This window comes from Polynucleobacter sp. JS-JIR-II-50 (assembly GCF_018687895.1).
In the GTDB taxonomy this organism is placed as follows: domain Bacteria; phylum Pseudomonadota; class Gammaproteobacteria; order Burkholderiales; family Burkholderiaceae; genus Polynucleobacter.
This window is the reverse complement of sequence record NZ_CP061307.1, coordinates 169,357-227,027: the sequence shown is the minus strand read 5'-3', so window position 1 is coordinate 227,027 and position 57,671 is coordinate 169,357. Positions and strand designations below refer to the sequence as shown.

At 46.7% G+C, this 57,671-nt stretch carries 55 protein-coding genes and 2 pseudogenes (2 of these 57 only partly in view); 24 read left to right on the top strand and 33 right to left on the bottom strand.

The features are described 5' to 3' along the window. A protein-coding gene (locus FD963_RS01220) for an NADP-dependent malic enzyme (RefSeq protein WP_215362580.1) crosses the window boundary here: on the bottom strand, positions 1-980 show its start. The gene continues 1,342 nt to the left of window position 1, outside the view; only the first 980 of its 2,322 coding nucleotides appear in the window; the start codon lies at positions 978-980; its stop codon lies beyond the left edge, outside the window. A 105-nt stretch (positions 981-1,085) separates the two neighbouring features. On the opposite strand from FD963_RS01220, the gene thiL reads away from it, so the two are divergent. The 3 genes from thiL to FD963_RS01205 are packed head-to-tail and all read left to right on the top strand — an operon-like array spanning position 1,086 to position 3,147. After that, a complete protein-coding gene (gene thiL, locus FD963_RS01215) occupies positions 1,086-2,108 on the top strand; it encodes a thiamine-phosphate kinase (protein ID WP_215362579.1) in 1,023 nt (340 codons plus the stop codon). Next, positions 2,108-2,668, top strand: coding sequence for a phosphatidylglycerophosphatase A (locus FD963_RS01210; protein WP_215363753.1), 561 nt, complete (start codon positions 2,108-2,110; stop codon positions 2,666-2,668). Before thiL ends, FD963_RS01210 begins: the two co-directional genes overlap by 1 nt. Continuing rightward, positions 2,668-3,147, top strand: a complete 480-nt coding sequence (locus FD963_RS01205) for a CinA family protein (RefSeq protein ID WP_215362578.1) — start codon at positions 2,668-2,670, stop codon at positions 3,145-3,147. Before FD963_RS01210 ends, FD963_RS01205 begins: the two co-directional genes overlap by 1 nt. A gap of 20 nt (positions 3,148-3,167) precedes the next feature. On the opposite strand, the gene corA is transcribed toward FD963_RS01205, so the two are convergent. Next, the gene (gene corA, locus FD963_RS01200) at positions 3,168-4,133 is read right to left on the bottom strand and encodes a magnesium/cobalt transporter CorA (RefSeq protein WP_072583348.1); all 966 of its coding nucleotides are present in this window, start codon (positions 4,131-4,133) and stop codon (positions 3,168-3,170) included. Between the two features lie 73 nt (positions 4,134-4,206). Here corA and pyrF point away from each other — a divergent pair, with 73 nt between their 5' ends. Then, on the top strand, positions 4,207-5,052 hold the full coding sequence (pyrF, locus tag FD963_RS01195) for an orotidine-5'-phosphate decarboxylase (protein ID WP_215362577.1): 846 nt from the start codon (positions 4,207-4,209) through the stop codon (positions 5,050-5,052). Between the two features lie 17 nt (positions 5,053-5,069). On the opposite strand, the gene mtgA is transcribed toward pyrF, so the two are convergent. From mtgA to mpl, 6 genes are read right to left on the bottom strand one after another with little or no spacing between them, the layout of a single operon-like run. Continuing rightward, positions 5,070-5,825 carry a monofunctional biosynthetic peptidoglycan transglycosylase gene (gene mtgA / locus FD963_RS01190; RefSeq protein WP_215362576.1) on the bottom strand — a complete coding sequence of 252 codons (756 nt, stop codon included), beginning with the start codon at positions 5,823-5,825 and terminating at the stop codon, positions 5,070-5,072. A 9-nt stretch (positions 5,826-5,834) separates the two neighbouring features. Continuing rightward, positions 5,835-6,740 carry a shikimate dehydrogenase gene (gene aroE, locus FD963_RS01185; protein ID WP_215362575.1) on the bottom strand — a complete coding sequence of 302 codons (906 nt, stop codon included), beginning with the start codon at positions 6,738-6,740 and terminating at the stop codon, positions 5,835-5,837. A gap of 56 nt (positions 6,741-6,796) precedes the next feature. Further along, a complete protein-coding gene (locus tag FD963_RS01180) occupies positions 6,797-7,684 on the bottom strand; it encodes an energy transducer TonB (RefSeq protein WP_215362574.1) in 888 nt (295 codons plus the stop codon). Further along, positions 7,668-9,719, bottom strand: a complete 2,052-nt coding sequence (locus tag FD963_RS01175) for a ribonuclease catalytic domain-containing protein (RefSeq protein ID WP_251367254.1) — start codon at positions 9,717-9,719, stop codon at positions 7,668-7,670. The genes FD963_RS01180 and FD963_RS01175 overlap by 17 nt, the downstream gene beginning before the upstream one ends. Before the next feature lie 2 nt (positions 9,720-9,721). Then, the gene (locus tag FD963_RS01170) at positions 9,722-10,456 is read right to left on the bottom strand and encodes a beta-ketoacyl-ACP reductase (RefSeq protein ID WP_215362573.1); all 735 of its coding nucleotides are present in this window, start codon (positions 10,454-10,456) and stop codon (positions 9,722-9,724) included. A gap of 30 nt (positions 10,457-10,486) precedes the next feature. Beyond that, positions 10,487-11,887 (bottom strand): UDP-N-acetylmuramate:L-alanyl-gamma-D-glutamyl-meso-diaminopimelate ligase, encoded by a 1,401-nt coding sequence (gene mpl / locus FD963_RS01165; RefSeq protein WP_215362572.1) that lies wholly within the window; start codon positions 11,885-11,887, stop codon positions 10,487-10,489. A 26-nt stretch (positions 11,888-11,913) separates the two neighbouring features. On the opposite strand from mpl, the gene FD963_RS01160 reads away from it, so the two are divergent. From FD963_RS01160 to FD963_RS01135, 7 genes and pseudogenes are all read left to right on the top strand, one after another. Further along, the gene (locus tag FD963_RS01160; RefSeq protein ID WP_215362571.1) at positions 11,914-12,441 is read left to right on the top strand and encodes a TlpA disulfide reductase family protein; all 528 of its coding nucleotides are present in this window, start codon (positions 11,914-11,916) and stop codon (positions 12,439-12,441) included. Between the two features lie 219 nt (positions 12,442-12,660). Further along, entirely contained in the window at positions 12,661-13,110 is a 450-nt protein-coding gene (gene aroQ, locus FD963_RS01155; RefSeq protein ID WP_215362570.1) for a type II 3-dehydroquinate dehydratase, read from the top strand. 36 nt (positions 13,111-13,146) lie between these two features. Further along, entirely contained in the window at positions 13,147-13,614 is a 468-nt protein-coding gene (gene accB, locus FD963_RS01150; protein ID WP_215362569.1) for an acetyl-CoA carboxylase biotin carboxyl carrier protein, read from the top strand. A gap of 52 nt (positions 13,615-13,666) precedes the next feature. Beyond that, the gene (gene accC / locus FD963_RS01145) at positions 13,667-15,031 is read left to right on the top strand and encodes an acetyl-CoA carboxylase biotin carboxylase subunit (RefSeq protein ID WP_215362568.1); all 1,365 of its coding nucleotides are present in this window, start codon (positions 13,667-13,669) and stop codon (positions 15,029-15,031) included. A 15-nt stretch (positions 15,032-15,046) separates the two neighbouring features. Next, a pseudogene (gene prmA, locus FD963_RS10330) lies at positions 15,047-15,967 on the top strand (50S ribosomal protein L11 methyltransferase); the annotation flags it as partial. Continuing rightward, positions 15,956-16,576: a DUF3426 domain-containing protein gene (locus FD963_RS10325; protein WP_371818489.1), complete on the top strand. Its 621-nt coding sequence runs from the start codon at positions 15,956-15,958 to the stop codon at positions 16,574-16,576. The pseudogene prmA and the gene FD963_RS10325, both read left to right, overlap by 12 nt. Positions 16,577-16,628: 52 nt before the next feature. Further along, a complete protein-coding gene (locus FD963_RS01135) occupies positions 16,629-17,588 on the top strand; it encodes a carbohydrate kinase family protein (RefSeq protein ID WP_215362566.1) in 960 nt (319 codons plus the stop codon). 211 nt (positions 17,589-17,799) lie between these two features. Here FD963_RS01135 and FD963_RS01130 read toward each other — a convergent pair whose 3' ends face one another. From FD963_RS01130 to FD963_RS01110, 5 genes are all read right to left on the bottom strand, one after another. Further along, on the bottom strand, positions 17,800-18,114 hold the full coding sequence (locus FD963_RS01130; protein WP_215362565.1) for a hypothetical protein: 315 nt from the start codon (positions 18,112-18,114) through the stop codon (positions 17,800-17,802). Positions 18,115-18,445: 331 nt separating this feature from the next. Then, positions 18,446-19,630 carry a ribonucleotide-diphosphate reductase subunit beta gene (locus FD963_RS01125; RefSeq protein ID WP_215362564.1) on the bottom strand — a complete coding sequence of 395 codons (1,185 nt, stop codon included), beginning with the start codon at positions 19,628-19,630 and terminating at the stop codon, positions 18,446-18,448. A gap of 44 nt (positions 19,631-19,674) precedes the next feature. After that, the gene (locus tag FD963_RS01120; protein WP_371818488.1) at positions 19,675-22,584 is read right to left on the bottom strand and encodes a ribonucleoside-diphosphate reductase subunit alpha; all 2,910 of its coding nucleotides are present in this window, start codon (positions 22,582-22,584) and stop codon (positions 19,675-19,677) included. Positions 22,585-22,915: 331 nt separating this feature from the next. Further along, on the bottom strand, positions 22,916-23,734 hold the full coding sequence (ampD, locus tag FD963_RS01115) for a 1,6-anhydro-N-acetylmuramyl-L-alanine amidase AmpD (RefSeq protein WP_256442827.1): 819 nt from the start codon (positions 23,732-23,734) through the stop codon (positions 22,916-22,918). A 3-nt stretch (positions 23,735-23,737) separates the two neighbouring features. Next, positions 23,738-24,586 (bottom strand): inner membrane protein YpjD, encoded by an 849-nt coding sequence (locus FD963_RS01110; RefSeq protein ID WP_215362562.1) that lies wholly within the window; start codon positions 24,584-24,586, stop codon positions 23,738-23,740. Positions 24,587-24,606: 20 nt separating this feature from the next. On the opposite strand from FD963_RS01110, the gene ffh reads away from it, so the two are divergent. Then, entirely contained in the window at positions 24,607-25,989 is a 1,383-nt protein-coding gene (gene ffh, locus FD963_RS01105) for a signal recognition particle protein (RefSeq protein ID WP_215362561.1), read from the top strand. Here ffh and FD963_RS01100 read toward each other — a convergent pair whose 3' ends face one another. Further along, the gene (locus FD963_RS01100) at positions 25,990-27,732 is read right to left on the bottom strand and encodes a proline--tRNA ligase (protein WP_215362560.1); all 1,743 of its coding nucleotides are present in this window, start codon (positions 27,730-27,732) and stop codon (positions 25,990-25,992) included. It lies immediately after the preceding gene. A gap of 48 nt (positions 27,733-27,780) precedes the next feature. On the opposite strand from FD963_RS01100, the gene FD963_RS01095 reads away from it, so the two are divergent. Both FD963_RS01095 and FD963_RS01090 read left to right on the top strand, forming a co-directional pair. After that, on the top strand, positions 27,781-28,380 hold the full coding sequence (locus tag FD963_RS01095) for an RNA pyrophosphohydrolase (RefSeq protein WP_215362559.1): 600 nt from the start codon (positions 27,781-27,783) through the stop codon (positions 28,378-28,380). Further along, complete coding sequence (locus FD963_RS01090; RefSeq protein ID WP_215362558.1) at positions 28,377-28,943, top strand: CNP1-like family protein; 567 nt, start codon at positions 28,377-28,379, stop codon at positions 28,941-28,943. Before FD963_RS01095 ends, FD963_RS01090 begins: the two co-directional genes overlap by 4 nt. Positions 28,944-28,963: 20 nt before the next feature. Here FD963_RS01090 and proB read toward each other — a convergent pair. The 4 genes and pseudogenes from proB to rplU all read right to left on the bottom strand — a co-directional run. Further along, a pseudogene (proB, locus tag FD963_RS01085) lies at positions 28,964-29,734 on the bottom strand (glutamate 5-kinase); the annotation flags it as partial. Between the two features lie 21 nt (positions 29,735-29,755). Then, positions 29,756-30,844 (bottom strand): GTPase ObgE, encoded by a 1,089-nt coding sequence (obgE, locus tag FD963_RS01080; protein ID WP_072583369.1) that lies wholly within the window; start codon positions 30,842-30,844, stop codon positions 29,756-29,758. An 87-nt stretch (positions 30,845-30,931) separates the two neighbouring features. Further along, positions 30,932-31,192 (bottom strand): 50S ribosomal protein L27, encoded by a 261-nt coding sequence (gene rpmA, locus FD963_RS01075; protein WP_215362556.1) that lies wholly within the window; start codon positions 31,190-31,192, stop codon positions 30,932-30,934. Positions 31,193-31,211: 19 nt separating this feature from the next. Next, positions 31,212-31,523 carry a 50S ribosomal protein L21 gene (gene rplU / locus FD963_RS01070; RefSeq protein WP_011902040.1) on the bottom strand — a complete coding sequence of 104 codons (312 nt, stop codon included), beginning with the start codon at positions 31,521-31,523 and terminating at the stop codon, positions 31,212-31,214. 75 nt (positions 31,524-31,598) lie between these two features. On the opposite strand from rplU, the gene FD963_RS01065 reads away from it, so the two are divergent. Continuing rightward, positions 31,599-32,603, top strand: coding sequence for a polyprenyl synthetase family protein (locus tag FD963_RS01065; RefSeq protein WP_215362555.1), 1,005 nt, complete (start codon positions 31,599-31,601; stop codon positions 32,601-32,603). Here FD963_RS01065 and FD963_RS01060 read toward each other — a convergent pair. Beyond that, entirely contained in the window at positions 32,600-33,535 is a 936-nt protein-coding gene (locus FD963_RS01060; protein ID WP_215362554.1) for a glycine/sarcosine/betaine reductase selenoprotein B family protein, read from the bottom strand. The two genes, FD963_RS01065 and FD963_RS01060, sit on opposite strands and share 4 nt — an antisense overlap. 56 nt (positions 33,536-33,591) lie before the next feature. Between FD963_RS01060 and FD963_RS01055 the strand changes: the two genes are divergently transcribed. Then, entirely contained in the window at positions 33,592-34,359 is a 768-nt protein-coding gene (locus FD963_RS01055) for a fumarylacetoacetate hydrolase family protein (RefSeq protein WP_215362553.1), read from the top strand. Between the two features lie 74 nt (positions 34,360-34,433). On the opposite strand, the gene FD963_RS01050 is transcribed toward FD963_RS01055, so the two are convergent. Further along, positions 34,434-35,453, bottom strand: coding sequence for a 2-dehydropantoate 2-reductase (locus FD963_RS01050; protein ID WP_215362552.1), 1,020 nt, complete (start codon positions 35,451-35,453; stop codon positions 34,434-34,436). A gap of 105 nt (positions 35,454-35,558) precedes the next feature. Then, the gene (locus FD963_RS01045) at positions 35,559-36,974 is read right to left on the bottom strand and encodes a sodium:solute symporter family protein (protein ID WP_215362551.1); all 1,416 of its coding nucleotides are present in this window, start codon (positions 36,972-36,974) and stop codon (positions 35,559-35,561) included. Positions 36,975-37,092: 118 nt separating this feature from the next. On the opposite strand from FD963_RS01045, the gene FD963_RS01040 reads away from it, so the two are divergent. Next, entirely contained in the window at positions 37,093-38,067 is a 975-nt protein-coding gene (locus FD963_RS01040; protein WP_215362550.1) for a squalene/phytoene synthase family protein, read from the top strand. A gap of 6 nt (positions 38,068-38,073) precedes the next feature. Here FD963_RS01040 and FD963_RS01035 read toward each other — a convergent pair whose 3' ends face one another. Next, entirely contained in the window at positions 38,074-38,586 is a 513-nt protein-coding gene (locus FD963_RS01035) for a methylated-DNA--[protein]-cysteine S-methyltransferase (RefSeq protein ID WP_215362549.1), read from the bottom strand. A 118-nt stretch (positions 38,587-38,704) separates the two neighbouring features. Here FD963_RS01035 and FD963_RS01030 point away from each other — a divergent pair, with 118 nt between their 5' ends. The 6 genes from FD963_RS01030 to zapD are packed head-to-tail and all read left to right on the top strand — an operon-like array spanning position 38,705 to position 44,009. Beyond that, positions 38,705-39,997, top strand: coding sequence for an HlyC/CorC family transporter (locus FD963_RS01030; RefSeq protein ID WP_215362548.1), 1,293 nt, complete (start codon positions 38,705-38,707; stop codon positions 39,995-39,997). Beyond that, positions 39,994-41,067, top strand: coding sequence for a GspE/PulE family protein (locus FD963_RS01025; protein WP_215362547.1), 1,074 nt, complete (start codon positions 39,994-39,996; stop codon positions 41,065-41,067). The genes FD963_RS01030 and FD963_RS01025 overlap by 4 nt, the downstream gene beginning before the upstream one ends. Continuing rightward, on the top strand, positions 41,058-42,104 hold the full coding sequence (locus FD963_RS01020; protein ID WP_215362546.1) for a type II secretion system F family protein: 1,047 nt from the start codon (positions 41,058-41,060) through the stop codon (positions 42,102-42,104). Before FD963_RS01025 ends, FD963_RS01020 begins: the two co-directional genes overlap by 10 nt. Then, entirely contained in the window at positions 42,104-42,604 is a 501-nt protein-coding gene (locus tag FD963_RS01015) for an A24 family peptidase (RefSeq protein WP_215362545.1), read from the top strand. Before FD963_RS01020 ends, FD963_RS01015 begins: the two co-directional genes overlap by 1 nt. Continuing rightward, the gene (gene coaE, locus FD963_RS01010) at positions 42,559-43,245 is read left to right on the top strand and encodes a dephospho-CoA kinase (protein WP_215362544.1); all 687 of its coding nucleotides are present in this window, start codon (positions 42,559-42,561) and stop codon (positions 43,243-43,245) included. The genes FD963_RS01015 and coaE overlap by 46 nt, the downstream gene beginning before the upstream one ends. 53 nt (positions 43,246-43,298) lie before the next feature. Then, positions 43,299-44,009: a cell division protein ZapD gene (gene zapD / locus FD963_RS01005; RefSeq protein WP_251367253.1), complete on the top strand. Its 711-nt coding sequence runs from the start codon at positions 43,299-43,301 to the stop codon at positions 44,007-44,009. Here the strand turns inward: zapD and FD963_RS01000 are convergent. The 6 genes from FD963_RS01000 to secA form a co-directional block, all read right to left on the bottom strand. Then, on the bottom strand, positions 44,006-44,422 hold the full coding sequence (locus FD963_RS01000) for an NUDIX domain-containing protein (protein ID WP_215362542.1): 417 nt from the start codon (positions 44,420-44,422) through the stop codon (positions 44,006-44,008). The genes zapD and FD963_RS01000 overlap by 4 nt on opposite strands. A gap of 10 nt (positions 44,423-44,432) precedes the next feature. Next, a complete protein-coding gene (locus FD963_RS00995) occupies positions 44,433-45,290 on the bottom strand; it encodes an ATP-binding protein (protein WP_215362541.1) in 858 nt (285 codons plus the stop codon). A gap of 15 nt (positions 45,291-45,305) precedes the next feature. Further along, entirely contained in the window at positions 45,306-46,541 is a 1,236-nt protein-coding gene (argJ, locus tag FD963_RS00990; protein ID WP_215362540.1) for a bifunctional glutamate N-acetyltransferase/amino-acid acetyltransferase ArgJ, read from the bottom strand. A gap of 82 nt (positions 46,542-46,623) precedes the next feature. Then, positions 46,624-48,747, bottom strand: coding sequence for a molybdopterin cofactor-binding domain-containing protein (locus tag FD963_RS00985; RefSeq protein WP_215362539.1), 2,124 nt, complete (start codon positions 48,745-48,747; stop codon positions 46,624-46,626). A 14-nt stretch (positions 48,748-48,761) separates the two neighbouring features. Beyond that, positions 48,762-49,220 (bottom strand): (2Fe-2S)-binding protein, encoded by a 459-nt coding sequence (locus tag FD963_RS00980; RefSeq protein WP_215362538.1) that lies wholly within the window; start codon positions 49,218-49,220, stop codon positions 48,762-48,764. A gap of 173 nt (positions 49,221-49,393) precedes the next feature. Further along, positions 49,394-52,159 carry a preprotein translocase subunit SecA gene (gene secA, locus FD963_RS00975; protein WP_215362537.1) on the bottom strand — a complete coding sequence of 922 codons (2,766 nt, stop codon included), beginning with the start codon at positions 52,157-52,159 and terminating at the stop codon, positions 49,394-49,396. Positions 52,160-52,213: 54 nt separating this feature from the next. Between secA and FD963_RS00970 the strand changes: the two genes are divergently transcribed. After that, positions 52,214-52,711 (top strand): hypothetical protein, encoded by a 498-nt coding sequence (locus FD963_RS00970; protein ID WP_215362536.1) that lies wholly within the window; start codon positions 52,214-52,216, stop codon positions 52,709-52,711. A 21-nt stretch (positions 52,712-52,732) separates the two neighbouring features. Here FD963_RS00970 and lpxC read toward each other — a convergent pair whose 3' ends face one another. The 5 genes from lpxC to FD963_RS00945 all read right to left on the bottom strand — a co-directional run. Next, entirely contained in the window at positions 52,733-53,647 is a 915-nt protein-coding gene (lpxC, locus tag FD963_RS00965; RefSeq protein WP_215362535.1) for a UDP-3-O-acyl-N-acetylglucosamine deacetylase, read from the bottom strand. A gap of 47 nt (positions 53,648-53,694) precedes the next feature. After that, positions 53,695-54,195: a peroxiredoxin gene (locus FD963_RS00960; RefSeq protein ID WP_215321366.1), complete on the bottom strand. Its 501-nt coding sequence runs from the start codon at positions 54,193-54,195 to the stop codon at positions 53,695-53,697. Between the two features lie 112 nt (positions 54,196-54,307). Continuing rightward, a complete protein-coding gene (gene ftsZ / locus FD963_RS00955; protein WP_072583388.1) occupies positions 54,308-55,648 on the bottom strand; it encodes a cell division protein FtsZ in 1,341 nt (446 codons plus the stop codon). A gap of 48 nt (positions 55,649-55,696) precedes the next feature. Beyond that, positions 55,697-56,926 (bottom strand): cell division protein FtsA, encoded by a 1,230-nt coding sequence (gene ftsA / locus FD963_RS00950; protein WP_215321364.1) that lies wholly within the window; start codon positions 56,924-56,926, stop codon positions 55,697-55,699. Between the two features lie 9 nt (positions 56,927-56,935). Beyond that, positions 56,936-57,671, bottom strand: partial view of a cell division protein FtsQ/DivIB gene (locus FD963_RS00945; protein WP_215362534.1) — the 3' portion only. Its footprint extends 122 nt past the window's final position; only the last 736 of its 858 coding nucleotides appear in the window; its start codon lies beyond the right edge, outside the window — the gene reads right to left on this strand; its stop codon occupies positions 56,936-56,938.

Here is a 57,671-nt window from a genome sequence, read left to right as displayed (position 1 = left end):
TTTACTTGGTTCGGATAATCAGTACGGCCTGTTGCCATCACTGCATCTGGACGAACTGCTTTCACTTCTTCGGGCAAGATTTCTGGGGTTGGGTTTGCCAAGGCATAAACCAATGGCTTCGGCGCCATCTTCTTCACCATATCTTGTTTAAGCACACCGCCAGCAGAAAGGCCTAAGAAAATATCTGCACCTTCAATCGCTTGATCAAGCGTGCGCAGATCCGTATCCTGGCAGAATGGCTCCTTCTCTGGATCCATCAACTCTTTGCGACCTTTGTAAGCAACGCCAGCCAAGTCAGTAACCCAAATATTTTTACGCTGAATACCTAAATCAACCAATAGATCTAAGCAGGCTAGCGCAGCAGCGCCCGCCCCTGAAGTAACCAACTTAACGTCTTCTACTTTTTTACCAACCACCTTCAAACCATTGATGATGGCGGCTGCAACCACAATCGCCGTACCGTGTTGGTCATCATGGAAGACCGGGATCTTCATGCGTGCTTGCAACTTACGCTCAACGACAAAACAATCGGGCGCTTTAATATCTTCTAAATTAATACCGCCAAAAGTTGGCTCTAATGCCGCAATAATTTCTACCAACTTATCGGGATCATTTTCATTGACTTCAATATCGAAAACGTCAATGCCAGCAAACTTCTTAAAAAGAACTGCTTTACCTTCCATCACTGGCTTACTTGCCAGCGGTCCAATATTTCCCAAACCTAAAACGGCAGTGCCGTTCGTAATAACACCAACTAAATTTCCACGTGCTGTGTACTTGAATGCATTCGCCGGATCTTTAACAATCTCTTCGCAAGGCGCTGCAACGCCAGGCGTGTATGCCAGCGCTAAGTCTCGTTGATTTGTTAATTGCTTTGTTGGGGCAATTTCAATTTTTCCCGGAGTCGGAAACTCGTGGTACTGAAGCGCCGCCTCTCTTAAGGCCGCAATTTGTTGCTCTTTATTATTTTCTTTGCTCATCCACTAACTCGCTAAGTTCTGTCTTATCTTCAATTATCTAAGACTTGTAAGACTTCAATTCTATTCCTCTCGGACATTCACCTCATAACCACCATAAAATGGGGCATGTCTTCTCATCACACCCCCCTCGGTGAATTTGACCTCATTGATCGTTTTTTCAAAACGGGTGCGGATTCCTTGCGCACCAATACAAATCAAGGCATTCCCTTAGGTATTGGTGATGACTGCGCCCTGATCAAACCACCTGCGAATGAAGAAATAGCCATTACTAGCGATATGTTGGTTGAAGGCAGGCACTTTTTTACAGGCGCCGATCCCGCCCCACTAGCCCGCAAAGCCCTAGCAGTTAACCTTTCAGACCTAGCAGCAATGGGGGCGAAACCACTGGGATTTACCTTGGCTATCGCCCTCCCAAAAATAGATGAAGCTTGGCTAGAGGCTTTCTCTAAAGGCCTGTTTGCCATTGCCAAGGAGTATTCCTGCCCCCTGATTGGAGGCGATACTACTGCTGGCCCTCTTACCATCTCTATCACCGCCTTTGGCAGCATCCCCGCCGGTAAAGCCATTCGCAGATCAGGAGCAAAGGCGGGTGATGATATTTGGGTCTCGGGAACCGTTGGAGATGCAAGACTCACTCTTGCTGCACTGCGTCATGAAATAAATCTATCTGGCGAAGATTTGCAACAAATAGAACACCGGATGCATCAACCATCGCCACGGCTTGAATTAGGTATCCAATTGAGAAACGTTGCGAGCGCAGCTTTAGATGTCTCTGATGGGTTGCTGGGTGATTTACACCACATCTTGAAGCAATCACAAGTTGATGCACAAATTCAGTTGGATCGATTACCAAAATCGAGCATCTTGAAAAAACAAGAATCTTCTATTCAAAATTTATTTGCCGCATGCGGTGGTGATGATTATGAGCTTTGCTTTACTGCACCATCAAGCCAGCAGGAAAAAATACAGGGGATTAGTAAATCACTTCACTTGCCACTAACCCTCATTGGAAAAATACTTCCGCAAAAAGATGGTCAAGCAAGGGTATATTTACTAGACGCATCAGGAGCCCTGCTGAGTGATTCGCAAGCAGCACCTTTCCTCAATTCATTTGACCACTTTGCATGATGACTAATGTTGAGCATTCCGCAGAAGTGAAACCAAACTTCAAATGGGTTTTTCAAACTGCCAGTCGCACCATTGCCTTTGGCTTTGGAAGTGGGCTAAGTCCTGTAGCTCCAGGAACTGCTGGCACCCTTTGGGCCTGGGCTGCATTCCTATTGGGCGAATACTTTTTCAGTACAGCAGACTTTCTCTGGATCATTGGTGGCAGCATTTTGCTTGGCTGCTGGATCTGCGGCCATGTCAGCGAAGAGCTTGGTAAAAAAGATTTTGGTGGAATTGTTTGGGATGAAATCGTCGCTTTCTGGCTGGTGCTTATCTTCATCATGCCAGCTAGCATTTGGATGCAGCTGAGTGCTTTTGCGCTATTCCGATTTTTTGATGCAATCAAACCAGGTCCTATTGGCATGATCGATCGTCACTTTAAAAATACTTCAAGTGATAGCACTCAGCGATCAAGCTTCTTGCAAATCATTTGGCGAGGATTTGGAATTGTGGTCGATGATCTTGCCGCTGCATTTTGCACGCTGCTCGCAATAGCCTTGATACAGTTTCTCATTAGATAATGAACTCAACCGATCTCACCAAAACCTTAGCTGAGATTTTACTTTCCAGAAATTGGACGGTATCGCTCGCGGAATCCTGTACTGGTGGTCTTGTATCCGCCACTCTGACTGAACTTGCGGGCTCAAGCGAGTGGTTCGAGCGTGGCTACATTACTTACAGCAATGAGGCGAAAATGGAGTGTCTGGATGTCCCAGCCCAGTTAATTGAGTCCCATGGGGCTGTCAGCGAGCCAGTGGCCAAGGCCATGGCTGAAGGTGCGCGGATCAATTCAAGAAGCAACGTGGCTATTTCCATTACCGGGATTGCCGGGCCATCAGGCGGGACCATTGAGAAGCCCGTAGGCACAGTCTGTTTTGGCTGGGCAACCGAGAATCAAACCCTCACTAAAACCATACATTTTGACGGTGATCGTCAAGCGGTAAGGCAGCAAGCAACCGAATTTGCGCTGACTGAGTTCATTGCACTACTCAGAAGTTAAGCGCAAATCCAGACTGCCAATTACTTCATCCAGCCTTTGCTGTGGAAATACCAGAGTGGAATGATTGCAGAGATTACCATTGCAACAATCGCCATTGGATAACCCCAAGTCGCATCTAACTCAGGCATATGCTTGTAGTTCATACCCCAAATACTTGCAAGCAAAGTTGGCGGCATTAAGGCTACGGATACCACCGAGAAGATCTTGATGATCTTGGATTGGTTCAAGTTAATGAAACCGACGGTAGCATCCATCAAGAAGTTAATCTTGTCGAATAAGAAGGCGGTATGGTTTTCCAAGGAATCAATATCGCGCAAAATTTGACGCGCTTCTTCTTGCTGCTCATCAGAGAGTAACTTGCTGCGCATGAGGAACGATAAGGCTCTGCGGGTATCCATCACATTACGACGAATACGTCCGTTGGTATCCTCCTCTTTGGCAATAGTTTCGAGGACTTGCTCTGCGTCAGCATCATTGATGTCATCTTGCAAGACTCGTTTACCAGCTTGCTCCAGGTTTTCATAAACCTCTTCCAAAGCATCGGCAGAATACTCAGCATCTGTTGAGTACAAATCCAGCAATACATCTTTAGCATTGCTCACTGAACCAGGACGCAAACGCGCACGCAAGCGAACCAAACGGAACACTGGCAAATCTTCGTCATGAATTGAGAACAATACTTGCTTGGTCAGAACAAACGCTACTCGAACGTTGCGAGAGGTTTCTTCTTCGTCCAATAAGAAATCAGTACGGATGTGGAGATGGCCATCATCTGCTTCAAAATAACGCGCAGATGCTTCTAAGTCGCCCAAGTCATCTAACTCAGGCAAAAGTACGCCAAATGCCTCTTTAATCCAAATTAATTCCTCTTCTTCTGGATCAACCACGTCAATCCAAATAGGATTGGCATATTGCAACAATTCATTGCGATCTTCGACTTGCTCTTGAGAGAGGCGGCCATTTTGCAGGACGAACAAGTTGATCATGGTGAACTCCTAAGGAATGTGCGCTAGTTTATCCTATAGGGCATGACAGTTTCACTAAAATAAGCCAAATCCAATGAACTCTCGCTCAAATACCTTTAACCAGCAACTCCAGTCCGCATGGGCTTCCCAAGGCAGCATGCTGTGTGTTGGTTTTGACCCAGACCCAAAGCGCCTGCCCCCCTCCTTACAAGGGAATGCCGAGGGTATCTATGAGTTCTGCCGAGAAATCGCTGATGCGACCGCGGATTTGGTCTGCGCCTTCAAGCCTCAATTTGCTTACTTTGCCTCCCAAAGAGCGGAGGCTCAACTAGAAAAACTGATCAAGCACCTCAAAGATAAATATCCCCACATCCCAGTCATCCTGGATTCCAAACGTGGAGATATCGGCAGCACTGCCGACCATTACGCCCTGGAGGCCTTTGATCGCTATGGCGCTGATGCAGTAACCGTGAATCCATACATGGGCTTTGACACAATCGAGCCCTACCTAAAGCACGCAGGCAAAGGAGTTATTGTGCTCTGCCGCACATCCAACCCTGGCGGGTCCGATTTGCAGTTCCTGAATGTGGCACCCAATGGCGAGCCTCTTTATCTGCATGTGGCCAAACTGGCTGCAGAACAGTGGAATAGTTCTGATCAGATCAGTCTGGTAGTTGGCGCCACTTTCCCAGAAGAAATTGCCAAGGTACGCACTATTGTTGGTGATATGCCCTTATTGATTCCAGGGATTGGCGCTCAGGGTGGCGATATCGATGCCACTGTCAGTGCAGGAAAAATAACCGGCAAGCCAGGCACAGGGATGATCATCAATTCTTCTCGAGCGATTCTGTATGCCAGTTCAGGCGCTGATTTTGCTGACGCGGCTAGAGTCGTTGCCATGAGTACTCGGGATGCACTTCGAGCTGCTGCAAACAAATAGTTAAGTAAAACAAGGAATTATTTACCCGAACCACTCTTTGGGTAAGGCGCCAAGGCAACTCTATCCATATTTTCCAAGACAAATTCTTGGCGAGCGGAATAATTAATACTGCCTCGACGGCAATACTGTTGCTTATCAAAACACTTTGGTGCTGGCAGCGCTGAAGCTAGAGCAGCAGCTTGGTCCCGATCTAGGGTTGCTGGACTTGTAGCGAAATAATGCTGAGAAGCAGCACCAATTCCAAAAATGCCCTCCCCCCACTCTACAGAATTCAGATAAATCTCAAACAATCGCTGCTTAGAAAGTATCAACTCCAAGAGCCCGGCGATGATTAGCTCCTGGCCCTTGCGCAAATAGTGTTGCTCTGAAGAAAGAAATAAGTTTTTTGCTAATTGCTGGGTAATCGTGGATCCACCGCGTAACGCTATTTTGGATTTATTCCCTGCTTGGGTTTTTTGCTGGTTTTGCTGTTGATTTTTCTGCCAAGCCTTCTGCATATCCTCTACCCGCACACCCTTGTGTTGAAAGAAGATATCGTCTTCGCTGACTAAAACAGCACGTTTTACATTATTCGAGATCTTGTCATAAGACACCCAATGAGATTGCACTGGGCAGGTCCAATGCCAAGTACATAAGCGCCAACGCTCAGCCCTCTGAAATGCAGTGCTACTGGGATCCAAGCTAATCCACAAAGCAATCTGCAAGGCGAAAAAGATTTGCATGGCGATAAATCCTGCGAGCAAACATTTCACTGGATATAGAAGCCAGCGCATCAGGGCAAATTAACTGCGTAACTCTGCTAAGACTGCCCGGGGGTCAATCGCAGTCGCTAATTGCGCGCCCCGCCATAGCAAGAATGCATCGGCCGCCTGCTCAACCAACATTCCAAGACCATCACTCACGCGAGCACCTCTTTGTAAGGCCTGCTGCATGAAGGCGGTAGTTTTGCCGTAGACCATGTCATAAGCGAAAGAGCTGGGCACAAAAATATTAGCTACCGCTTCAGGCGTCAATGGGGACTCATCGGTTAAACCAGCAGCTGTGGCATTGATCACCAAATCAAATGGATACTGAGTTTTTGCAACATCCTCTAAATCAGCCAAGGTGCGCGATTCTAGGGCCACCTCCTTAGAGCCGGCTAAATCTGCAAATAGCTTTACCAACTCATTTGCCTTTGCGCTGGAACGATTAGCAATGATGAGGGACTTAGGGGATTGTTCCAGCAAAGGGCCAATCACGCCCCGTGCGGCCCCGCCAGCGCCGATTAATAAAATGCGAGCGCTATGCAGCGCAATACCTTGAGCCAGTAAATCACGCACTAGACCAGCACCATCGGTGTTGTCACCAAAAATTTTGCCTTCTGTTTTCCATAAAGTATTCACAGCGCCAGCCAATTGCGCTCGCGGTGTTAATACATCCGCCAGGTTTTGAGCATCCAGCTTAAAAGGCACAGTGACATTCATGCCTTTACCGCCAGCGGCAAAAAAAGATTTGGCTACTGGAGCAAACGAACCTATCTCCGGCTGAAGACGGCCATAGTGCATCCGTTGATTTGCTTGTTCCGCAAACCGCTGGTGTATTGCTGGGGATCTGCTGTGAGAAATCGGATTGCCCGCAACCGCATAGACATCCACACCAGCAAAAAGGCTTAGATCGGTGTGTAAGGAGGCGGAATCGTTAGAACTCATGATGACTACAGAATAAGCGAATTTGTAAACTGAGTTAGTAAACTTTTTAAATGCTATTAATGACGTAGTTCTAGGCGATCGACACCATCACGCGTGAACTCAAAGGTAGAGATCCAATCTAAGACATCGATTTGATTACGCATTTCAGAAGGGAAAGGACCAAATGGTGCGGAGGCTCTCACAATTGCCAGCGCCTGGCGGTCCAATTCAGGATTGCCAGAACTACGACCAACCGAGAGCCCATCCTTGCCTTGAGCATTTGTAGTGATTCTGCCTTGGTTATCAACACTAACGACGATGACTAGACTGCCGTACAAGGGATGTCCGCTCGCCCTTGGGAAAAAAGCGCTACCGTAAGCCTCAATCTTTTGACGCATCGCATCGTAATAATGCGCAAACGTGACTGCTTTGGTATTGGCTCCAGTCAACACTTTACGTCTAGGCTCTTTGCCGTCAGCTTGCAAGCGTTTGGCTAACTCAGCTTCTAAAGAATTTAATTGGGGTGTAATTTTTTGTTCATCGCCACTCTTGCGACCACCTGAACGAGTGCGCTGCTCGTCCAACTTTGCGAGCATTTCCTTTTGCTGTTTTTCTAAAACCTCGAGCCTAGCCTCAGCACCCAATCTGGCGCGATGCGTTGCGGTGGCTTCTTGATTTTCTGTTTTGCCACCACCCTGTAAATCTGCTTGGGCCAACTTATTCGCTTTTTGAGGTGGCGTTTTATTGCTAGCGTTTACTAAAACCACGCTCAGTGGGGTATTGAGTCTGCGGTTCTGGATCTCTCCCACACCCCAGCGGAAAGATAAAAAAAGAATGTGGATCAGTAGCGAAGCGCACAGGGCAAACCGAAATGGATGGCGACTCCAAGCGCCTCGCAAATAACGCAAAGCCTTACCAAGCCCTTCAGGACAAGGAAACTCCAGCGATTTAATCTGGGCTAGCATCTTCTTTGGGATTATCCGAAACCACTTGCTCTGGAGCCTGCTCGGCAGCCTGATCAGTCGAAGTTTTTTCGGGAGATTCAATTTTTGCCTCGATCTCCAACACACGAACGCCAGCACTTAGCTGCAGCAAATCTACATCTGCGATCACCACTTCCGCACGGGTCATGCGCGGATGGGTTGCCAATTCAGGGATAGGTAGATGAAGAGGTACTAACTCCACTCTAGACATACCCTCTTTTAAATGGCGGACATGTACCGTTTTCGATTCAGCATCTTGAATGATCCAACGCAAGCACCAGTACTTCTCCAATCGATCTTGGAACTCGCCATAAGCTTGATAGCAAGATTCAAAGTCAGCAGCAATACCCATCAAGGTAGCGTCTCTCGGCGGGAATGGGGCAACCATCTTGGCGGTGACGCCATGCTTTGCCAGCGCAATTAATTGCCATTGATTTACCAAATCAGAATACCGACGTAAAGGAGATGTACACCAGGCGTAATAGTCCAAACCAAGGCCTTCATGAGGTCCAGGGGTCGTTTGCATCCGGGTGCGCAATGGACCCCAACCCTTTTGAGTTCTGAATAGTCCAGGAAGGCCATGATCTGCTAGAAGCTGTCCTGAGGCGCTATTACAGAAAATCATCCACTCAGCAACAATCGTATCCAAAATAGAACCGCGTTGACGTGGGGTGATTTCTACACGCTGTACCCCATCAACATCTTGAATCTGAAAATGAAAGTCTCTTGCCAGGGCATTTGGATCTATGACACCTAACTGCTCAGCACGCAAACCATTTGCTACGCGCTTTTCTTGACGACCCGCATGAAGTAGTTTGGCAGCCTGCCATAAGGTCGCCAACTCTTTACGGTAAGGGTAATTAGCGTCCTCATCAAGCAGACTCTCTTCGCTTACGAGGTGCTCAATATTTTCCAGGCGCAAATTGGCGGCCATCGGCACCATCTCGGCACGCATCTGCAAGCTCGCTCGATTAGCAACGCCTTCAGCATCAATATCAACATAGATCGATAAGGCCGGTCTAGGCATGCCCTCATCTAATGAAAATTGCTCAATTACTGAATCGGGCAGCATCGTAATTTTGTCACCCGGAAAGTACACCGTGGACATTCGATTACGGGCTACTTGATCTAATGGATCATCTTTTGAAATTGCTAATCCAGGAGCGGCGATATGAATACCTACTCGATGCCCGCCCTCAATTACTGTAACGGATAGAGCATCATCAATCTCCGTGGTACCCGAATCATCAATGGAGAATGCTTGCACATCTGCAAGCGGCAACTCAGCAACTGCAGCAGCATAAGAATCTTGATTGACCTCGATCGCTGAATTGTGATCTGCACCATTCGGAAAATGCGCCTTCAGGAACAAGCCCTGGTGATACGCCAAAGGAGAGTCAATAGCACCGCAACGAATCATCAGTTGCGCAGAAGATTCTCCGGTCTCGGTACAAGCAGCTACTAATGCCTTGTATGCAGAGGTATTTTTATCAGGAGAAAAAAGTAACTGCTTAGCTGAAGACTTCAGCATTTCAGGGAAGATGCCAGCAACCAACTCTTGCTGCCAAACGGATTGCTGTTCGAGCTCTTTTTGCTTGCGCTCTAAAGCAGCCAATCCAGCCTGCAACTGCTCTAGTGGCGCCCTCTGAAAGCGACCGCGCCCTTTGCGACGGAAAAATACTGGTGCACCTTGCAAGGCAATTGCCAGAGCAACTTGCTGCGGAATGCTCGCTTGTGAGCCAAAGTACTCATGCGCCACATCAACCAAGCCAAACTCTTCATCAGGCGCACAGTCCCAAAGGAGCTGCAAATCAATATCAGCAGTGAGTGTGTTGGCTTCATCCATAGTCATTTGAGCTTCTGGCTTTTCAAAACGCAGCCATACCTCTTTGGCCTTGAGCTTGATCTTTTTTCCAGAAAGGCTGGTGGCTTGCCAAGACTCTGCATCTCCAGCCCCTGAAGCAGACTGGACTGTGGCGATCTTAATATCGCCACCTTCTTCGTATAAAAGATTCATGCTTAGAGCGAGATCCCGCCGCTGGCCTCTAATGCCACTCCATTGACATAGCTTGCCTCATCGCTCGCTAAGAATAAATACACATTTGCCATTTCTATTGGGGTGCCTAGACGACCAAGCCAACTACGCTTTTCAATGTCTTGCACAATATTTGCTGGCATGGCCATGACCATTTCAGTGGCAATAAAACCTGGGCACACCGCATTGACTCGAATGCCTTTGGATCCTAATTCACGTGCCCATGTTTTTGTAAAACCAATTACTCCAAATTTAGTAGCTGAGTAATTGGTTTGGCCAAAATTGCCATAGAGCCCCACAACGCTTGATGCATTGACCACTGCGCCAGAGCCCGCTTCCAGCATATGCGGCACGATTAACTGAGTGCAATTGAATACACCCTTCAGATTGACATCAATCACGGTATCGAACTGTGCTTCGGTCATCTTAATTAAGCGTGCATCTTGAGTAATGCCAGCGTTGTTAATCAAGATATCAATCCGTCCGTGCTTTTGCATTACCTGATCTACGACTGACTGAATGCTAGCGCGATCAGTGACATTCATGGCGTAGCCTTCGGCATTAGGCGTTTTTTCAGCCGCGCTATCAACAGCCTCCAGGCTAATATCCGTAATGATGACCTTTGCGCCTTCTTCTGCAAAACGCTGAGCAGTAGCAAAACCAATACCCTTTGCAGCGCCGGTAATGATGGCTACTTTGTCTTTCAATCTATCGCCCATGATTTGCTTTCTGTATTTACTTGTATTTTTTTACTGCGCCGAAATAGCTTTTAATATTTTCTGATGCACGCCACCGAACCCGCCATTACTCATTACCAAAATATGATCGCCAGGCTGAGCCTCATGCGCAACGGCCTTTACTAATTCCTCAAGTTCATCAAAGGCATGTGCCTTGCCTTGCTCGCTTGTATTGAGAGGGGATAAGACTTCTGCCAAATCCCAGCCCAATGATTCCTTGCCGGTATTAGCACCATAGGCAAACACTTTATCAACGGCTTCCAGGCTTCCAGGAAGTTGGGCTTTCATCACACCGAGCTTCATCGTATTTGAACGTGGCTCCAGTACCGCCAAGATACGTGCTTTACCAACACGGCGCCGAAGACCATCAACTGTAGTCGTGATCGCGGTTGGATGGTGGGCAAAATCATCATAGACCGTGATGTCATTTACAACACCAATCGTTTCCAGGCGACGCTTTACATTCTTAAATTCTGCCAATGCACGTGCAGAATCTGCTGGCGATATGCCAATATGATTTGCGCAAGCAATCGCCGCAAGTGCATTCAGTTGGTTATGTCTACCCATCACACCAGAATCAGGCGCCCACTTCACAGTGGCCACTGCTTCACCTACCTTGCGCACAATGAAGCCATCAGCCTCCTGAGCAATCAAAGACCATTCGTTTGTGAGTTCTTGTCCGAACCGCTCTACAGGCGCCCAAGCACCACGCGTGATCACGCTCGCCAATGCGGGCTCCTCACCATTTACGACCAATAAACCATCACCAGGAACAGTGCGCACTAAATGATGAAATTGAGTTTCGATTGCCGCAAGATCAGCAAAAATATCGGCGTGATCAAACTCCAAGTTATTCAACAGCGCAGTACGTGGTCGGTAGTGAACAAACTTACTGCGCTTATCAAAGAAAGCAGTGTCATATTCATCAGCTTCAATAACAAAATATTTACTTTCACCTAAACGTGCAGATACCGTGAAATTCAGAGGAACACCACCAATGAGATAACCAGGCTTGTAACCGTTGAATTCCAAAATCCAAGTCAACATAGCTGAAGTAGTTGTCTTGCCATGCGTACCCGCTACGGCCAGAACATGTCGTCCATACAAAACTTGCTCGCCTAACCATTGTGGCCCAGAGATATAGGGTAGCCCTTGATTCAGAATTGCTTCCATCAATGGATTGCCGCGAGAAACCACATTGCCAATCACGAATAAATCAGGCATGGTCTCAAACTGAGATAATTGATCAGGTGAGAATCCCTCAATCAGTTCGATGCCTTGGGCTTCAAGTTGCGTACTCATTGGTGGATACACGTTGGCATCACAACCAGTAACGCGGTGTCCAGCCTGCCTCGCGATTGCGGCAATGCCGCCCATGAAAGTACCGCAAATGCCCAAGATATGTATATGCATTAGCGAATTTTAGCGAAGGAGTTGCAATGAACCGTAGACAATTAATCATCATCGTCGCAATTAGTCTTTTAGCACTCCTTGGAGGCGTACTAACTTCTCAATGGATTTATAAAAGTGGCTTGGCCAGCGATCCTGCTGTGAAAGCATTTTTTGCCAATTCTTGGCAAACGCCGGATGGAAAAACAGTCGACACCCAAAAATGGCAAGGAAAAGTGCTGGTGGTGAACTTTTGGGCCTCCTGGTGCCCCCCATGCGTTGAAGAAATGCCCACTTTAGACCAGCTTCAGCAAGAGTTTTTGCAGCAAAATGTCTTATTTGTCGGTATTGGTATCGATTCACCCTCTAATATTCGTGAATTTCTTTCAAAAACACGAGTGAGCTATCCGATTATGATTGGCGGTCTTGAAGGTAGCAATCTTTCTAAGCAACTAGGAAATTCCCAAGGCGCCCTTCCTTACACCATCATCATCAATGCCAAGGGTAAGGCTAGCTATAGCAAATTAGGTAAGATAAGCGAAGATGACATCAGAAGTGCAATTAAATCCGCTTTATAAGTATTTTTAAGGTTTAATTGGATTTATCTACTGATCAATTTTTGCCTAATAATTAAGCATTTATTTTAATATCCACCCCTAAAATCGATGAAAATTCCTGTTTTTACAGCGAGTTTTTGGTCTTGTCCCAGCTTTTAAAAGGTATACTTCCCTTTATAAGCAATCGAGCATGAAGTTATTTAGCAATTTACGCTTAACTGCCTCTAAAAACAGGGATCTATGTCGAAAAAAGCTTCAATTCTCGTAATTCAGGGCCCAAACCTAAATCTATTAGGTACCCGTGAACCCGATGTTTACGGAACAACTACCCTAGAAGATATCCACCGAAAGCTAGGCGAACTGGCAAAAGCGCAGTCCGTTGACCTCGGCACTTTTCAAAGCAATCATGAAGGCGAGTTAATTGACCGCATTCAAAAGGCTAAACAAGATGGGGTTGATTTTATTGTCATCAACCCAGGCGCCTTCACCCACACGAGCGTTGCATTACGCGATGTCTTGGCTGGGGTAGCCATTCCTTTTATAGAAGTTCATTTATCCAACATTCATCAGCGCGAAGAATTCCGTAAACATTCCTATTTGTCCGATATTGCGACCGGGGTGATTTGTGGTCTTGGCGCGATTGGCTATGAATTAGCCCTTCAAGCAGCCATTGCTCGTTTGCAGAAATAAAACTATTTAAAGAATGAGAAGAGAGGAAGCACTCGTATGGATCTGAGAAAACTAAAAACCTTGATTGACCTAGTTTCTGAATCAGGCATTTCAGAGTTAGAAGTAAATGAAGGCGAAGATCGTGTTCGCATTGTGAACGCTGGATCTCCTGCGCCAGTTGGCCAAATGGTTTATGCCAATCCAGCGCCTGCACAAACAATGCAAGCCGCGCCAGTGGCTGGTGCACCAGCTCCAGCAGTAGCTGCTATTGAAGCACCTGCTGCTGAAACTGGTTCTATCGCACGCTCACCAATGGTGGGAACCTTCTACCGCGCGCCAAACCCAGAATCTCCAAACTTCGTCAATATTGGCGACACGGTAAAAGTAGGTCAAACACTTTGCATTATTGAGGCAATGAAGTTGCTCAATGAAATCGAATCCGAGCATGCTGGTGTGATCAAAGAAATTCTTTGTGAAAACGGTCAAGGTGTTGAATTTGACCAGCCGCTTTTCATCATCGCTTAATTGACTGCCTTTAGCTCAATTCCAATTCACCGTTACTTAACTCAGAGCCGACATGTTCGATAAGATTCTGATTGCCAATCGGGGAGAAATTGCTCTCCGCATCCAACGCGCATGCCGCGAGTTGGGAATTAAAACTGTGGTGGTGTACTCCACGGCAGACAAAGAAGCGAAGTATGTAAAGCTTGCCGATGAAGCTGTTTGTATCGGGCCAGCGCCTTCTCCATTAAGTTATCTCAATATGCCGGCGATTATTTCGGCAGCGGAGGTTACTGACGCAGAGGCCATTCATCCTGGTTATGGCTTCCTTTCTGAAAATGCAGACTTTGCAGAGCGGGTTGAAAAATCTGGCTTTGCCTTTATTGGCCCTACAGCTGCGTCTATTCGCCTGATGGGTGACAAGGTTTCTGCTAAACGCGCCATGATTAAAGCTGGTGTGCCTTGTGTACCTGGATCAGAAGGCGCGCTTCCTGATAATCCAAAAGAAATTATTGCGACTGCAAAAAAAGTTGGCTATCCGGTAATTATTAAGGCTGCTGGTGGCGGCGGTGGTCGCGGTATGCGAGTGGTTCACACTGAAGCCGCACTGATCAACGCAGTCAATATGACCCGGGAAGAAGCGGGCCGTGCTTTTGGCAATCCAGAAGTCTATATGGAGAAGTTTTTAGAAAAACCTCGTCACGTAGAGATTCAGATTTTGGCCGACACCCATGGCAATGCTATTTGGTTAGGTGAGCGCGATTGCTCTATGCAGCGTCGCCACCAAAAAGTCATTGAAGAAGCGCCGGCACCAGGCATTGATCGTCGCTTGATCGCCAAAATTGGTGAACGTTGCGCAGAAGCCTGTCGCAAGATTGGCTACCGTGGCGCAGGTACATTTGAGTTTCTCTACGAAGATGGCGAATTCTTCTTCATTGAGATGAATACCCGCGTTCAAGTTGAGCATCCAGTAACTGAAATGATCACTGGCGTGGATATTGTTCAAGAACAAATTCGCATTGCCGCCGGCCTAAAACTCAGCTATCGCCAAAAAGACATTGTTTTCCGTGGTCATGCCATTGAGTGCCGTCTGAATGCTGAAGACCCATTCAAGTTCACCCCGAGCCCAGGCAAAATTGGTTCATTCCATATGCCTGGTGGTCCTGGTATTCGAGTTGATTCGCATGCTTACAGTGGTTACGTGGTGCCATCAAACTACGACTCCATGATTGGTAAATTGATTTCTTACGGCAATACTCGTGAGCAAGCCATTCGCCGCATGCAGATTGCGCTCTCTGAGATGGTGATTGACGGCATTACAACCAACGTCCCACTCCACCGTGAGCTCATGTTAGATCCGAACTTCATTGAAGGCGGCACCAGCATTCACTACTTAGAGCATCGCTTAGAAGAGCAAGCTGCGAGTCGCGGTAAATCCTAATGATGAAAGCGCTTCATGTCTTATCGTGAGCTGATATTCACGGTAGCCGCTGAAACCGCCGAGCCTTTGGGTGACGCGCTTTTGGATTTAGGCGCCCTGTCCGTTACTGTTGAAGATGATGCGGCTGGTGGCTATGACGAAAACCCACTCTATGGTGAGCCAGGCCTCTCTCCAGAAGTACAGGCGTGGGATAGATCAGCAGTAACCGCCCTCTTTAATCCAGAGATTGATGCTTCAGGCAGTGCAGAATTTATTCCCGAACTACTTGCATCCCTTAAAGAGGCAGGCTTTCATTTAGCGCCTCCTCAAGAAAAAACAGTCGAAGAACAAGACTGGGTTCGTTTAACCCAAAGTCAATTTGCACCCATTCAGATTGGTGAACGGATTTGGGTAGTGCCATCTTGGCACGATGCACCAACTGATCCCAATGCGATCTGCCTTGCGGTTGATCCAGGTCTCGCATTTGGCACTGGTAGTCACCCAACTACGCATTTGTGCCTTCTTTGGCTTGAACAACAAACTCATTTGCAGAATCAAAGTCTCTTGGATTACGGTTGTGGCTCAGGCATTTTGGCAATTGCTGCCGCAAAGCTGGGTTGCAACCCAGTGATCGGCACCGATATTGATCCTCAGGCGATGGTAGCTGCTCGCAGCAATGCAGAAATCAACAACACCACCATTCGCTTTGTCTTGCCAAACGAAGGCGCTGTCGAGCTGGCTGCCGAAACTAAATACGACATCGTGATGGCCAATATTTTGGCAAATCCACTACAAGTTCTTGCTCCTGCCTTAGTCAACAAGATGAAAGTAGGCGGACGTATTGTTTTATCTGGCGTACTTGCCCGCCAAGCAGAAGAGGTGATTGCTACCTATAGCCAATGGCTAAAGCTCTCCGTTTGGAAAGAGAGTGAAGGTTGGGTTTGCTTGCACGGCACTCTAATCAAGGACAAAGAAAGTAATCCTGACTCCACTTTTGCTGCACCTGCTCAAAAAAAAAGTCTTAAGTTAGTCCTTCTAGCCGTTTTACTTCTGCTACTCCTGGTTTTTGGAGAACATCTCTCCAGAAATTCACTGCTTCCCGCTTTGGCGCCACGAATTGATGGAACATCGAACTCCATTTCCGTTAGCGCGTTTCATGTTTTACAACGCATTGATGCAAAACTTTGTCGTGCACTAGGATGTCTAAATCGCACTGTGAGCGATTTTTCTGCATGGAAAATAACTTCAGCTGCACTTGCGCCAGAAAACGCGCGAGAAGGCCTTAAAAACCCCGCAAATCAATCTCTGCTGCAAGTTGAGATACAAAATCGTCTAGCTATTGCCGTTTTAGCTCCAAATTTAGAAATTTCTTTGACTGATGCAGAGGAAACTGAAATCAAATCACTGCAATTCACTCCACAAGAGTGGCTACCTAAAGTTTGGCAAGAGAAAAATCCTGACTTTTTAAAAAAAGGAATTCCTTCCGGCGAAATTCTTCAACTTGAGTTACCCATTTCTCTTCCACTAAATGCTGCAGGCTATCGTGTTCGAGTGCTCTACCCCTAAATCGATTCATAAACACCGCATTTATTCCCTATTTTTATAAAGAAAGTAATTTATGGCTAGCTTGATCTGTGGCTCTATCGCCTACGACACCATCATGAACTTTGAAGGCAAATTTGCCGATCAAATCCTCCCCGAGCAGATTCATATCCTGAATGTGGCCTTTTTGGTACCAACAATGCGCCGTGAATTTGGTGGATGCGCCGGCAATATCGCTTACAACCTCAATCTTTTAGGCGGAGATCCAATCATCATGGCCACAGTGGGTGGTGATGCTGCGCCCTACATGAGCCGCCTTGAGCAACTCAAAATTGATGCAAGCCATATTCGCCAGATCAATCAAGCCTTTACTGCGCAAGCCATGATCACCACCGATCAAGCTAACAACCAAATTACCGCTTTCCATCCGGGCGCTATGGGTGAATCCCACCTTAACCAAGTCTCGACTGTTGTGGCTGAACGCAGCAAGAACGCTAAGGGTCCAGCGAAATTAGGAATCGTTGCACCCGACGGTCGCCAAGGAATGTGGGAGCACTGTCATCAATTGGCCGATGCCAATATTCCATTCATCTTTGATCCAGGCCAAGGTTTACCAATGTTTAATGGTCCTGAGCTTTTGGAATTGGTCGATATTGCTAGCTACTTGGCAGTAAATGATTACGAGGGAGAAATGCTCTCGCAAAGAACGGGCTTGAGCTTGGCCAAAGTAGCTGAGCGAGTAAAAGCGCTCATCGTTACCAAAGGCGCCGAGGGGGCTGATATTTATGTTGGCGGCAAGGTTATCGCTATTCCACCAGTACCAGCTGCAAAAGTAGTGGATCCAACAGGTTGCGGAGATGCATTCCGCGGTGGATTGCTGTTTGGTTTAGAAAATGGGATGGACTGGGACACCACCGGTCGACTAGCTAGCTTGATGGGTTCAATCAAAATTACCCACCAGGGACCACAAAATCACCAACTCAGCAAAGATCAGATCGCAGAGCAATTCAAAACGGCGTTTGGTTTTAGTTTCTAAGCGCTTTATGCGCGCCCCGACTCGAATCTGAGTCAAGCAAACTTTAGGCAATAAAAAAGGGGTCTCGTGAGAGACCCCTTCTAATAACACCCGTCCAATTAAGGACGTGTGCCAGTTGGGAAGGGCCAAGCAGCGGCTGATGTTGCTAGCGCAGCTTTCTTAGCCACGGGCTTTTTTACAGCGGAGCCCGCTTTCTTCGCAGCAGGCTTACTTACTTTTTTTTTGCTACGCGCTTCTTTGCTACTTTTTTAGCTACTTTTTTAGCAGCAGGCTTCTTAGCAGCAGCTTTTTTAGCAGCAGGCTTCTTCTTAGCTACTTTTTTAGCAGCAGGCTTCTTAGCAGCAGCTTTTTTAGCAGCAGGACGCTTCTTAGCAGCTACTTTTTTAGCAGCAGGCTTCTTAGCAGCTACTTTTTTCTTAGCAGCAGGCTTCTTCTTAGCTACTTTTTTAGCAGCAGGCTTCTTTGCAGCTACTTTTTTCTTAGCAGCTGGTTTCTTTGCAGCAGGTTTTTTCTTGGCGATTGCCATAGTAATGCTCCTTCACGTGAGGATTAGTACAAACTACATTAAGAAGACCCGACCACTCATTTCCGCCTGGTTTTGCAACCTTTTGGATCTGACGAGCGAGCCATTCATCGGCGCGCGGCTTGATGCTAAGTGCTGCACGCTAATGAATCCTGGAAAAAAAGCCGTGGTCCCAAAGGACAACGGCTTCTTAAATGTGCTGGAAAAAATAGAGAGAATAGCCCAGGCACCCTTGAGCAAGGGTTTTCGGATTTGAGTCTGTTTTTGCTGACTTCTTAAACTATCCAACCGTCTAATCTCCAATTTAGCCGGCTATGCGCTTACTTACTGCTGACTACTCCCAACTTAGCGCACCGCCAGTTTGATACTCAATAACGCGTGTCTCAAAAAAGTTTCTTTCTTTCTTAAGATCAATCATTTCTGACATCCATGGAAATGGATTCTCTTCATTTGGGAACATCGCGTCAAGTCCTATTTGCAAACATCTGCGATTACAGATGTATCTTAGGTACCCTTTGAACATCGGAGCGTTCAATCCGAGCACTCCGCGAGGCATCGTATCTTCGGCATAACGGTACTCTAATTCGACCGCTTTTTCGAAGATAGATTTGATCTCGTCTTTGAACTCGGAAGTCCATAACTGCGGGTTCTCCAGCTTGATTTGATTAATCAAATCGATACCAAAATTGCAGTGCATAGACTCGTCGCGAAGGATGTATTGATACTGCTCAGCAGCACCCGTCATTTTGTTTTGACGACCCATTGCAAGTATTTGCGTAAAACCAACATAAAAGAACAAACCTTCCATCACACAAGCAAAAACAATCAGTGAACGAAGTAATTTTTGATCAGCTTCTAATGTGCCAGTCTTGAAGTTTGGGTCAGTTAAGACATCAATAAAGGGAATTAAGAACTGGTCTTTGGCGCGAATTGACTCAATCTCGTTGTACGCATTAAAGATTTCAGACTGATCTAAGCCCAAAGATTCCACGATATATTGGTACGCATGGGTATGAATTGCCTCTTCAAAAGCCTGACGCAATAGGTATTGGCGGCATTCTGGAGCAGTAATGTGGCGATAAGTACCCAAAACAATGTTGTTTGCTGCCAAAGAATCTGCAGTCGTAAAGAAACCAAGATTGCGCTTGATGATGCGACGCTCATCCTCTGTCAGGCCATTCGGATCTTTCCAAAGCGCGATATCGCGGTTCATATTGATCTCTTGTGGCATCCAGTGATTTGCGCAACCAGCTAAATACTTCTCCCAAGCCCATTTATATTTAAACGGAACCAACTGATTAACGTCAGTCTTGGCATTGATCACGCGCTTATCGGCCGCATTGACACGCAAGGCAGCGCCACCAACTGCAGCAGCTTGCGCTGAGGAAGTAGCAGCAACTTGAGGGGCTGCTTGGGCAACCTGATCCACCTGTGGGCGTTGTGGCTCCACTGCAACCGGCTGCGGTGCAAGACTAGCTTTCGCTAGCGCTGGAGCAACTTCCTCTTCCCAATTCAACATAACTCTCTCCTAATTCTTTTATTAATCGCCAATAAGCAAGTGGCTTATTGGCATGCTTCACATTCTTCGAAACCAGCGTCGCCTGGGCGCATTGTGCAAGCTGGGCCATCAGCTTCTTGTGCCGCCGCTGCATCTGTACCATTTACGCCACCACCGCTAGAAACAGAGTTCAACTGACCACTAGCAACCGTTGATTTCTCAACGTGGGTTGCAGCCATTGTGCGGAGGTAATAAGTAGTTTTCAAGCCACGCAACCAAGCCAACTTATAGGTGTCATCCAATTTCTTACCGGAAGCGCCACCCATGTAGATGTTGAGTGATTGAGCTTGGTCGATCCACTTTTGACGGCGGGATGCTGCCTCAACCAACCAGCTTGGCTCAACTTCGAAGGCAGTTGCGTACAAATCACGTAAATCCTGAGGAATACGATCGATCTTCGACAAAGTACCGTCAAAGTACTTCAAATCGGCAATCATTACTTCATCCCAAAGGCCGCGATCTTTCAAATCACGCACCAAGTACTCGTTTACCACCGTAAATTCGCCAGAAAGATTAGATTTCACGAACAAGTTCTGGAAAGTTGGCTCGATACAAGCAGACACACCAATAATATTTGAAATCGTTGCTGTTGGTGCAATCGCCACGCAATTGGAGTTACGCATGCCGTGCTGCTTGATACTTGCACGCAAACCGCTCCAATCCATAGTGGAGGAATTATCCACCTCAACATAACCACCGCGCTCAGCCGCCAACATAGCTACTGAATCCTGCGGGAGGATACCGCGATCCCACAAAGAACCTTTATAGGTACTGTAAACGCCACGCTCTTCAGCCAATTCATTGGATGCTTGGTATGCGTAGTAGCAAACCGCTTCCATTGAAGAGTCAGCAAATTTCACAGCCTCATCACTAGCGTAAGGAATGCGCTGCATATGCAAGCAATCCTGGAAGCCCATGATGCCCATACCGACCGGACGATGCTTCAAGTTGGAATTACGTGCCTTAGCTACTGCGTAGTAGTTGATGTCAATCACGTTATCCAACATACGCATTGCAGTACGAACAGTTCTTTGGAGCTTCTCGTGATCCAAAATCATCTTGCCGTTGGCATCAGTCGTCATGTGAGCGGTTAAGTTCACAGAGCCTAAGTTACAAACTGCAATCTCGGTCTCATTCGTATTGAGGGTGATCTCAGTACAGAGGTTAGACGAGTGAACTACACCGACATGCTGCTGTGGGCTACGAATGTTGCAAGGATCTTTGAAAGTAATCCATGGGTGGCCGGTTTCAAACAACATACCAAGCATCTTGCGCCACAATTGCTGCGCTGGAATGCGGCGGAATGGCTTTAATTCACCGCGATCCGCTTTTTGCTCGTAGGCAACATAAGCCTCTTCGAATGCTCTACCGTATTTGTCATGCAAATCTGGGGTATTGGATGGTGAGAACAAAGTCCAATCTCCACCTTCCATGACACGCTTCATGAACAAGTCAGGAATCCAGTTGGAGGTATTCATATCGTGGGTACGACGACGGTCGTCACCAGTGTTCTTACGTAACTCCAGGAACTCTTCAATATCTAAGTGCCATGTTTCCAAGTAGGCGCATACCGCACCCTTACGCTTACCACCCTGGTTAACAGCAACAGCAGTGTCATTTACCACCTTCAAGAACGGTACAACACCTTGTGACTTACCGTTAGTACCTTTGATATGACTGCCCAGTGCGCGAACGTTAGTCCAGTCATTGCCTAAACCACCAGCAAACTTAGACAACAAAGCATTTTCTTTCAATGCTTCGTAGATGCCGTCCAAGTCGTCATCCACAGTCGTCAAGTAGCAGCTAGAAAGCTGTGGACGAGTGGTTGCTGAGTTAAACAGTGTTGGTGTACTGGACATGAAATCAAATGTAGAGAGGATTTCATAGAACTCGATTGCACGACGCTCACGATCCATCTCATTCAAAGATAATCCCATTGCGACGCGCATAAAGAAAGCCTGTGGCATTTCAATACGACGCTCTTCAATATGCAAGAAATAACGGTCATACAAAGTCTGCAAGCCGAGGTAGTTGAACTGCAAGTCACGGCTAGCGTTCAAGGCTGCAGCCAGGCGTGGCAAGTCAAACTCGCGCATACGTGGATCCAACAACTCAGCAGAAATACCTTCATTGATGTACTTCGCGAAATACGTGCTGTATTCAGCTTGTGTATCGCCTTGCAATACTTCCTTGCCAAAGATTTCTTTACGAATCACGTGCATCAAGATGCGCGCTGTTACTTGGCTGTAAGCAGGATCTTTTTCAATCAAAGTACGGGAAGCCAAAATAGCAGAGTCATACACCTGCGCCATTGGTACGCCGTCGTACAAGTTCTTGATGGTTTCAGTAATGATTGGAGTAGCGTCAATATGAGTACCCAAACCTTCACAGGCCGCCTCAATCACGGTACGCAAAGCAGCCATATCAAGCCACTTCTCAACACCGTTGTCAGTTACCTTGATGCCAGACTCGCCGGCTTGATTCGCAGTTTGCGCCTCTTGGGAAACTTCTTGCTGAGCGGCACGCTCTTGATTGCGCTTTTCACGGTAGAGAACGTAAGCGCGAGCAACGTTGTGCTCACCACTGCGCATCAAAGCCAATTCAACTTGGTCTTGAATATCTTCGATATGGAAAGTTCCACCATTTGGACGGCTACGCAACAATGCGCGCACAACAGAGTGGGTCAACTGCTCCACTTGTTCACGAACACGCGCTGATGCAGCGCCTTGTCCGCCATTAACAGCTAAAAACGCCTTAGTTACTGCAATCGCAATTTTTGATGGCTCAAACGCTACAACTGAACCATTACGGCGAATAATTTTGTAATCAGACAATTGGGTTGCCTGGGTACCACCAACACCACCAGCCACAAAGCTGGCAGAAGGGGCTTGATTTACCGCCCCTGCAGGACTCATTCCTGGGTTATTCGCTCCAGCTGGTTGGCCTGCTGTCTGTGGATTAGCGTATGTCATGTTGCTCCTGCGTATATATATAGTTATTTGGACAAAATATCGTTAAAAAACAATGGGGTATTGCTGGACTCAAACACTACATCTAGTGTTTCGAAGCGCATTAGGCACTAAGTATAGGGAAATATTTGATAATTGGTAAGCCATTTATGACAAATATTTATTAGTACTTTTACTAAGTTTTCTACTTATTTTGGGGTCATTTTGGTGCGGATTTTTTAGTCCGTTTTATACAAAGGCTAAAAAAGTAAGCGTACGCTCACATACAAAAACAAGACTATCGAGGACTTAGGCCAAAAGGTAGTTTTTCAGGAGAAATGCCTGTCTCTTTTTGGAACTTTTTCCAGTCAAAATAAATTCCAGGATCTGTTTTGCGATCAGGTGCGATGTCGCTGTGTCCCGCAAATTGCAAATAGGGATATATAACTGCCAATTTCGCAGTGAGATTTACCAAGACTTGATACTGAGCATCTTTAAATGGTGAATCTCCATCCCCTTCCATCTCAATGCCAATTGAAAAGTCATTGCACTTTTCCCTGCCAAAAAATGATGAAACACCAGCATGCCAAGCCTTGTTCTGTGTAGAGACAAACTGAATTAACTCTCCAGAGCGAGTAATCAAAAAATGGCTAGATACCTTTTGATCAACAATCTCTGCAAAATAAGGATGCGCATTTGGGTCCAGCTTATTTTGGAAAAAATCCACAATATGCTGACTAGACGATTGATTTTTGAACTCGCCTGGCGGAAGACTGATGTGATGCATCACCACTAGATCAGGGATAACATTTTCTGGTCTAAGGTCTTGGTTAGGTGAAATTCTCCACCGCGCATCACCAACCCAACCATTCGAATCGAGAGCATGAAGATGTGCTTTTGAGCAATAAAAACGGTCATCGTAAGTAAAGGCTTCTGACTGAGGAAGGTGCACTTTGCAGCATTGGCATTGCACCATTACCTCCGGTACAGTCACCTTCTCAGGCTTATTTCTATTGGGTTTAGAGGAATTTGCTGCGTTGAACTCCGCTTGCTTCTTGCCCTTAATCCAAAGATAAAAAAGGCCAGCACCTGCAAATAATAAAAGCCACTTAAACAATGGTTAAGCTCTCTGCAGAATGACTTCAACTACAAAGCGACTACCAACGTATGCAAGCAACAAAGCGGTATAGGCACTTAATACCCAACGAATAGCTGCTCTGCCACGCAGACCCACTCGCCAACGCGCAATCAAAAGGCCTGCGAATAAAAACCAGGAGACCAAAGCAAAAATCGTTTTGTGATCAAACATTAAAGGCTTGCCAAACAGGGTTTGGGAAAAGAGCAGGCCCGAGAAGACGGTCAAACTCAGAAGCGCAAAACCAACATAGAGCAAATTGAATAAAAGACTTTCCATTGTCATTAGCGGGGGCAAATCCTCCAGCCAATGAGCAAGGCGGCCATTAGGAATGATTGCCAACTGACGATGCAATGCGCGATCTTGAACGCTCATGAGCATGGCATGCATCGCCGCTAAACTCAGCAAGCCCACTGAAACAGTAGCCACCACGAAGTGCCCCTTAAACCAAGGATCTGAAACCGCTTTCGGCGAAAGCAAGGTCCCTGGAAAAATGGAAGGGAGCAATGCGCAAATGAGCGCAAACATTAAGGCCATCCAACGTAAGCTTGAGATAGGTAAAAACCAAGATTGAAACCAATAAAAGGCTAGGCCAACCCAAGCAATCAAGGATAAATCCTGTGCAAAACCAAATACAAAGCCTTGAGGGGTAAAGACGGAGTCATGCAATTGCACCCCATGAATCACCAAAATCACAAAAATGGCAGCCTGCACCAGGGCGCTAGAGAGTCTAGACTCCACGCCGCTCTTGGCTTTGAAGCTCAAAACCAGCAAAAGCACTAAATAAAGTGCGGAAGGGAGCCATTCGTAACTTGAGTAACCTAAAATATCCATCTGGAAAGTCTAATCGATAAATGCTAGAGAACCTCACCGACCGCCTATCACGCGTTGTTAAAACAATGCGAGGCCAAGCCCGCCTCACTGAAGACAATACAGCGGAAATGCTGCGGGAAATCCGTTTGGCCTTGCTTGAGGCCGACGTAGCGCTGCCAGTAGTGAAGTCTTTGCTGGAACAAATTAAATTTAAAGCCCTTGGCGAGGAAGTGGTTGGAAGCCTCAGTCCTGGACAAGCCCTGGTTGGCGTAGTTCAACGAGAGCTCGCCCAAGTCATGACGGGTGACACCAATCAAAGCGGCGAACTTAATCTTGCTACCCAGCCTCCTGCAGTCATCTTGATGGCCGGCTTACAGGGCGCAGGCAAAACGACAACCGTCGGCAAACTCGCCAAATGGTTGCAGGAGAAAAAGAAAAAGAAGGTTCTGACTGTTTCTTGTGACGTCTATCGTCCGGCTGCGATTGAGCAATTAGAAACTGTTACCAAGCAGGTTGGCGCTCAGTTTTTCCCGAGCGACATTAGTCAAAAACCAAATGATATTGCTGTAGCTGCCCTAGATTGGGCACGCCGCCATTACTTTGATGTGGTGATTGTGGATACCGCAGGACGTCTTGGCATTGATGAAGCGCTCATGCAAGAAATCAAAACTTTGCATGCCAGCCTCAATCCAATCGAAACCTTATTCGTAGTTGACGCCATGCTTGGTCAAGATGCCGTCAATACCGCTAAAGCCTTCCATGAAGCGCTCCCACTCACCGGCGTGATTCTGACTAAGCTGGATGGTGACTCTCGCGGTGGTGCGGCGCTTTCAGTACGTCAAGTAACTGGTGTTCCACTCAAATTTATCGGCGTCGCCGAGAAGATGGACGGTCTAGAGGCATTTGATGCCGAACGCATGGCCAATCGCATTCTGGGTATGGGCGATATTCTGGCGCTGGTTGAGCAAGCTCAGCAACACGTTGACGTTGCCAAAGCAGAAAAATTAGCCAGTAAGATTTCTAAAGGCGGTTTTGATCTAGAAGATTTTAGAGATCAACTCATGCAAATGCAAAAGATGGGCGGCATGGCTAGCCTGATGGACAAGTTACCCAGTCAAATGGCGCAAGCTGCCTCCAAAGCAAATCTCAGTAATGCGGATAAACAAACCACGCGTATGCGCGGAATCATCGACAGCATGACACCTCAAGAACGCAGAAAGCCTGAATTACTTAAAGCCAGCCGTAAGCGTCGCATTGCCGCCGGCTCTGGCGTAGAAGTGCAAGAGGTCAATCGCCTGCTAGCTCAGTTCGAGCAAATGCAAACTATGATGAAGCAATTCAAGGGTGGAAAAATGGCGCGCACCATGGCCACCATGGCTGCAAAAGGAGCCGCCAAGGGTATTGGCGGGCTCTTTAAGAAATAATTAATTAACTAAGATCTTTGCTGCTTGAACTGCAGCAATCACTTTTGCTTTGATGTCATTTAGCGGGATGTTTTGAGACTCGGCATCAGTCCGGCCCTTAAATTCCACATGAGAATCCGCCAAACCACGATCACCAATCACCACGCGGAATGGTGCTCCAATCAACTCCCAGTCAGCAAACATCGCACCCGGGCGTTCATTGCGATCATCCAAAATCACGTCAATTCCAGCCGTCATTAGCTCGTCATGCAATTGATCGCATGCGGCTTTAACTGCTTCCGATTTCTCGTAACCCATTGGGCAAATAACCACCTCGAATGGTGCCATAGAAATTGGCCAGATAATGCCCTTCTCGTCATGGCCTTGCTCAATTGCAGCGCCAAGCAAACGAGTAACGCCAATACCGTAACAACCCATCACCATCGGCTGGGCTTTGCCCTGTTGATCCAAGTAAGTACAACCCATCGCTTCTGAATAACGAGTGCCCAATTGGAATACGTGGCCCACTTCAATGCCGCGGCAAATATCAACAACCCCCTTGCCATCCGGCGAAGGATCACCGATCACCGCGTTACGAATATCCAACACTAAAGGCTCAGGCAAATCGCGGCCCCAGTTCACGCCAGTCAAGTGATGACCAGCATCATTGGCGCCACAGACAAAGTCAGCCATATTGGCAACGGTGCGATCAGCAACAACAGTCACTTCAGCACTCACTCCGACAGGACCTAAATAACCTGCCGGCGCATTGCAAGCTTGTTGGATTTCTGCTTCAGTAGCAAAGCGTGATTCCACCATGCCAGGAATCTTGCTAGCTTTCACCTCATTAAGCTCATGATCGCCACGCACTAACAACATAAAAAGTTTGGCCGGGCCTTTTTCTTGATCAGCAGCAAACAGCAAAGACTTCACAGTGCTCTCAAGAGGGATATTTAAGAACTTCGCTACATCTGCGCAATTTGTCTTATCAGGTGTTGACACCTTCGTCATTGCCTGTGTCGCAGCAGTACGAGTAGCAATTAAAGCTAAAGACTCGGCTGCCTCCAAATTCGCTGCGTAATCAGAACTAGGGCAATACACAATCGCATCTTCACCAGTATCGGCAATCACGTGAAACTCTTGACTGCCAGAGCCACCAATGGCGCCATTGTCTGCAGTTACTGCACGGAACTGAAGCCCCATACGCTTAAAGATGCGGGTGTAAGCATCAAACATAATTTGATAGGACTTCTTGAGACCATCAACATCGCGATCAAATGAGTAAGCATCTTTCATACTGAACTCACGACCACGCATGATGCCAAAGCGCGGACGACGCTCATCACGGAACTTAGTCTGCACCTGATAGAAGTTCACTGGCAATTGCTTATAACTCTTAATCTCATTGCGAGCCAAATCGGTAATCACCTCTTCGGAAGTTGGCTGAATCAAAAAATCGCGATCATGGCGATCTTTGATGCGCAGCAACTCTGGGCCCATCTTTTCCCAACGACCAGTCTCTTGCCACAATTCAGCAGGCTGAATCATTGGCATGAGCAATTCAATTGCGCCAGCACGATTCATTTCTTCGCGAATAATGTTTTCTACCTTGCGGATAACCTTCAAGCCCAGCGGTAAATAGTTGTAGATGCCTGCGCTGAGCTTACGAATTAAACCTGCACGCACCATGAGTTTGTGCGAAACCACCTCAGCGTCGGAGGGGGCTTCTTTTAGCGTGGCGAGAAATGATTGTGAGGCTTTCATGTATGGATATAATCAAATCGTTGATTTTAAAGGATTTGAGGCACGATCATGCTTGACCGTGAAGGGTATCGCCCGAATGTCGGCATTGTCCTCCTCAATAGCCGTAACGAGGTTTTCTGGGGAAAACGCGTTGGGCAGCATTCGTGGCAGTTCCCGCAGGGCGGGATTCAGCATGGTGAAAGCCCTGAACAGGCTATGTACCGCGAATTGCAAGAGGAGGTTGGCTTACTGCCGGAGCATGTCCAAATTATTGGACGCACCAGGGACTGGCTTCGCTATGACGTCCCTGAGGAATACTTGCGCCGCCAAAACTCCACACGGGTCCATAGAGCAGCATATCGTGGTCAAAAACAAATTTGGTTTCTCTTGCGTCTAGTAGGCCTGGATAGTGATATCCAACTCCGCGCTTCGGAGCATCCAGAATTCGATGCCTGGCGCTGGGTACCCTTCTGGATTCAATTGGATGCAGTCATTGGCTTTAAACGTGAAGTTTATCAACTCGCGCTTTCAGAATTAGCACGCTTCCTATCCCGCGGTATGCGCATGCAGCAACTTGCCTGGGGATCTCCTCTTGATTTAATTCAATCTTTATATGGTGGCACTCACGAACACCCGAAAGATGACAACCCAAACGATCAATCCACATGACTATTTCTCTGAAGCGCCTGTATCTCTCTTGCTGCACCGCAATCCTCGGCATCGCATTATCCGCATGCGGTGGAGATGCGCTCATTAGTGGCGTAGATCCTTTTGCACCCATGGTGTTTAAAGAGGGCACCACTGCCATGCCCCTGAACCCACCGAACCAAGCCACCTTGCTGCCTTTTTATGTATCTCAGCACACCATCTTTAAATTTGCTGTGGATACTGATTCCATCCTGATTGGGGCCGATGGAGTGACTCGATATATTGTTGTGCTAACAAGCCCCAGCGGTAGCGTACAGACTCAATATGAAGGTATTCGTTGTGATTCATTTCAGTGGCGCCTTTATGGCACATTAGAAAATGGTGCCTGGAAGGAGAATCCCTTATCTACTTGGCGCAATATTCAAAGCAATGTACCCAATCGCTATCAAGCAGCTTTGGCACAAGGCGCTTTTTGTAATTTCAGCTCCCAAGAAAAAAATATCAATACGATTCTTAAATCGCTTAACCCCAATGGATTCACTGGTCAAACAAAACCAAGCAATTCCTTTGGTGTAGTTAATTAAGGATTATTTTGGAGAGGGGCCAAATAGGTCCCAATTTTCTCGCCAGCAATTAGACGAGTCAGTACATTGGGTTCGCGTCCTGAGGCTATTACTGTCCCTGCACCGGTTTTCACGGCAATCTTTGCCGCCATTACCTTAGTCAACATACCACCCTTACTGAGCTCACTGGCAGCACCGCCAGCCATTTTTTCCAAGGCAGGATCTCCTGCAATGGCATCCGTAAGTAAGGTGGCATTTGGATTTTGACGTGGGTCTGCAGTAAACAGACCGCCTTGATCAGTCAAAATCACCAAAAGATCCGCATGAATTAAATTGGTTACTAAAGCGGCAAGGCTGTCGTTGTCGCCAAACTTAATTTCATCGGTTACTACTGTGTCATTCTCGTTAATGATGGGAACTACACCCAACTTCAACAAAGTATCGAGGGTGGCTCTAGCATTGGCATTACGTTCAGCGTCAGCCAAGTCTGCATTAGTCAGCAAGACCTGAGCGCTACGGAGATTGAAGCGCGCAAAACAGCTTTCATAAACCTGAACCAAGCCCATTTGACCAACTGCAGCAGCGGCTTGCAGTTGATGAATTTCTTGTGGACGCTTAGTCCAACCCAGACGCTGCATGCCTTCAGCAATAGCACCTGAGCTCACCATCAACACCTCATGACCTGCCTTTAATAGCCCAGCCATTTGCTCGGCCCACATTGCAATCGCAGCATGATCCAAGCCTTCACCATTGTTGGTGACTAGGCTAGATCCTACTTTGACAACAATCCGTTGAGTTTTTTTGGCGTTCATGGCAAAAGGCGAATGAAATATTTAATCTGGTTTTTTATCTTCTAGCTGACCTTGATAACGCGGATCTTGAGCGCGCTCATCCGCATCATCTCGGTCACGCCGTACAGAATCCAAATAATCCTGCAAAGAATAGCAAAGCTTATCGCACCCCAAGCCTGTTAAAGCTGAGATCTCAAAGACTGGGCCTTTCCATTTAAAGCGCTTTATAAAGTCCGCAACCACTGTCTTGCGATCTTCTTCAGGAATCATGTCCACTTTATTTAAGACTAGCCAGCGCGGCTTCTCAACCAACGCTTCGTCGTACTTACGCAATTCATTCACAATCGCTACAGCGTCTGCCACTGGGTCAATATTCGCATCAAATGGAGCAATATCAACCAAATGCAGCAATACACCTGTACGTTGTAAATGACGCAAGAAGCGATGACCCAGGCCAGCGCCTTCAGCCGCGCCTTCGATCAAACCAGGAATGTCAGCAATCACAAAACTGCGCTCAGCTCCCACGCGCACTACACCCAAATTTGGATGCAAAGTGGTAAATGGATAATCCGCAATCTTTGGACGCGCATTCGAAACTGCAGTAATCAGGGTAGATTTACCCGCATTAGGCATACCCAATAAACCGACGTCAGCTAATACTTTTAATTCAAGCTTGAGCTTACGACGTTCACCTTCCTTGCCATTTGTTTTTTGGCGTGGCGCTCTATTCGTACTGCTCTTAAAGTGAATATTGCCCCAACCACCAACACCGCCCTGCGCCAAACATAAGCGCTCACCATGTGTAGTTAAGTCAGCGATGGGCTCACCAGTTTCATAGTCGGCAATGATTGTGCCAACTGGCATCCGTAACTCGATATCGTCACCAGCGCGACCATAGCAATCGGCGCCACGACCAGGCTCACCATTTTTTGCAGTATGTGTTTTTGCGTAGCGGTAATCAATCAGGGTGTTGATGTTGCGATCGGCTATTGCCCAGACGCTACCGCCTTTGCCGCCGTCACCGCCATCAGGCCCGCCAAATTCAATGAACTTTTCGCGGCGCATAGAGGCACTCCCGGCGCCACCTTGCCCGGCAATCACTTCAATACGTGCTTCGTCTATAAATTTCATGAATAAAAAAGGCCTCGCTTAGCGAGGCCTGTTCCTAAGAGTTAAATTCGGAATAAATCTGAATCAAACGTGTCTCAGTCAGGCGCCTTATGAACGAGGCAAGACTGAAACTTGGGCCTTCTTCATAGCACCCTTAACGCCGAATTCCACTTGTCCGTCAATCAAGGCAAACAAAGTGTGATCCTTACCAATACCAACGTTAGCACCTGGATGAACACGTGTGCCACGTTGACGAATGATGATGCTGCCAGCATTAATATGCTCGCCGCCAAATACCTTAACGCCTAAGCGTTTCGATTCTGAGTCGCGGCCATTTCGTGTTGAGCCGCCGCCTTTTTTCTGTGCCATATCTTTCTCCTACCCTGAATTAGGCTTTAATCGTGTTGATCAAAATTTCAGTGAAATTCTGACGATGGCCTTGATGCTTTTGATAATGCTTGCGACGGCGCATCTTAAAGATTGTCACTTTATCGTGACGTCCCTGGGAGACGACAGTGGCCATCACAGCTGCACCATTAACCAATGGATCACCTAATTTCAGTGAAGCGCCTTCGCCAACGGCGAGGACTTGGTCAAGAGTGATTTCGCTGCCGATTTCCGCTGGTATCTGTTCTATTTTCAATTTTTCGCCTGCAGCAACTTTATATTGTTTGCCACCGGTTTTTATGACCGCGTACATGGTTTGAAACCTCAATTAATATCTACATTTAAGCTAATCCACCCTGGACCAGCTAAGCCCATTATTATATCTTGCATGACGAGCACTGTCAAAACCAATGACTTAAGCCAAATTTTGGCCCCAATTGCCTTAGATTTCAAGGCCTTAGACGAGGTTATCCGTCAGCGTTTAGCCTCAAAAGTCGCCTTAATTGACCAAATCTCGAGCTATATCATCCAGGCTGGCGGCAAACGGGTCAGGCCCGCCCTGTTGATGTTGGTGGCTAAAGCCCTAGCCAATGGTAAAGAAACACTCAACACCCTGGAAATGTCGGCTGTAGTTGAATTCATCCATACCGCTACCCTGCTTCATGATGATGTAGTCGATGAATCCACCCTCAGAAGAGGTCGTGAGACTGCCAATGCCGCTTTTGGCAACGCTGCCAGCGTTTTAGTGGGCGACTTCTTATATTCCCGAGCCTTCCAAATGATGGTTGGCCCAAATGACCTCCGAGTCATGCAAATTCTGTCAGATGCGACCAATACGATTGCTGAAGGCGAAGTTTTGCAACTTCTCAATATGAATGACCCAGAAGTGGATGAGGCGAGTTATTTGCAGGTCATTCGCTACAAAACAGCCAAGCTTTTTGAGGCCTCTACTGAGCTAGGCGCCATCTTAGCTAATGCCACCGATGCACAACGAGAACAAGCCGCTGCATTTGGACGTCACATCGGTACGGCTTTTCAGTTAATGGATGACTTGCTGGACTACACCGCTAATGCTGCACAGATGGGAAAAAATGCCGGCGATGATTTACGCGAAGGTAAGCCTACGCTGCCACTGATTTATTTACTAGAAAACGGCAGTAATGAAGAACGTCTTTTAGTGCGCGCAGCAATTGAACAAAACCAAGATTTACCAGAGGATGTGTTTGCACAAATCCTTGCCGCCGTCCAAAACTCTGGCGCCCTTGATTACACCCAAGCAGCAGCCAAACGTGAGTCCGACCTGGCCTTAGCTTGCCTAAAAGACTTTCCGGTAAATGAAGCTAGCACTGCGCTGCAAGCCCTATGCGCATACTCTCTCACGAGACAAGCTTAAGTCCCCAGGCTGTTGACTCTGAGCTCGCGCGCTGTAATCCGCGCTTGCTCTGCCTCTTCGCGCAATCGTAGGATTTCTTGTGAAGACATCTTTTCCAGATTTGAATAATCTAATTTCCACAACGGATCGACTGACCATACCAATGGCGATTGAACCGTTGTGCGCGCAGCAGGAGCTGACTCCAGAAGCCGCAAAGCGAGCTCAAAATTTAAATCCTGCGAAGACACATCATTCGGTTTTGCAGCCGCATTACCTAGCGGAAAATCACTAAATAAAAGTCGTGGCACTCCGCAATACTCAACAATGTCTTTAGCGGCGCCCGTCACTACTGTTGAAATACCTGCAGCCTCTAAGTAACGCGCTAATAAACTTTGACCCTGATGACATATCGGACAGTTTGGAATTAATACCGCTACATCCACGCCGTCAGCTTTCAGCATTTCCAAAATACGAGGAGCATCCACCTCTAATGTGTGGTGTTGACTACGATTGGTCGGTAAGCCATAGAAGTTTGCTGAAACCGCACCTATCCTTCCGGCTGCAAGTGCTCGTTTAGCAGCATCCAGTGGAAACCAACAATTGCTGTCTTCCATATTGGCATTCTTGCGATCAACCCCCACATGGGCAATTCGTAAATCGATGCCTCCTTCGATGGATTGTTGATAGGGCTGATAAAACTTGGCCGCAGCATTGTAAGGAGCCCCCTGGCCTTGAGGCCCTTTACTGGGGTCATGCGGAACGGCCGTAGTAATGAGACCCAAGACAGATTGCGCAAGTGGCTTTTTCAGCAGAGTAAATGGCACATCAATATAGTGAGCCCATACATACGGATTCTCATAGCCTAAACCCAAGTAGTAGCTGCGGGTGCGATCCATATAGCGAATCGGCTGATCCCGTTCTGGTGCAAATATGAGCTCAGAAGTCTTAGACATCAATCCATCCCTGTAAGATATTGCATATCAAATATTTAACTTCATAGGAACTCATTATGGCTCAGTGGCTTAGATTTCAGCATCAAGGAAAAAGCGGTTTAGGGCAAGTACAGGGCGACCAAATCGCAGTGTATGAGGGTGATTTATTTAATACTCCTAAGGCCACTGGTGAAACCCTCAAGCTTGTTGATGTAACGATTGATATCCCATGCACTCCTTCCAAGATGGTTGCCATGGTCGATAACTTCCATGCACTGGTAACCAAGCTTGAGCATGCCGTACCCGCTGAGCCTTTGTACTTTCTCAAAGGCAACAACTCCTTCTTGGCAGCTAATCAAGTGATTCGCACACCTAAGTCCTATTCCGGAAAAGTCGTTTATGAAGGGGAGCTTGGTATTGTGATTGGCAAACGCTGTCATGAAGTAGATGAGGCGGATGCAGCTCAAGCCATCTTTGGCTATACCTGCATCAACGATGTCACCGCGATTGAAATCCTGAACCGCGATCCTGGTTATGCACAGTGGACTCGCTCTAAGAGCTTTAATACCTTTGGCGTATTCGGTCCTTACATTACTACCGATGTAGATCCGAGCAAGCTAACAATCAAAACTATTCTCAATGATCAAGAGCGTCAAAACTATCCGATTGCGGACATGATTTTCCCACCCGCAAAATTGGTGAGTTTAATTTCCCAAGATGTCCCACTAGAGGCTGGAGACATCATCGCCTGCGGCACTTCCGTTGGCGTTGGTTCCATGAAGCCTGGTAGCAATGTCAGCATCATTATTGACGGCGTTGGACGTCTAGATAATCGCTTCGAATAATTGCTAGCCCAACAAAACAAAAACCCTTGCTATGTTGAGTAGCAAGGGTTTTTTTAATGCTGACGTTTTATTACTTAATAACCCGATACTGATGGCAATGCCAAACTTCCTTTAGAAGCCTGGACGTTTTCATCCAAGTACTTAGTCAAAGCAAATACGGTATTCAAGCAAGGTGTTGGGGTTTGGGTGATCTTGCCTAGCTCAATCACCGACCCTAACAAAGCATCAATCTCTAAGCTACGACCTGCTTCCAAGTCTTGCAACATCGAGGTTTTGTGCTTACCCACTTTTTCAGCACCAGCGATACGACGCTCAATGTCAACACGGAAAGTTACGCCCAACTTCTCGGCAATCGTCTGCGCTTCGGCCATCATGTTGCGAGCCAACTCTTTAGTCAATGGATATTGGCAGATGCCCTCGAGGGTGCCATGTGTCAGCGAGCTAATTGGGTTGAAAGTCATATTGCCCCAAAGCTTGAGCCAGATCTCTGAGCGAATGTCATCCAAAATAGGAGACTTAAATCCAGCTGCGCCCATCATCTCGGACATCTTCTGAATGCGCTCAGTCGTTGTACCATCCAACTCACCTAGTGGGAAACGATTCCCTTCAACATGACGAATCACGCCAGGAGCTTGCGTAAAGGTTGCTGGATAAACGACGCAACCAATAATGTTGTCTGGATTGATGGTGTTCTTAGCGACGCCACCAGCATCCACTGTTTCAACGGAATGATCTTGATACTCGCCGCTTAACTTCTGGAAATACCACCAAGGAATTCCGTTCTGCATTGGGATCAAAATAGTTTCGGGACCCATGATGGCCGCCAAATCATCAATGATCGGCTCCACTTGATGAGCCTTCACCGCAAGAATCACAACATCAGGAGTCTCGGCATCACGAATTTTTTCTACCGCTTTAACTTTCGCAACCAAAGGCTCTGGTTGGTCATCCATAATTAAAGCCAGGCCACGCTCTTTAATTGCGGCCAAAGTAGCACCACGCGCAACAACTGTTACCTCATTGCCCGCTCGCGCCAACATGACAGCTAAGTAGCCGCCAATGGCGCCACCTCCACCGATCACACAGATTTTCATAGGAACCCCATAAGAATAAAAAATTTTGTATTACTGCCATATTAGAGGAGATAATTTTGCAGTGCAATATATTCTTAGTTGCATCATTTTTAAGCAAATTACGCTCTAAACAGCTTTTAATGAATCTTTCGGCACAAGGCTACCTAAAATCATGCCGGCAATACTGGCGAATAGTCCGGCTAATTGGGGCGGCAATATGGCATTCGGAGCCAGAATCTCACAACTGATCCAAATCGTTAAGCCTCCAACTACGGCCAATAATCCGCCCAAGGAGTTTGCTCTGGGCCAATAAACCCCAAAAGCTAGCGGCACAAATGCGGCAACAAGAGTCACTTTATAGGCACTCTCCACCATCTTAAAAATAGAAAGCTCTGAGTTCACCGCAAAGAAAGTGACCACTACAGCAAAACATAAAACCGTAATCCGCATGACTTTCAACAAATCATGGTCAGATAAATGCTTGAAAAAACCTCGCACAATATTTTCAGCAAACGTTACCGATGGCGCTAATAAGGTAGCGCTGGCACAACTCTTAATGGCCGAGAGGAGCGCGCCAAAGAACATCACCTGGGCAATAAGTGGTGCGTGATTCAGAATGAGCTTAGGTAAGATCATCTGTGGATCGGTGGTGAGGTATTCCTTAACCAAATCCGGACTAATCAAGGTTGCCGAGTAAGCCAAATACATGGGCACAAAAGCAAAAATAAAGTAAAGCACACCGCCTAGTAAGGCCGCTTGGACAGCAATGTTCACATTTTTGGATGAGGTAATTCGCTGAAAGACATCTTGCTGAGGAATAGATCCCAGCATCATGGTGCATAAGGCGGCAACGAAGCCCAAGATCGAAGCCAAATTCATATCCGGCCAGAAGTTATTAAATTGGCCAGCAGCGGCTGCATGCTCAATGACCACGCCTATACCGCCAGTCTGTGAGGTCATCTCACCACCAATATAGAGCATGCCAATCACGATGATGATCATCTGAATGAAGTCTGTAATAGCAACCGACCACATCCCGCCAAATAAGGTGTAAATCAACACACTGGCGGCACCAATCATCATGCCGCCTGTCTGAGAAATACTTCCTTCAGAGACAACATTAAATACTAGCCCTAGAGCTTTAATTTGTGCAGCAACCCAACCCAAGTAAGAAACAACAATACAAAGGGTTACCAAAACCTCTACCGTACGGCCATACTTCTCGCGAAAAAAATCACCGATAGTGAGCATGCGACGGTTATAAAGATGGCGAGCAAAAAAGAGTCCCACCAAAATTAAACAAAGAGAGGAGCCAAAGGGATCCGCAACCACTCCCCCCAAACCTTCTTTGAGAAAAGTGGCCGGAATTCCTAAAACGGTTTCAGAGCCAAACCAGGTCGCAAATACAGTGGCGGTCACAATGGGCAAAGGCAGGCTGTGACCAGCCGCAGCAAAGTCCGCCGTATTTTTGACTCTTAGGGCTGCCCATAAGCCAATGCCGACTGAGATGACCCAGTAAATAATGACAAACCAAATTAGCACGCCCGAATACTCCTTGTGAAATTTGGTGAAATTATATGGCTATGTCACTTTTGGTAGTTAGTTAAAAGTACCAATGTGGATCACTCTAATTCGAGGGCCGGTCTGACATAATTCAAGAGTGAGAACACCAGAGCAAACCCCGACATTCAGTCCATCTGCCGATCTGGCCTACCAAAAGGCCATTCTGGGGTCTGTCTCACGTACTTTTGCTCTCACCATCCCGCTGCTACCCCCAAGCATAGAAAAGGTAGTCGGCAACACCTATTTGTTGTGCCGCATTATTGACACCATCGAGGATGCCGCAGATTTAGGACCGCAGAGTAAGCAATCACTATCGGCGCTGTTTTTGGATGCAGTGCTTGAGAGGGCTCCAGTTGAGGCATTTGTTGCACCCTGCCTCAACGCATTACAAAATTACAGCAACCAAGATGAGTTGGATTTAATTTCTCATACACCCACTGTTCTACGAATTTTGCATACTTGCTCTACTCAGGATCAAGTAGCCGTCAGTCGTTGCGTTTCTATCATGTCTGAAGGGATGTCTTTTTTCCATGGCAGACAAAACCAAGCTGGCCTTCAAGATCTTGCTGAGTTTGAACAATATTGCTATGTCGTGGCTGGCGTAGTTGGCGAACTGCTAACAACCATCTTTAGCAATCATTCCCATGCCTTTAAAGAAAAAATAGCAGGGCATGAAGATTTGGCTATCGCATTTGGACAAGCGCTGCAAATGACTAATATTCTCAAAGACTCCCCAGAGGACAAGGCCCGCGGGGTCTCCTGGAAGCCAATCAATGTTAGTCATGAAGCACTTCTAAGGCTGGCCTATGAAAAGCTTCAGGCCTCCCTGCATTACATTCTGTTGATTCCCAAACAGGAGCAGGGTATGAGACGTTTCTGCTTTTTGGCTTTTGGCCTAGCGGTAATGACCCTGTCGAAGATTGCGGATCGCAAAGAATTCGATAGCAAAGATGAAGTAAAACTTTCCAGAAACACCGTCATGAGTTTCTACAGCTTTACAAAGTGGGCCGTTAAAAGCGACATGGTGATGAAGATTTTTTTCAGTCTTAGCAGCAGATCACTCGCTAAATAAGCAAACCTACAAAGCACCTTCATGCCTTAAAAGCCAGAGCTTGATTTGGCGATACAGTCCTGGGGAGTTTTCTTTCATGAAACCACCAATACCTTGAGCAGACACCACTCGATGGCAAGGCGCTATTAGGGGGTAGGGATTGGCACCGCACGCTGTACCTACTGCTCGAGCCCCACTCTTAATCTTTTTCGCTAATTCACCATAGGTTTGTGTTTTACCAGCGGGTATATCTTGAATGCTAGCCCACACTTTTCTTTGATACTCAGTACCCGCAGGTTTTGTGGGTAAATCAAATTGCCAATGAGGATCCTGGAAGTAACCCTCGCACTGTCGAGCAACCTCTTTAGCCAGCTGATTGTGTGGAGCGATTAAAGCCGTATTGGCGGGCAAGTAATCAATCCTAGAAAGCATCAGGCTACCCTCCACCATTTCTGTCGAAATGCCAAGACACCCGAAAGGTGCCGCGATAACACAGTAGTTAGCACTATTTGAGCCTAAAGGGGTTGGTGAGGAAGCCATATCAAGTGATTCTCACATAAATAAACAAGAGGGATGACAGACCTTTATTCCATGGCTATAGCTTGAGAAATGCCACTTTGCTATATTGACTCATCCTTACTTTTTTCAGGCAGACCTTATGGACACCTTTTTTGACGATTGGCCGTTTTATAGCCAAGTTGCTCTAGTCCTATTTTTACTTGCGCTATCTGGCTTTTTCTCGATGGCAGAAACCAGCATGCTGTCATCGAATCGTCACCGCTTACGTGCAATGGCCAATGGCGGTAATGCGGGTGCGGCGCTAGCTGAGAGGCTCCTAAAGCGTATTGACTCATTGTTATCGGTGCTATTAATTTCGAATAATCTAATTAATACCGTTCTCCCCATTCTGGTAACGGGTATTGCCCTCCATATTTTTGGCGACAGTGGTCTCGTACTTTCTATCGCTACCTTAGTTGTTGCTCTACTCATCATCGTCTTTAGCGAGATTACCCCGAAGGTCATTGGAGCTGCTTTTCCAGAAAAGATTGCTTCCAATGTTGGCTGGTTTATTTTGCCCCTCACTTTTGTATTGAAACCGCTACTTTGGTTTATCAATAGCTTTGTTTCTGGTCTTATGAAAGTGTCTGGCCTGCAATCCTCATCTGATAGCAGGGCTATGAGCAAAGAAGAGTTACGCAGCCTAGTTTTGGAATCAAATCGTTTTGTCTCCAATCATCATCGCAACATCCTGCTCAACTTATTCAATTTGGAAAACATCACCGTTGATGATGTGATGACACCCAGGTCCAAGATTGAGGTTTTGGATCTATCAAGGCCTATTGATGAAGTGGTCCAGCAGCTGGAGACTTGCTATCACAATAAATTACCTGTTTGCGATGGTGACTCTGAGCGTATTGTCGGGATCCTTTCCGTCAAAAAGGCCTTGTCCTTGCTGGGCGATACTGACCTTAAGCATGAAGACTTTAGGGTGTTATTAAATGAGCCTTACTTCATCCCAAGTAGCACCCCGGTACTGCAGCAAATGCAATTTTTCCAAGACAACCAACAACGCTTAAGTTTGGTTGTGAATGAATATGGTGAAGTTCTGGGGTTAGTGACTTTTGAAGATATCGTGGAAGAACTCATTGGTGAATTTACGACCTCTCTCTCCAACCTCTCAACTGATCCGCATTGGCTCCCGAACGGAAGCTATCTAGCAACAGGCGGCGCCTCACTACGCGATCTGAATCGCTTACTCAACCTCGATCTCCCCTTGGATGGTCCGCGCACCTTAAATGGACTTATTCTCGACAAGCTCGAGGCCATCCCCGATCATGATGTCAGCATTCGCATTGCTGGCATCGTCATGGAAATTGTTCAATTTGACGAACAGGGCGTAAAAACAGTGAAACTGTATCGTCCTGCCAATCGGACTCCAGAACAAGATTGAGCGTTACCGCTGATGACTCACTGATCATTCGCACTTGGTATGAAATCGCTACATATGCCCTAGATGCTAGAGCGAGTGATATTCATATAGAGGCTGGGGTCCAGGCCACACTCATTCGTATTCGGGTCGATGGCCTGCTACAAATACAGTCACATTACCCGATTGAATTTCATGACCGCCTCATCACACGCATCAAAGTTCTGGCGCGCTTAGATATTGCAGAAAAACGTCTGCCGCAAGATGGGCGCCTTTGTATTGGCCATAACTTTTCCAAGCCTAATATTGATTGCCGGGTCTCAATCTTGCCAACGCTTCATGGAGAAAAGGCGGTTGTTCGCATACTGCCCAGTTGCGTAAAAGAGCTTGATCTTCAAGAAATTGGCCTCCTCTCGGAACAACTCGAGATATTCCAGCAAGCCCTTGCTCAATCCAACGGGCTGATCCTAGTGACAGGACCGACTGGGAGCGGCAAGACTCGAACGCTCTATAGCTGCCTTCGTGAGCTCAATCAAAATCATCGCAATCTTTGCTCGATAGAAGACCCTATTGAAATTCGTCTTGCTGGGGTCAATCAAGTGGCCTATCACCCGCGGGCAGGTTTGGATTTTCCAACCATCATTCGCGCCCTTCTTCGACAAGATCCGGATGTCATCATGATTGGAGAAATCCGTGATGCCGCTACAGCTCAGCTTGCTATTCAGGCAGCGCAAACCGGACATCTCGTTCTCAGCACCTTACATACCCGAAATGCTTGTGGGGCAGTCTCTAGACTGGGCCATCTAGGAGTAGATCAACAATCTCTGGAGTCCTGTCTCTTAAGCGTCAGCTCACAGCGCCTCGTGCGAAAAACTTGCTCACAATGTCTTGGCAGCAATGGCCAGACCGACTGCCCAAAATGTAAAGGGAGTGGCTACCTTGGGCGTATTGGAGTTCATGAAGTACTAAACAAAACCCATTTGTTTAACTCATCTACCTCATACGTCAGCATGCGAGATGCCGGACTAATTCATATACAAGCAGGTCTTATTAATCAAGCAGCCCTAGATGCAGAAGTGGGCACATGGCATTAAGCAAGCAGAACCAACTTCATTTTGCCGAGCAACTCGTAACATTGCTAGAGGCAGGCCTACCACTCCTCAACGCGATTGAACTCATTTATTTAACCGCCCCAAAGGCCTGGATTCCATGGGTGACTAGCATTCACACCCAGCTCAAAAAGGGCGAAAGTTTTTCTCAATGCTTACGCGCCCAAGCAAATCTATTCTCCATGGAATTTATTAATCTCATTCGCGTTAGTGAGCGCACTGGCGACTTTCTTCTGGCGCTAAAAACCATCTGTCAGCAACTAGAAGCCCAAATTGAATTGCGTCGAAAAATTCAACAGGCGATGAGTTATCCCGCCATCACTCTGACCAGCTCTTGCCTTCTAGTGATAGTGATGATGATTTGGGTTGTGCCCGTCTTTAAAGATGTTTTTGCTCATTTTCAAGCGGAGTTGCCAGCCCCGACTAAAATGTTAATTCAAGCATCCTCATGGTTTGAAGCGTTCTACCTTGAAATAGTGATAGCCCTCATCGGCTTTGCTGCGCTCTTTAGCCTTGCTTGGTCTAAGGCCCCCAAAATCCAAAAACATTGCGATCGACTGAGCTTCTATTTACCCATGATTGGGCAGCTTCTCAGATTGGCAACACTTACCTACTGGTGTCGGACATTGGGTCATCTCCTAAAGTCTGGATTACCCCTTCCAGATGCATTGAGAGTTACCGCACAATCATCTAACCACTGGCTCAGCCATGATTTCAGCGCTGAAATATTCAAACACCTCACCCGTGGCTGGTCACTCGGAGATGCCATAACAAAAGCAGATCCTAAGCACCTACTATTTGATCAGGAAACATTGCAGCTCTTACGAATAGGGTCTGAAAGTGGCGCACTCGCTGAAATGCTACAAAAGCGCGCATCAATATTGAGCTCTCAATTAAGCAATCGCTTAAACACCTTAAGCCAAAGCTTGGAGCCTTTATTAATCATTTTCGTTGGGCTCATTATTGGAAGTCTGGTCATAATCCTATATCTCCCCATCTTTAACCTAGGACAGATTGTTTAATGGGCAATGTTGTTTTTTTCGACTGGATACGAATCTGCCTGATAGCGATCTTGGTGTACTTAGCTTATTTCGATTTGCGCACCTTTCGCCTGCCCAATATCATCACCTTGCCGCTCATCTTGCTAGGCCTCTTGTTTAATGGCCTTGCAGATCAAGGCTTCATTTCTTTTCAAGATGCGATCATTGGAGCAACCCTAGGCTACGCCTGTCTTTGGCTCCTAAACCGTCTTTATCGGATAGTCAAAAAGCAAGATGGCATTGGAATGGGTGATGCCAAACTATTGGCAGCCTTGGGCGCTTGGCTCGGCTGGCTCGCATTACCCAGTATTTTGCTAATGTCATCCCTGACCGGACTGATTGGCGGCATTATCTGGCTGCAATGGAATAAACAAGATCATCGTTCAGCTTTTCCGTTTGGCCCTTTTCTGGCTATTGCTGGCATCATTGAGTTGTTATGGCCACAAACCCTACAAATCCTTCTTCTGAGCAAGCCGGCCTAGGCATCCTAAAAGGGCGTGTGCCCTTTGTAGGCCTTACTGGAGGCATTGGCTCAGGAAAAACTGCCGTGAGTGATCGGCTCGCTCAACTGGGCGCGGGCATTGTCGACACTGATCTCATCGCCCATCAGATCACCGCCTCAAATGGAGTCGCAATCCCCCTCATTCAAAAGCAGTTCGGCTCTGAGTTCATTGATTCAAGCGGGGCTCTAAATAGAGTCAAGATGCGTAGCCTAGTATTTTCCGATCCGGTGGCTAGGCAATCTTTAGAAGCAATTACCCACCCCCTCATAAGGGAAGAAACCATTCAGCAAACTAAACGGCTGATAACAGAAAAGGTTCCTTATCTTGTTTTTGTGGTGCCCCTATTGATCGAATCTGGCAATTGGGTCTCCCTGTTGGATTACCTCGTGGTGGTGGACTGCCCAGAGGAGACTCAAATTGAACGAGTGATGCAGCGCAGCAAATTATCCCGAAACGAGGTAGAAAGAATTCTCAAAGCCCAAGCCAGCAGACAAGAGCGCATCGCCAAAGCCGATATAGTCATTGAAAACCAAGGATCTTTTGAGAACTTAAAAACTGAAGTTTTGAAGTTGCACGAAAAAATCTTACAGATTCAGAAAGATCTCACCAGTTCGTCATAGAATATGGGCTTGTGATTGTCTACGAATACCCCTTTAACGAATTAGTTCGAAGCATGCTTCGACTGGAGTATTTGTTCGCCCGCTTCAACCACTTTGTCCGCTCTGATGACCCAGAGTTGCACCACAATGCCATCTCTGTTTTGTTTGATCTTGGTGACATTGGTGCACGCGGTGATATTAAATCTTTACTACTCAAAGAATTTGAGCGTCAAAAATATATGCTCAATGGATTGAAGTCATCCCAAAAAGTTGATCAAGAGGCGCTGACACAAACTCTTTCAGAAATTGATTCCGTTGCCGGCAGTATTAATCAATCAACAGGCAGACCCAACTCCGTGATTACCGAGAGTGAATGGTTAAATGCGATTCGCACTAGATTAAATATTCCAGGCGGCACCAGTCCAATTGATTTGCCTAGTTATCATGCCTGGAAAAATAGTCCATCATCTGAGCGGCGTGAATTGCTTGAAAAATATGTTGGGCCACTCTTGCCATGGCATGAGGCGTGCCAATTATTTTTACGACTGTTACGTCAATCAGGAGAGGCTAAAGATGTAGTCGCACACAATGGCTCTTTTCAGCAAGCTCCATCGGGCAAGGTCTATCAATTAATGCGCATTGCCGTAGAAGATGACGCTATGTTTTCTGAAATTAGCGCAAATAAATATTTGCTCTCAGTGCGTTTCTTAAAGTCCGAACGCGATAAAAAAGCACAGTTGGTGAATGCTGATGTGCCATTCAAACTCACCCTCTGCCAGCTTTAAGTCAAAAGGGCTCTTAGCCTTTCCAGCATGGGCCAGGCGGCGGGCAATAAAGGTTCAACACTAGGCTTTTCGGCAGCAAGCAACTCCCACGATAAGGCTTGATTCTCACAACCTTTGGGAACCCCTCTCCAATCGCGAATAATGCTCACATGTAAGCGAACATAGGCATGCGGGTAATCATGCTCCAGAACGGTAAGCTCTTCACTTGATTGAATATCAATACCAAGCTCTTCTTGAAGTTCACGCTTAAGCGCCTCGAAAACCGTTTCCCCTTTTTCGATTTTTCCACCTGGAACTTCCCAATAACCAGCGTAGGGTTTGCCTTCAGGTCTCTGCCCCAAAAGATAGCGCCCCTCAGAATCTAGCAAAATTCCTGCTGCTACTTCAGTAACTGGGCGCTTGATTTCACTCATCAAAAAGATCTTAAGCTTTTGAACCAGCCCAATGCTTAGCGAATTGCCAAGCAACGCGACCTGAGCGTGAGCCACGCTCCAATGCCCAAACTAAAGCTTCTGAACGCGCCGCTTCAATTTGCCCAGCACTTAAACCAAAATGCTGCAACCAATGCGCCACGATCGCCAAATACTCATCTTGTTTTGGCGGGTAAAAAGACAACCAAAGACCAAAGCGCTCTGATAAAGAAATCTTTTCTTCAACCACTTCACCAGGATGAATTTCACCATCGTCGTTATGAACGTAGGTCTCGTTATCCTTCATATACTCAGGCAATAAATGACGGCGATTAGAAGTGGCATAAATCAAAATATTGTCGACTTGCGCAGAAACAGAGCCATCTAAGGCTGATTTCATGGCCTTATAGCCGGATTCACCTTCCTCAAAGGAGAGGTCATCGCAAAAAATAATGAAGCGCTCTGGACGCTCAGCCAAAAGCTCGGTAATGTCAGCCAAATCAGCCAAATGCTCTTTCTCAACCTCAACTAGCCGCAAGCCTTGGCTGGCAAACTCATGCAAGCTCGCTTTGATCAATGAGGACTTTCCAGTTCCCCTAGCGCCAGTCAACAAAATATTGTTGGCAGGTTTTTTCTGAATAAAGTTTTTGGTGTTATCGCGTATGGCATCACGCTGACGATCAATATTCTGCAAATCCTCAAAAGTAATATCTGCCACGTACTTTACGGGCTGCAAAAATCCAATGCTGCCAAAGATACTATCGCGCCGACGCCATCTATATGCAGTAGATGATTTCCACTGCTCATCAGTTAATGGCTTTGGTAAAAAAGTATCGAGATGGTCTAAAAGACGGTCTAATTTTTCATTCATATTTTGGAGGGTCTTTTATGAGCGGTAATCTGCATTAATAGATACATAGTCATGCGACAAGTCACAAGTCCACATAGTTTGTGTAGCGTTGCCGCGGCCCAAGTCAATCTTGACGGTGATTTCTGGGGCCTGCATGACCCTCTGACCATCAGCCTCGAGATAGTCAGGATTGCGTCCACCATTTTTAGCAACCCAAACATCGCCTAACCACATTTGTACGTGATTCACATCTAAATCAGCGATACCTGCATAGCCAATCGCTGCCAGGATGCGGCCTAAATTAGGGTCGCTAGCAAAGAAAGCGGTTTTTACTAAAGGGGAATGGGCGACTGCCTTTGCAACCAGGCGGCACTCCTCAGAAGTCTTGCCACCAAGCACTTCGATCGTCATAAATTTGGTTGCACCTTCGCCATCGCGCACAATCATTTGCGCCAGCTTTCTAGCTAGTGCAATTAATGCATCTCGTAAGATCACATAACTAGGATCGTTCGCTGATTGAATTTGCACTGATGACTGGCCCGTCGCCATAATGATGAAAGAGTCATTAGTGGATGTATCACCATCAATAGTGATCGCATTAAATGAAAGATCTGCTATCTCACGAGTAAGACCGCTCAATAGGCCAGGTGCAAATCCAGCATCAGTAGCAATAAATCCCAGCATGGTTGCCATATTGGGGTGAATCATGCCAGCGCCCTTACAGATACCAGTAATGGTCACCATTCCTGCAGGCGTTTGTACAGTTTCTGAAGTAGCTTTAGGCTGAGTATCTGTGGTCATGATGGCTTCAGCCGCATCAAACCAATTATCCTCGCCTAGGTTTGAGACTGCCTTTGGCAAAGCGCTAATAATTTTCTCAATCGGGAGCGACTCAAGAATCACGCCTGTAGAAAAAGGCAAAATCTGCTCTGGATGAATCTTCAGATCCTTAGCCAAAGCTGCGCAGGTTTCTAAGGCGTGTTTCATACCAGATTCACCAGTCCCAGCATTAGCATTGCCGGTATTCACTACAAGGGCTCGGATTTCACCATTACGACCCTCTTGCGCCAAATGCTCGCGACAAACTTGTACTGGAGCAGCGCAAAAGCGATTTAGAGTAAAAACACCAGCTACCTGGGAACCAGGAGCTAAAGTCATCACCAATAAATCTTTGCGATTTGCCTTCTTGATACCGGCTTCGGCGATGCCCATCTCAAAACCTTTGATGGGCTTTAGTTCGGCTTTTGTGGGGAGGGGTAAGTTAACGGTCATAGTCTGATAATTGTAGATGAGGCTCAAAAATAAAGCGCACCTTCTAGGCGCGCTTTATTTTGGTTAAACCCCATTACAGATACTACGCCTTGATTGGCAACTCCCGAATCCGCTTGCCAGTTGCTGCAGCAATTGCGTTGACCAGAGCTGGGGCCACTAAAGGCACCCCAACCTCACCCAAGCCACCCGGCTTCTCCTGACTTGGCACCAAATGCACCTCAACGACAGGCACTTGATTTTGTCGCAAGCTGGGGTAGTTATTGAAGTTATTCTGCTGAACCCGGCCATTCTCAATCGTAATTTCATTGCTTAAGGCTGCACTCAAGCCGTAAATCACGCCACCAGTGAGCTGCGCTCTTGCCTGGTCAGGATGTACTGTAATTCCGCAATCAGAAACGAAAGTAATTTTCTTAACCTTAGTCTCTTTAGCCGCAGAATCCAATTCAAGGATGCAAGCAGAATAAGTGTCATAACACTCCATCTGCGCAACACCAAAACGCTTACTACCAGGCACATATCCAGACTTTTTCACCGCCAACTCAAGGACGGCTTTTGCTCGAGGGTGCTTGCCTAAAGATGCTATCCGATATGCAACGGGATCCTTCCCAGCAGCTTTAGCGGCCTCATCTACGAAACTCTCAATTGCAAATGCATTTAGCGCATTACTGACTGAGCGCCAATAACCCACTCGAAGCCCGGTATCCGTAATCACGTTAGTAATTTCTAAATTGGGAATCTCATAAGTAATATTGTTCGAGCCTTCCACCATGAATGGATCAAAACCATCTTTCACAAAACCAGGAAAGGCTCGTGCAGTCACTGACTGAGAAACCATTTTGGCTTTCAAGGAAGCTAACTGACCATTGGCACCCAAGACCCCATCCACTTTATGAATACTCATAGGGCGATAGAAGTCATGGGTAATGTCATCCTCCTTGGTCCAAAGCATCTTGACTGGCATACCAGCGGCTTTAGAAATTTCAGCGGCCTGACGAATAAAGTCCAACTCCAACTTGCGGCCAAATCCACCACCCAGGAAGGTAGTTTCAATCGTGACATCTTCCGGCTTAACTCCAGCTGCAGCAGCAGCTACCGCCTGCCCACCTTGCTGAAATTGAATTGGCCCAATAATTCTGCACTTACCATTAGATACATCAGCAGAACAGTTCACAGGCTCCATAGTGGAGTGGGCTAAGTATGGCAAAAAGTATTGGGCACTAAGCGGCTTGCCATTGACAACGGTAGCATTAGAATCACCCACCGCTTTAATCACAGCACCCTTTTTAGATAAACCATCCTCTAATGACTTACGAACAACAGCATTGTTCAGATTCGCATTAGATCCTTCATTCCAGGTAATTTTCAGGGCATCCCTACCCTTACGCGCCGTATAAAAATCTTTAGCCAATACTGCAACACCATCCGAAATCTGGACAACTTTAATCACTCCAGTCACCTTCATTGCAGCGGAAGCATCAAAGGATGTAGGCGTACCTCCAATAACAGGGCACTGCGCTAAAGATGCAATTGCCATACCTGGAATCTTGACGTCAATTCCATAAACTGCCTTACCAGCAACCTTGCTTGGCGTATCCAAGCGACGCATTGTTTCTTTGCCAATCACCATAAAATTCGCAGGCGACTTTAAGGCTGGTTTTTCTGGAAGAGGCAACTTAGCTGCATCTGCAGCCAATTCTCCGTAGGTAGCTGATTTGCCACTTGAATGCGTTACCTTGCCATTCATAGCCTTACAGTCGGCAGCTGACACGTTCCAACGTTGAGCTGCGGCCTGAATTAAGACCATACGAGTTGCAGCTCCAGCAGTTCTTAATTTATCGAAGGCCTCACGAACTGAAGTTGAGCCTCCAGTAATTTGCCCGCCCAACATCGCATTGATGTAAACAGGGGCAACCCCAGCAATCTCAACCCGAATCATTGAGAGAGGTAAATTTAATTCCTCAGCTAGCAAAGCTGGCAAAGAGGTATATACGTCCTGACCCATCTCAGAGCGAGCACAAATGAGCGTAATTTGATTATTAGGGGTAATTTGCACCCAAGCGTTTGCTAAGACAGGCTTTGCAACATCCCCTACAGCAGCCTCACTTGTCATCGGCAGATGCATCCCAACAACAAAGGCACCGCCAAGCGCAGCGCTTTGCTGAATAAATTGACGACGGCTGTTGCTTTTTAAAGATTGATTTTTCATATGATCTTTATCCTTTATGCCAATTTATCTGCAGCACGTTTGACTGCTTTTTCGATACGGGAATAGGTGCCGCAGCGACAAATATTTCCGCTCATGGCATTTTTAATATCATCACTACTAGGCTGTTTTTTCTTTGCCAATAAATCAGCTGCAGACATCATTTGCCCAGTCTGACAATATCCACACTGAGGTACATCGAACTCGATCCAAGCATCTTGAAGTGCTTTGCCAACCTTTGCCGTTAAACCCTCGAGTGTGGTAACTGACTTACCGCCCGCAGCAGATATGGGTGTAGAGCAGGAACGGATGGCGGCACCCTCCAAATGAACAGTACAGGCGCCACAAAGTCCTGCGCCACAGCCATACTTCGGACTCGTTACATCTAAATGGTCGCGCAAGACCCAGAGAATCGGCGTTTCAGGATCCCCATCGAAATTAACAGCTTTACCGTTGAGAGTAAAAGACACGACCATAATGCCCCCTTATTTAAATTTGAGATGTAAAAGACAAAGCAAATATTTTTGCACTTACAAATCATGACAGATCTACAGAATCTGAGGGGATTCTTGTAATTAGGGATTCCACCAAGAAAAATGGCTCAGATTTATCTGAGCCATTCAAGCACCATTAACCGTGGATCACTCCCTTAAGTCAACGCACCGCAGCAATTTTTATACTTCTTACCGCTACCGCACGTACAAGGATCGTTGCGACCTACCTTTGGACCTGTGCGCAGAGGTGCGGGTTGAATATCAATAGCGGCGCCGCGATCACCTGTTGATCCAGCCACCTCTTTCTCAGGATCGGCATGCTGATACTGAACATCAGAAAGCTTAGCCAAATCATCATTCATCGACTCGGATGCTTGATCTAATTCATTGGCACTACGAATCTGAACAGTCATGATGCTTTTCACAACATCATTCTTGATGATATTGAGCAATTCACCATACAGCTCAAATGCTTCGCGGCGGTACTCTTGCTTAGGATCCTTCTGTGCATAACCGCGCAAATGAATACCCTGCCGCAAATGATCCAAAGCAGCCAAGTGTTCACGCCAGTGACTATCTAAGCTATACAAAAGTACAGAGCGCTCAAAGCCTGCAAAAGATTCACGTCCAGAGAGTTCGACCTTTGCATCGTAGGTCTCTCTAGCAGCATCCAATACACGGTCAACAATTTCTGCATCATCTACAGTCTCGGCACCTTCAACCCAATTTCTGAGATCAATTGTGAGACCCCACTCACTGGCTAGAACATTTTCTAATCCAGTTAAGTCCCACTGTTCTTCCATAGACTCCAGGGGAACATAAACCGAGCAAACGGAACGCAAAACATCTTCGCGCAAATTGGCAATTAAGTCGCCAATATCAGCACTCTCGAGCACTTCATTCCTGAGGCGGTAAGTTTCTTTACGCTGATCATTAGCAACGTTGTCATATTCCAGCAATTGCTTACGAATATCAAAGTTGCGACCCTCAACCTTGCGTTGAGCAGACTCAATAGAGCGCGTTACCATGCCCGCTTCAATCGGCTCACCATCGGGCATCTTGAGACGCTCCATGACAGCACGTAAACGATCGCCCGCAAAGATACGTAGCAGCGAATCATCCAATGAAAGGTAGAAGCGGGAAGAGCCAGGATCACCTTGACGACCCGAGCGACCTCTTAGTTGGTTATCGATACGACGACTCTCGTGTCGCTCGGTACCGATGATATGCAAACCACCTGCAGTGAGAACTTGGTCATGAATACTTTGCCACTCATCCTGCAACTGCTTGATTTTGACTGCTTTATCAGCATCAACCAGTGAGCTATCGGCCTCAATCAAAGAAGACTGCTTGCCGACATTACCGCCAAGCACGATATCAGTACCGCGGCCTGCCATATTAGTAGCAATCGTGATCATTTTTGGGCGGCCAGCTTGAGCAATAATTTCCGCTTCGCGAGCATGCTGTTTTGCATTTAAAACTTGATGCGGTAATTTACGTTGATCCAATAGGTTCGCAATCAACTCAGAGTTTTCAATCGAAGTGGTACCCACCAGCACTGGTTGGCCACGTTCATAGCAATCTTCGATATCTTTAATCACCGCGTCATAGCGTTCGCGAGATGACTTGTAGATCTGATCTTGCTTATCTTTTCTTTGGCTAATGCGATTTGGCGGAATCACAACTGTTTCCAAGTTGTAGATTTCTTTAAATTCATACGCCTCAGTATCGGCAGTACCGGTCATACCGGCTAACTTGCCATACATGCGGAAATAATTTTGGAAAGTAATTGTCGCTAGGGTTTGATTCTCATTTTGAATCTGCACGCCCTCTTTGGCTTCGACAGCTTGATGCAATCCATCAGACCAACGACGACCTTGCATTAAACGACCAGTAAATTCATCCACGATGATGACTTCACCATTCTGGACAACGTATTGTTGATCGCGGTGATATAGAGTGTGTGCGCGCAGAGCAGCGTACACGTGATGCATCAAAGTAATATTTTGTGGCGCGTAAAGAGAATCGCCATCATTGAGAGCGCCCAATTGGACCAATACAGACTCAGCTTTGTCATGACCTTGTTCGGTCAAATAAACCTGCTGAGACTTCTCGTCTACCCAGTAGTCGCCTGGCTTCTCAACACCTGTGCCATCAGCCTTCTCTTCACCAATTTGACGCTCTAAATGAGATGGCAGGGCATTTATCTTGACATAAAGATCGGTGTGATCTTCAGCCTGACCAGAAATGATTAATGGGGTACGAGCTTCATCAATCAGAATGGAGTCGACTTCGTCAACGATCGCATAAGCTAAACCGCGTTGCACGCGCTGATCCAAATCCTGAACCATATTGTCGCGCAAGTAATCGAAGCCAAATTCATTATTGGTGCCGTATGTAATATCAGCGGCATAAGCTTCTTGCTTAGTAGTGTGATCCATTTGAGATAGATTCACACCTACCTTCATACCCAAGAAGTTATACAACTTGGACATCCATTCGGCATCACGCTGCGCTAAATAATCATTCACCGTGACAACATGAACACCTTTACCAGTCAAAGCATTCAAATAGACTGGAAGAGTCGCCGTTAAGGTTTTTCCTTCCCCTGTGCCCATCTCGGCAATCTTGCCTTGATGCAAGGCTAGACCACCCAGAATCTGCGCATCAAAGTGGCGCATCTTCATAACGCGTGCGCTAGCCTCACGAACCACCGCAAATGCTTCTGCAGCGATGTCATCTAAGGACTCTCCAGCAGCAAGGCGTGACTTGAATTCTGCAGTTTTTGCAGCAAGCGCAGAGTCATCCAAAGATTGCAGGCTCGCCTCAAAAGTGGCGACCTTAGCAACGACTTTGCGATACTGTTTTAAGAGGCGGTCGTTACGACTGCCGACCAGGGTTTTAAGAAGACCGATTACCATGGGATATTGAAGAAAATTAAGTCCTTGAGTTTATCACCCGCAACCCCATTTTTTATGAACTTTAGCCCTAAATCATCCCGCAAGCCTACAGCTCACGACTGGATGGATTACCTACGTGAATCTGATGGTCTTGGGGGAATTTTGGCTAAAACCGAAGATCTAGCCAAACTCAAGACAATCATCAACTCAGCCTTAACGAAGCTTGATTTAGACCATCTGAGCCCAAAAATTGAAGCTGGTTGGCGTTCTGGTTCACAAGATGAGCTATTTTTACTGGTCAGTAGCGCTAGCATTGCCAGTCGCTTACAGCAAATATTACCCAGTCTAATCAATGAGTTAAGTAAATCTGGGTTGCCTTGTAAGGCAATAAAAGTGCGAGTTAAACCCGCTCCGCCCGCTTGGGAAGTTAAGCCCCGCCAAGATCAGCGTGAAAAGCCAAAAGGATTAAATGAGGTTGCCAAAAAATCCTGGGAATCGTTATTGGAGAAGTTAGGGCCAGACTCTGGTTTACGCTCCTCCATTGAGAAGCTGCTGAAAAATAAACCAAAGTAGCTCAAAACTACTTCAGCGCCCTTAGAAAAAGAGAGGCTGGCTTTCTTGAGAGTAGGCACCTGGAGCCTTATTTTCAGCAAAAGAGCTGATTTCATAAGAACTAGGGTCTTCTAAAAGCTTACGCAAAAGTGCGTTATTCAGAGCGTGGCCTGATTTCTCGGCAATATAAGCTCCCACAATAGGATGGCCAATCAGATACAGATCGCCAATCGCATCTAATATTTTGTGACGCACAAATTCATCCTCATAACGAAGTTCTTCGTTATTTAAAATGCGGTGCTCATCTAAAACAATCGCGTTATCCAAGCTACCACCACGCGCCAATCCCATTTCGCGTAATGCTTCTACTTCATGTGCAAATCCAAAAGTCCGCGCGCGGCCAATTTCACTGCGGTAGGCTTGTTCTGCAAAATCAACCACAAAACGTTGCCCTGTTTTATCTACCGCAGGATGCTTGAAGTCAATCGTGAAATCTAACTTAAACCCAAAGAATGGTTCTAAGCGCGCAAGCTTGTCGCTCTCGCGAACCTCTACTGGTTTTTTAATCACTACAAATTGACGTGGTGCATCTTGTTCTGCAATACCAGCTGATTCAATTAAGAATAAGAATGAAGCGGCGCTACCATCCATGATGGGCACTTCTTCACCATCAAGCTCAATCAATAAATTATCAAGACCAAGACCAGCACAGGCTGAAAGCAGATGCTCTACTGTAGAAACACGCACACCATCTTTTTGAATAACCGAGGCAAGCCTTGTATCACATACAGCTAAGGCAGTTGCAGGTACAACCGACTGCTCGGGTGTATCCACCCTCACGAACTGAACCCCTGAATTTACTGGTGCAGGCTTAATGGAAATCATCACCTTACGACCAGAATGTAAGCCAATCCCCACGGTCTTAACCGGAGTGGCAATGGTGCGTTGCTTCATCATATTTCGATATTTAAATTCAGGGGGGATTTGTTATATGAGGGTTTGAATTACAGCTTTTTCAAGATGGAAGCAGCGTCACTTACTTCAAACTTACCAGGAGCTTCGCGGTCTAATGACTTCACCACACCATCTTCAATAATCATGGCATAACGATCTGAGCGAACACCAAAACCACGCGCAGTGAGATCCAACTCTAAACCAAGCTTTTTGGTGAACTCAGCACTGCCGTCGCCTAGCATGCGAATCTTTTTGCCAACTTTTTGATCGCGTCCCCATGCACCCATCACAAACGGATCATTTACAGAAACACACCAAATTTCGTCAACACCTTTAGCTTTAATCGCATCATAGTGCTCAACATAACCAGGCACATGCTTTGCAGAGCAGGTTGGTGTAAACGCGCCAGGCAATGCAAACAACACAATCTTTTTTCCAGCTACCAGCTTTTCAACTTCAAAAGCATTTGGCCCTAAGGAGCAGCCTTCGGTCTCTTCATTCATAAATTCATAAAGAGTAGCGTTCGGTAATTTTTGTCCAACAGCAATCATGACATCTCCAATAAATAATTGTTAGTAAGCATGCCAACGCAAGCGCGGGATTCGTCGTCCGGAGGGGCGCCGCGCTGGCATTTCGCAATTACCTATTGTATTAAGCAGTTAATTAATCTGCTTGTTTACGTAAAAAGGCTGGAATTTCATAGTAATCAGCCCCTTTGTCCAACATGGATTTAGCCTGAGGGGAGCTATCCGCACCTAATGTAGGCGCAGGAGTCGCTTCACGAGAGCTACGAAAAACCCGTGGCAAGTCATACTGGCTATAGTCCACGCCTGTGCTTGCCGGTTGAGCTGCCATTGCTGGAGCACTACCAGTTCCTGTCAAGGCTAAACCTGCGCTAGTACTTAAAGCCGAATCCACACTGACCTTGCTCATTGCTGCTGATGCGCTAGCAGGAGCAAAGCTATTGAGGTCTGCCATCGTTGGCATTGCATCATGAGTACCAGTAGCTTGTCTCCAAACTACTTCAGGTTGGTTGTTTTTACGTGCTTGAGGATTATTCAAGCCAGTAGCAACCACAGTTACACGTAAGGCGTCGCCTAGGCTCTCGTCATAAACAGTGCCAAAGATTACGGTTGCATCATCAGCGGCATAACCACGAATCGCCGCCATGACTTCGCGAGTCTCAGACAATTTCAATGAACGGCTAGCAGTAATGTTTACCAACACACCACGTGCACCTGACAGATCAACACCTTCGAGCAATGGGGATGCTACTGCAGCTTCGGCAGCTAAGCGTGCACGATCCATGCCGGAAACAGTTGCCGTTCCCATCATGGCTTTTCCTTGCTCACCCATTACTGTTTTAACGTCTTCAAAGTCAACGTTGATCAAGCCCTGAACATTGATGATTTCTGCAATGCCAGATACTGCGTTATGCAATACATCATCCGCACAAGCAAATGCCTTATCGAACTCAGCATCTTCACCCATCACTTCAAAGAGTTTTTCATTGAGTACAACAATCAATGAATCTACATATGACTCGAGTTCTGCAGCGCCATTCTCAGCAACCTTCAAGCGCTTTACGCCCTCGAAATCAAATGGCTTACTAATGACACCAACAGTCAAAATGCCCATTTCTTTAGCTACTTGAGCCACGATTGGGGCCGCTCCAGTTCCTGTACCACCACCCATACCAGCAGTGATGAACACCATGTGTGCGCCTTGCAATGTATCGGCAATGCGAGCACGCGCTTCTTCAGCAGAAGCTGCGCCGATTTCCGGTTTGGCGCCAGCACCTAATCCGCTAGAACCCAGTTGCAAATTCACAGATGCCTCAGAGCGCTGTAAAGCGCCAGCATCGGTGTTCATGCAAATGAACTCTACGCCATTAACACCGCGACGGATCATATGCTGGACAGCATTGCCACCAGCGCCACCGACTCCAACCACTTTAATAATGGTCTTGCCAGCTGTTTCTTGATCTAACATTTCAAATTCCATATACCCTCCTAGGTAAATACGTACTACGTTGACGACGACGAAAAAAACTTAAAAATTTCCTGCAAACCATTCTTTCATGCGCGATATAACACCTTGTAACGCGCCTGATTGAGAAACACGACGGCCGCGCAATAGCTGCGCTTGACCTTCCATCAGCAAACCAATGCTGGTGGCATATCTGGGACTACGTAAGACCTCATGGAGATGTCCACGGTATTCAGGTGTACCGATACGAGCAGGCCTCAAGAAGACTTGTTCTGCCAACTCCACCATGCCCGGCATTAACGCAGTGCCGCCCGTTAAAACAATTCCAGAAGAAACCATATCTTCGTAACCGGAGTCACGAACTACGCCTCTTACCAGCGTAAATAACTCTTCAACACGTGGCTCAATTACTGCCGCCAAAGCTTGCTTAGACATTGGGCGTGGCTCACGGTCACCGACACCAGGAACATCAATCATTGCGGTTGGATCAGCCATCTCTTGACGAGCAATACCATGCGCAATTTTCAAATCTTCAGCATCAATCGTTGGCGTGCGCAATGCCATCGCAATATCATTCGTAATTTGATCGCCAGCAATTGGAATAACCGCTGTATGGCGAATAGAGCCCTGACAATAAATTGCAATATCCGTTGTACCGCCACCAATATCTACCAATACAACGCCAAGCTCTTTTTCATCCTCGGTTAACACTGCTAAGCTTGAAGCTAAAGGCTGCAAGATGAGGTCGTTAACTTCGAGACCACAACGACGTACACACTTCACAATATTTTGCGCAGCACTTACAGCGCCAGTAACAATGTGCACCTTCACTTCTAGGCGCAAACCACTCATACCAATTGGCTCGCGTACATCTTCTTGGCCGTCAATGATGAATTCTTGAACAAGGATGTGCAAAATCTGCTGGTCAGTTGGGATGTTGATTGCTTTTGCAGTTTCGAGAACGCGTTCAACATCACCAGAGCCAACTTCTTTATCGCGTATTGCAACCATACCGCTCGAGTTAAAACTCACAATGTGATTACCAGCAATACCCGTAAAGACTTGCACAATCTGACGATCGGCCATCACTTCAGCCTCTTCAAGCGCCTTCTGAATAGACTGAACGGTAGCTTCAATATTGACTACAACGCCCTTCTTCAATCCTTTGGATGCCGTTTGACCAACACCCACTACGTTGAATTGGCCATCTGGAGCTAATTCAGCAACCAAGGCAACCACCTTGGAAGTTCCAATATCTAAACCAACCAAAATATCGCGATTGTCTTTACTCATTACCATTCCTCATTGCTTCAGCTCACTTTTTTTGCCATCTACATCATTCTTTTTCAAACTTGCAGATGCAAGATGAACTGCAAAACCATTTGCATATCGCAAATCGACTGCATCTACTCGATTCGCCCACTTCTCTTGTACTTGTGGCCAATATTTAAATAAACGCGCCACACGTTCTTCCGTTAAATTTTTGTCTGAGCTTTCCTCATCGCGGCCAAACTCTACTTTCATTCCGTTTGAGAGCTTAACGTGCCATGCATAACGCTCAGTCAGTGCAAGGCTAGTGACTTCTGCGCCCCATGGCTTAAACCAGTTGTTTGCTTTTTCATAAAGACTCATGACTTCTTTGCCAGCATCTTCAGGGCCGGAGAAGTCAACTAAACGCACATCCTCACTCACCTCAGTAACGCGCCCAGTAAAGAGCTCACCATGGGTATTCATTAGGGTGTGGCTCTCAGCGCCACCCCAAGTACCAAAAGGCTTCTGCTCTTCGATACTCACCACTAGACCATTTGGCCATACGCGACGGACATTGGCATGTCGTACCCAAGGCATACTTTCAAAGCCTCGCTTTACATCCTCTAAGCGAACGCTGAAAAAATTACCCTGCACTGTTTCTAAAACTTGTTGCTTAACAATAGGCTTGTTAATGTGTTTCAACGTTTGGCCAGCAACCGGTTCAATCTGAATCTGCTTTAAAGCGAAAACTGGTCGCTGACTTAGCCAAACCAAAATACCAATGACG

What these genes read in the sequence shown, in the direction of transcription:
- aroE (WP_215362575.1), bottom strand. Translation starts at nt 6,740, where the DNA reads ATGAGTTCTAACGATTCCGCCTCCTTACACACCGATCTAAGCCTTTTT.
- mtgA (WP_215362576.1), bottom strand. Translation starts at nt 5,825, where the DNA reads ATGCGCTGGCTTCTATATCCAGTGAAATGTTTGCTCGCAGGATTTATC.
- thiL (WP_215362579.1), top strand. Translation starts at nt 1,086, where the DNA reads ATGTCTTCTCATCACACCCCCCTCGGTGAATTTGACCTCATTGATCGT.
- FD963_RS01050 (WP_215362552.1), bottom strand. Translation starts at nt 35,453, where the DNA reads ATGAAAATCTGTGTGATCGGTGGAGGTGGCGCCATTGGCGGCTACTTA.
- lpxC (WP_215362535.1), bottom strand. Translation starts at nt 53,647, where the DNA reads ATGATGAAGCAACGCACCATTGCCACTCCGGTTAAGACCGTGGGGATT.
- FD963_RS01090 (WP_215362558.1), top strand. Translation starts at nt 28,377, where the DNA reads ATGACTATTTCTCTGAAGCGCCTGTATCTCTCTTGCTGCACCGCAATC.
- FD963_RS01030 (WP_215362548.1), top strand. Translation starts at nt 38,705, where the DNA reads ATGGACACCTTTTTTGACGATTGGCCGTTTTATAGCCAAGTTGCTCTA.
- FD963_RS01160 (WP_215362571.1), top strand. Translation starts at nt 11,914, where the DNA reads ATGAACCGTAGACAATTAATCATCATCGTCGCAATTAGTCTTTTAGCA.
- FD963_RS00995 (WP_215362541.1), bottom strand. Translation starts at nt 45,290, where the DNA reads ATGAATGAAAAATTAGACCGTCTTTTAGACCATCTCGATACTTTTTTA.
- FD963_RS01015 (WP_215362545.1), top strand. Translation starts at nt 42,104, where the DNA reads ATGGGCAATGTTGTTTTTTTCGACTGGATACGAATCTGCCTGATAGCG.
- FD963_RS01100 (WP_215362560.1), bottom strand. Translation starts at nt 27,732, where the DNA reads ATGAAAGCCTCACAATCATTTCTCGCCACGCTAAAAGAAGCCCCCTCC.
- FD963_RS01170 (WP_215362573.1), bottom strand. Translation starts at nt 10,456, where the DNA reads ATGGGCGATAGATTGAAAGACAAAGTAGCCATCATTACCGGCGCTGCA.
- FD963_RS01065 (WP_215362555.1), top strand. Translation starts at nt 31,599, where the DNA reads ATGACGAGCACTGTCAAAACCAATGACTTAAGCCAAATTTTGGCCCCA.
- FD963_RS01210 (WP_215363753.1), top strand. Translation starts at nt 2,108, where the DNA reads ATGACTAATGTTGAGCATTCCGCAGAAGTGAAACCAAACTTCAAATGG.
- accB (WP_215362569.1), top strand. Translation starts at nt 13,147, where the DNA reads ATGGATCTGAGAAAACTAAAAACCTTGATTGACCTAGTTTCTGAATCA.
- obgE (WP_072583369.1), bottom strand. Translation starts at nt 30,844, where the DNA reads ATGAAATTTATAGACGAAGCACGTATTGAAGTGATTGCCGGGCAAGGT.
- FD963_RS01205 (WP_215362578.1), top strand. Translation starts at nt 2,668, where the DNA reads ATGAACTCAACCGATCTCACCAAAACCTTAGCTGAGATTTTACTTTCC.
- mpl (WP_215362572.1), bottom strand. Translation starts at nt 11,887, where the DNA reads ATGCATATACATATCTTGGGCATTTGCGGTACTTTCATGGGCGGCATT.
- rpmA (WP_215362556.1), bottom strand. Translation starts at nt 31,192, where the DNA reads ATGGCACAGAAAAAAGGCGGCGGCTCAACACGAAATGGCCGCGACTCA.
- argJ (WP_215362540.1), bottom strand. Translation starts at nt 46,541, where the DNA reads ATGACCGTTAACTTACCCCTCCCCACAAAAGCCGAACTAAAGCCCATC.
- FD963_RS01020 (WP_215362546.1), top strand. Translation starts at nt 41,058, where the DNA reads ATGGCATTAAGCAAGCAGAACCAACTTCATTTTGCCGAGCAACTCGTA.
- FD963_RS01110 (WP_215362562.1), bottom strand. Translation starts at nt 24,586, where the DNA reads ATGGATATTTTAGGTTACTCAAGTTACGAATGGCTCCCTTCCGCACTT.
- FD963_RS01060 (WP_215362554.1), bottom strand. Translation starts at nt 33,535, where the DNA reads ATGTCTAAGACTTCTGAGCTCATATTTGCACCAGAACGGGATCAGCCG.
- FD963_RS01125 (WP_215362564.1), bottom strand. Translation starts at nt 19,630, where the DNA reads ATGTTGAATTGGGAAGAGGAAGTTGCTCCAGCGCTAGCGAAAGCTAGT.
- FD963_RS01055 (WP_215362553.1), top strand. Translation starts at nt 33,592, where the DNA reads ATGGCTCAGTGGCTTAGATTTCAGCATCAAGGAAAAAGCGGTTTAGGG.
- FD963_RS00985 (WP_215362539.1), bottom strand. Translation starts at nt 48,747, where the DNA reads ATGAAAAATCAATCTTTAAAAAGCAACAGCCGTCGTCAATTTATTCAG.
- FD963_RS00970 (WP_215362536.1), top strand. Translation starts at nt 52,214, where the DNA reads ATGAACTTTAGCCCTAAATCATCCCGCAAGCCTACAGCTCACGACTGG.
- aroQ (WP_215362570.1), top strand. Translation starts at nt 12,661, where the DNA reads ATGTCGAAAAAAGCTTCAATTCTCGTAATTCAGGGCCCAAACCTAAAT.
- coaE (WP_215362544.1), top strand. Translation starts at nt 42,559, where the DNA reads ATGGCCACAAACCCTACAAATCCTTCTTCTGAGCAAGCCGGCCTAGGC.
- FD963_RS01180 (WP_215362574.1), bottom strand. Translation starts at nt 7,684, where the DNA reads ATGCTAGCCCAGATTAAATCGCTGGAGTTTCCTTGTCCTGAAGGGCTT.
- pyrF (WP_215362577.1), top strand. Translation starts at nt 4,207, where the DNA reads ATGAACTCTCGCTCAAATACCTTTAACCAGCAACTCCAGTCCGCATGG.
- FD963_RS01120 (WP_371818488.1), bottom strand. Translation starts at nt 22,584, where the DNA reads ATGAGTCCTGCAGGGGCGGTAAATCAAGCCCCTTCTGCCAGCTTTGTG.
- FD963_RS01095 (WP_215362559.1), top strand. Translation starts at nt 27,781, where the DNA reads ATGCTTGACCGTGAAGGGTATCGCCCGAATGTCGGCATTGTCCTCCTC.
- zapD (WP_251367253.1), top strand. Translation starts at nt 43,299, where the DNA reads ATGCTTCGACTGGAGTATTTGTTCGCCCGCTTCAACCACTTTGTCCGC.
- accC (WP_215362568.1), top strand. Translation starts at nt 13,667, where the DNA reads ATGTTCGATAAGATTCTGATTGCCAATCGGGGAGAAATTGCTCTCCGC.
- FD963_RS01000 (WP_215362542.1), bottom strand. Translation starts at nt 44,422, where the DNA reads ATGAGTGAAATCAAGCGCCCAGTTACTGAAGTAGCAGCAGGAATTTTG.
- FD963_RS00960 (WP_215321366.1), bottom strand. Translation starts at nt 54,195, where the DNA reads ATGATTGCTGTTGGACAAAAATTACCGAACGCTACTCTTTATGAATTT.
- FD963_RS00980 (WP_215362538.1), bottom strand. Translation starts at nt 49,220, where the DNA reads ATGGTCGTGTCTTTTACTCTCAACGGTAAAGCTGTTAATTTCGATGGG.
- FD963_RS01135 (WP_215362566.1), top strand. Translation starts at nt 16,629, where the DNA reads ATGGCTAGCTTGATCTGTGGCTCTATCGCCTACGACACCATCATGAAC.
- FD963_RS01035 (WP_215362549.1), bottom strand. Translation starts at nt 38,586, where the DNA reads ATGGCTTCCTCACCAACCCCTTTAGGCTCAAATAGTGCTAACTACTGT.
- secA (WP_215362537.1), bottom strand. Translation starts at nt 52,159, where the DNA reads ATGGTAATCGGTCTTCTTAAAACCCTGGTCGGCAGTCGTAACGACCGC.
- ffh (WP_215362561.1), top strand. Translation starts at nt 24,607, where the DNA reads ATGCTAGAGAACCTCACCGACCGCCTATCACGCGTTGTTAAAACAATG.
- ftsA (WP_215321364.1), bottom strand. Translation starts at nt 56,926, where the DNA reads ATGAGTAAAGACAATCGCGATATTTTGGTTGGTTTAGATATTGGAACT.
- rplU (WP_011902040.1), bottom strand. Translation starts at nt 31,523, where the DNA reads ATGTACGCGGTCATAAAAACCGGTGGCAAACAATATAAAGTTGCTGCA.
- FD963_RS01130 (WP_215362565.1), bottom strand. Translation starts at nt 18,114, where the DNA reads ATGGCAATCGCCAAGAAAAAACCTGCTGCAAAGAAACCAGCTGCTAAG.
- corA (WP_072583348.1), bottom strand. Translation starts at nt 4,133, where the DNA reads ATGATCAACTTGTTCGTCCTGCAAAATGGCCGCCTCTCTCAAGAGCAA.
- FD963_RS01175 (WP_251367254.1), bottom strand. Translation starts at nt 9,719, where the DNA reads ATGAATCTTTTATACGAAGAAGGTGGCGATATTAAGATCGCCACAGTC.
- ftsZ (WP_072583388.1), bottom strand. Translation starts at nt 55,648, where the DNA reads ATGGAATTTGAAATGTTAGATCAAGAAACAGCTGGCAAGACCATTATT.